Below are 56,813 nucleotides of genomic sequence, written 5' to 3' on the forward strand. Positions count from 1 at the left end.
AAACTATTTCTAATCATACTTGCTCTGAATGCGGTTATAGTTTAATTATTCCTAGTAATGATGAAGATACCGGTGCTGACTGTATAAATTACATTTGCAAATCTTGTAATAAAGAATGGGATTATAATGATTTGATTGAGGAATGTTTAGATAAAAAGTACAAATCCGAATGGTGGGATTGTATTAAATATGGTGGAGAAGAGCCTGTCGTAGATTGTCCTGAATGTGGTGGTAAATATGACTACATTGAAAAATTTTGTTACCACTGCGATACAAAAATAAAAGATATTTGTCAAAATTGCGGTAATTCTATTAGTGCAAGTGAACTAGAATGTGCACCATTTTGTGGTTCTTGTTTTTATTTAATAGAAAAATTAAGTGATGAATAAAATGGCAAAAATTTTCTTTACATCGGATTGGCATTTTTCACATCAAAACATTGTGAAATTCTGCCCCACTTTTCGCCCAAACGCCCACAATGTGGCGGAATTGGACGAATTTTTGATTGCGCGTTGGAACGAAACCGTGTCGCCCGAAGACGTGGTTTACAATTTGGGCGATTTATCTTTCTCACATGATTTCAAACAGTTGGAGCGCGTATTATCTCGTTTGAACGGCACGCATCATCTGATTTACGGCAACCATGACGGGCAAATCCGTCAGCACATTGACCGTCTGCTCAATCAAACGAAACATGACGGTTTGCCGATGTTGTCGTCCGCGCAGGATTATTTGAAATTAAGGCTGCCTGAAATCAATAATACTTTGATTTTGTTTCATTATCCGATTTTGGAATGGGACGGCTGCCACAAGGGTTGGTATCATTTGCACGGGCATATTCATGACCGCGTGGCGGCGTTGCGTGGGCGCGTGTTGAATGTGGGTTGGGATTTGCACGGTCGCTTTTTGACGGCGCAAGATGTGGATGATTTATTGCGTGATTTGCCGATGACTTCGCATTTTGGCGACAAATCAGGGGATTTTCCTGTGGCAGATGTGGCGGAAAATGCGCGGAAATTGCGTGTGATTTTAAAGAGAAATAATCCTTAAAGGATTGTATGATTTGGAATAACTGATTGAAAATAATAAAATAATGAACAAGCTAACCGAAACCAGTAAATTTTTAAGCTATATTTTGCGCCATCATCCTGAAAGCATTGGTATCATGCTCAATCAAGATGGTTGGGTGGACATTGATATTTTGTTGGCACAAGCGCAACGGCATGGACGACATATTTCGCGTTCTTTGCTAATGGAAGTGGTTGAAACCAATAATAAAAAACGTTTTACCATTTCGGAAGATGGCAAACAAATTCGCGCCGCGCAAGGACATTCCACCAAACAGGTTAATATCCAACATCAAGCCGTTCAGCCACCCGATGTTTTGTATCACGGCACGGCAACACGCTTTTTGCAAAGCATTTGGGCACAAGGCTTGATTTCAGGCAGCCGTCATCATGTGCATTTGTCGGCAGACGTGGCAACCGCCAAAGCGGTGGGAATGCGCCACGGCGTGCCTGTGATTTTGCGCGTGAATGCGGCAGCGATGTGTGAAGCGGGATATGAATTTTATTTGAGTGATAATGGCGTTTGGCTGACAGAAAAAGTGCCGGCTGAATTTTTGCAACACCTAGACAGCAAACAATAATTTTGCATCAAATCATTGAAAATAAAGATTTTCAGGCAGCCTGAAAATTCAAAAACAAAGGAAAATCAAAAATGAAACTCTATCAATTCTATCTCGGCATCCAAATGTCGCACGCCAATTTGGAAATGCACGATGTGCAATTTGTCGTTGCGCCCACAGCCGAAGCCGCCTTCCCCGATTTAAAGCGGATTTGGGCGCATACCGATGCGCGTTTGCATGTTGATGGTTGGCGCGAAATCAACTGGGCGGCTGGCTACGACATTGTTTTGCAAAATCAAGCGAATACCTTGCCCGAAAAATTGTTTTTTGTGAATGTGGGCGCGTATGCCGATGGGCAGTTGGCGGAATTACACGATTTTGATTTGTTTGTCGCGCACAATGAAAAAATGGCGAAAGAACAAGCCCTTGCCAAATTGCTTACCCACGCCAATCAGCAGCACAAAGACAATTTGAAAGATGTGGACAATATTTTGCAGCTCAATCAATTTCATGGTTGGTTTGTGCATTTGCGTGCTAATCCAAATGGGCAAGCCAAAGCGATTGAATTTCAAGGATATTTGCCGATTTAATTGGTTTCAGGCTGCCTAATTATAGTCGCTTAAAATAAAAATAGGACAAGGCGACCACGCTCGCCGTGTACATCTAGTACATAAGGGCGTGGGCAACGCAGTAGTATTTTTAATTTTAAGCGACTATTAAATAAAATTTAATTATAAATAGAGGAGAGTTATTTGATGCTAAAACGAAAATCTTTAAATTGGGTTGATGTAATTGTTTTGACTATTATTTTCTTTGGCATGGCTATTTACAGTTCAACCATACATTTTTTCACTTTGTCTGAAGCCAATCAGGTGGCGCCTCCAGATTTGAACTTTGGGTCAAGCCAAAATTGGTCTGGCATTGCTATGGAATTGGGGGCTTTATGTGTGGCTTGGTTATACTTGCAATACCGTCAGTTTGATTTTAAGATTTTGAATTTCAATGTTAATAAATGGACTCTGCCCAAAATTGTTTTGTATATTTTGTTGGCAGGTTCGGTAGCAACGGCTTATGAAATTATGCAACAAGCTGTATTGCCACATTGGTATCCACCAGCAGATGAAAGTACGCATTATTCCGCGACAGAACACATGAGCCAATGGTCAATATCCTTGTTTCTTTTTGCTTTATTGAATGGTTTTTATGAGGAATTGTTTTTTATTGGTTTGTTGGTATTGATAGAGAAAAAGCATTTTCCTTGGGTAATTTTGTTCAGTTTGATGGTGCGATTTGCGTTTCACACTTATCAGGGGTTAGCGGGAGCAATGGTGATTACTACGTTGGGTATGGTGTTCTTGTTATTGCGCTGGAAATCCGATGAATTGTTACCGTTTATGTTAGCGCATTCATTTTTTGATGTGTTTGGATTAGGTTTGCCTTTGTATTTATTAGAATGATGACGGTAAACTAGAGGTTCATGGCAATTCGTTTTGTGGTTATGTTTGTACTTGATAGCCTCCATTCTGTGTTCGAAATATTCGCCAATGGATTGTGTTGGTTCGCATTTTTGTCTTGAATGAAGAGCGTTACCTGCAAAATCAATATTTTGCTCGACTGCTGTACTGTTATTGACTCTTAAGCTGAAACCTTTGCGAAATCGATTCAGGCAGCCTGAAAATTTGTAGGTAGGATACTTGAATCAGACAGTTTTTAAATAAAAACAAATATTTGTGAAATATAAAAAATGTCGGATGCAAGAATTCGACCTGCAGTTTCGGGTTTTATAGTGGATTCAATTTAAATCAGGACAAGGCGACAGCGACTGCCGTTTACACAGGTTTCAAACTTATGCAAAAAATATACAAGGCAGCCTGAAAGTGGTTTTCAGGCTGCCTTGTATATTTTTGATGGATTCGTACTCAATTATTTACCACAAGGAGCACGATTGAGTGAGCCATAACGTCCCACAATCCCTTGAATGGTGCTGGCATCTTGGTCGCTAACAGACATAAATAATACGTTGATGCGAGAACCTTCGCCATCTGCTACATCAGAACGTGTCGCAGCATGTGGGAAACGACCCAATAAGCCTTTGATGCGATGATAATCATCTTCGGGTAAGCTAACACGCGCGGAACAGTTGCGATAATTGGCTTTGGCTGTTTCGTTGCTGGTTACTGGTGGTTTGGGTTGTTGCGGTTTTACAGGTGGTTGCTGTGGTTTCACAGGCGGTTTATTGGCATTGGCTGCATTGTTTGTTTTATTTACCGCATTACCTGCCGCACTAGCCGAATTAGGTGTTGGTGTTCCACCGATTGGTTGCTGTAATTGCTGATTACCTGTGTTAATCACAATTTGCGGTTGCGCAGGATTTTGTTGTTGTGTTTGTGTATTGTGTTGTTTAGCAGGATTCAGAATTTTATTCCCAACCATGCCTGCAAATACAATAATATTGAGTGCTAACAAAGTAGCAAATAACCATTTCATTTTTGTTCTATCCAGTTAATCAGTCCGAAAATCACAAGATTATCTACAATTTTCACGCAGTTGTCCAAAACAAATGTAGGGGGGAGTGCGCCTAAAATTTTGGCTGCACCACCGCCTGTTAATATAATATCCACCGTTTGTTGATGATTGCGTTCTTTCAATCGCGTATGCATCAAAATGATTGAGCCACATACTGCATCTAACATACCCGTAGCGATGGCATTGGCTGTGGTTGTAGGGAAGGGGTAAAACTGTCCTTCGGGGCGATTCAAATTGGCAGTACGGTGCAATAGCGATTCTCGCATTAAATGAAAACCAGGCATAATACTGCCACCCAAATAATGATTATCAGCCGTTAGTGCATCAATCGTAACTGCTGTACCACAACTGACAATAACACACGCATTTTGTGTGAATCTACGGCTACCCAAAGCGCTGAACCAGCGGTCTGTGCCATGTTCCCTTGGGTTGCGGTAATGATTGGTAACACCTAATGCGTGATACATGGAGGTCAGCCATTCAATCGGGTGGGGCAGATAGCTTTGCACTAAATCTTGCTTCGCAATCCCACAAACCGCAGAACCAATAATACGCACATCGGGACGTCCCCATTCTGCCCAGTCTTGTTGTAAGCGTGATAAATCACGATAGGGTGCGTGCGTAGTGTGTACGATTTCGCCATTTTCTACCCAAGCCCATTTTAAACGACTGTTGCCAGCGTCTAATAATAAATAACGTGGAAGCAGTTTCAGGCTGCCTGAAAGTTGTTCAGGACGGCGTAAACTCACTTCGCCGTTGATAATTTCCTGCTCACCTTGTTCTGTTTGTAAACGCAGCGCACCTGTTTCGCTGATTCCCAGTATGCGTCCATAATGGATAATTTGTTCATCGTGTAACAAATAAATATATTGTTTTTGGTCACGATGTACGGCTTCATAGGCAGTCTGAAACGGTGCAAATCCAGTTTGTTCAAATTGAATCAATAAGGTGTGTATTTCTTGCAACAATTTATCTAATAACAGGCTAGCAGGCGTATTTTTTTGCGTACAGGCAGCCTGAAAAGATGTGGCATTATCTATTTTTTCAGGCTGCATAAAATTGATGCCAATGCCAATAATGGCATGAGTTTGTTCATTTTTGCGAACAGTTTCAATTAAAATACCGCCCAATTTGTCTAAACCAATGACCAAGTCATTTGGCCATTTGATTTGAACGTGGCAATTTAGTGCACTCAATGCACGTTGGCAGGCAAGAGCGACAATGGGTGCTAATGTACCTAATTGTGCTTGTGTTTGTGAAAACGTCCAGCCGATGCTAAACATCAAGCATTCGCCCAAATCGTGTTGCCATTTTCTCCCTTGTCTGCCACGTCCTTGCGTTTGTTGATGCGATAGCACAACATGGCGATGAATAGGGCAGCCTGAACGTGCTTTATCCAACAAAACAGTGTTGGTGGATGTCGTTTCCGATAAAACCTCTACCGTAAAATCAGTATGGGTATACTGGTCTGATAATAATGCAATAGGACGTGTAAGCTGCCAAAAACCATCACGTTGTCGCAATAAAGGGCGCAGAGTAGGGGGTACTTGTTGCCACAAGGAATTGAGTTGTTGTGGCTGGCACATAAGTTGTTGCGCCAGTTCAGTAATGTGGTGTGGCATACCATCTGCTAACGCGACCAGCAATTTGTTTACAAGCATGTTGTGTACAAAAAATAAAACATGAATTTTAACCGATTTTTACTTGTAATAGCGAAAAAATGCAGCCTGAAAATGAGTTTCAGGCTGCCTATTGGGTTTGAAGGGGAATCTAATGCAGCCTGAAAATTTTTAGGCGATAAATGAGGCTGTCAAAATCATTAAGAAGTAGCGAAAGTATTGCATTGGTTAATGTCGCCCGTTTGTAAACCACGCTGCAACCATGCTTTGCGGTTGGCAGATGTGCCATGTGTATGGGTGTGTGGTACAGAATAGCCTTGTGCACGTTCTTGTAATCTATCATCACCAACCGCTTCGGCTGCGTTATAGGCCTCTTCAATATCACCTGCTTCAAATAAACCATCTTTTTGCGCATAGTATCCCCATACGCCAGCATAACAGTCTGCTTGTAATTCCAATTTTACTGATAGTGCATTAGCTTCTCTTTGCCCAACTTGGCGTTGTGCTTGATGTACTTTTTGAATAGTTCCCATCAATGTTTGTACATGGTGTCCTACTTCATGTGCCAAAACATAGGCAAATGCTGCATCACCTTCTGCACCCAGTTGATTTTTCATTGTGTCATAAAATGACAAATCAATGTATAACTTATTATCACCAGGACAATAAAAAGGACCTGCACTGGCTTTCCCAGTACCGCAGGCGGTAGAGGTTGCACCAGAATAGAGCACGAGTGTTGGATTTTTATAAGTCGCACCCATTTTTTGGAAATATGCGCCCCATACTTTTTCAGTTTCTCGTAAAACAACAGAACTGAGTTTCGCCAATTCTTGTTCTTGTGCTGATTGTTTTACAGGCGTACTTTGTTGTGTTTGTGGTGCACCAAGTTGTGGTGTTCCAACTAAACCTGATAAATCCACGCCATAATATGCACCAACCAATAATACAATAATGCCAATTAAGCCAGTTGATTTTCCACCGCGTCCTCCGCCAGAGTTACCACGGCGGTCTTCAATATTATTACTGCCTTCCCTATCTTTCCAGCGCATGATTATTCCTTTCGCATGAAAAAAGCCCAAACGATTATGTTTGGGCTTTTGAGTATATGGTGGTCGGAGGCGGGATCGAACCGCCGACACACGGATTTTCAATCCGTTGCTCTACCAACTGAGCTATCCAACCGATAAGCTATGTATTAAACCATAAATAATAGTAATAGTCAAACTATTTTATGCAGAGCAAGACAAATAGTCTGATTTATTTGCAATTATTATTTGGTAATATCTACAATGCTGCGTGCCGCACGGCGTGCATCCAACAAAATCAAGCCCAATTTTGCGCTTTCTTTTGCGGTTAAGCATAAGACATTTGTACCACCTGCCTGAATCAGTAAGGTGTAACCTAATTTTCCCTTAACAATAACTTGTTCTAACTCGCCACAAGCCAATTCTTGTGTTGTGCGGTTACCCAAAGCCAGTAAGGCAGCAGACATCGCACCAACACGGTCGGCATCAATGTTGGCTGGTAACAAATGTGCAACAGGCAAGCCGTCAGTAGAAATAATGGCAGAAGATGTAATATCAACAGATGAGCTATTCAAATCGCTCAGTACGGAGGTTAAAAGTTGTTCATGCATTTTAGTTATTTCCAATCAAATTCTTAAAAAGCGTTACCCAAGTTGGCTTCCGCATTGGCGGTTTGATACAGCGCACGCACTAATTGTACAAATGACTCTTTATGCAGTTGAGGTGTACCACCAGTTACCAAGATATATTTAGCATCATTAATATAAATTGGGAAGAATGTTAATTCACTTTGACCTGTTGGGTCGCATAGACCCCATGCGTTTTGATAAATATTTAAGTTATTTTTAATCAATAATGCATGGCGTTCAGATAAGCGAATGGCTTCACTTGCTAAAATAGCTACTTCTTCAGCTGCTTCATGGTGAAAACCAGAGTTAGCAAAATAAAAACCATCTTGGTCGATTAATAATGCTTTTTGGCTATCTGACATATGGGGCAGCAGGTTGGATAAGGTGTCATCTTGTAAAGGTTGGACATTAACGGGAGTATCGCCACCATATAAAAACTCTAAACGTTGTAGACGGTATAGTAAATTCAATGCTGAATCTACATCGTCCGTTTCTGCCCATTCTAATAATTTGGCTTGGGTAATAGGTTCATGACCTTCAATTTTTAAGATGTTGGCTAATAATGTACGACTGGCACTCGCACTTTTATTAGCCACAGCATAAAATGCCCCAGCTGGCGTAATATGTGGGTATAAATTTGTTTGTAATGAGAGAGTAGATTCCATGTTATACCTCTAAGCCTGGATCAATTTGGAATAGCATAGCTGTAACCAGCTGTTTTACATCTTCTTCGTTACGTGCATCTATTTCAAATACTGGCACATTCAAGCCGTGTTGTGCTAAATATTTCTGATATACATCAATGCCTGGTACGGCACGAAGATCCATTTTGGTTACGCCAACAACTAATGGTGCTGTTTTTAATAAATCAGCAAATGAATCCAAGAAGAATTTTAAGTCTTTTAATGGATTACCACGAGTATTGTCTAATAATAAAATTAAACCCATACTACCTTGGCTTAAAATGTCCCACATGAAATCAAAACGCTCTTGACCAGGTGTTCCATATAAGTGGATTTTTGTATTTTCATCTAATTGGATTAAGCCATAATCCATTGCAACCGTTGTATAGCCTTTACGAACAGCCGTCATATCAGATGCACTAGCATCGGTTTGTACAGGTGGTTCATCAGACAGGGCTGCAATAGCAGTGGTTTTGCCCACACCAACAGGACCTGTAAAAATAATCTTATTTTCTACCAGCATGGTAAATACCTCTTAAATTATTTATTCAGCAATTTTTTCATTAAGCGACTCAATAAACCGCCTGATTTTTGTTTCTCATGTGCAGCAGAAGCACGAGCAGCCTGAACTTGTTCTGGTTTAGGTGCTGCTGTAGCAGTATTTACTGTGGCGCGTGTTGCAGATTGATTTGTAGCATTCTCGCTAACTTGCTGTGTTACAGCTAAATAATCAGTGAGATATGTTGCAGCAATATAGTTCAAAATATCTGACATATCCAAAGGCATCAGTTTATACAACATATTTAAACTAACTGAAGTCTTGGTTAAGAAGGCAGATAAACGCATGGATTCAGGTAAAGGTGCTAAACGAGTTAAGTTTGGCCAACTCTTTAATCTAAATACGGTATTTGGATTTAATGGATGAACCAAACGACCATTTGCTGTCCATAATGCCATTTGCCACATAGTTGAAGTGATAGATGCATTTGCACGTTCCAAAATATTGTTACCTTCTGGAATTTGTTTCAACTTAATATCTGGATGTTCTTGGCGACATAATGCTTTAAGTTGCTCTGAATCTACCGCAACCCAAACGCGTTGCGCGGTTGGGAAAACGGCTAGGACAGGTTTATCGCCTACTAAAATAGCTGTATCACGCTGGTGCGCGATAGAGTCACGGAATGCGCCTAAAATGCCAACACGAGGGTCAAAACGTGGAATGACAATTTCACCAGCACGTTGTTGATGGTGTGTATCTTGTACAGGTGCATCTTGTTGTGCAGGAGTTGACGAATTATTACGCTGTGCTGCATTGCCATGAGCTACCCAAACACCGTTGCCTTGCAATAAATTGCGTAAACTCAAGAAGAGTGTATCAAATTTAATAGGTTTAGCTAGGTAAGGTGCTGTCACAGAAGGTGGTGATTTAGAAAAATACACTACTGTGCTACCTGAATAATCATGTTTTGCTTTTTGCCATGCAGCTAGACCTGAAGGACTATCGCCATCAACGATGACTAATTCAGGTTTCTCACCAGAACCTGCGCTAATCACTTGATAGTTGGTGGTGTTGTGCATTTTAAAAGCCATTTGGAACATGGCTTGCTGTTGCTCGTCCATAGCAACGAACAACAACTTCACCGTTTTTACGCGTGGTAAGTCTTGATTCATCATAGTTAATGTCCGAATGAGCCGTTATTTAATCGTTGCAGTAATTGGCTCATCGCCAATACTACTTCCTCTGGTAATGTTTGAACTTGACCGCGCAATTCTTGCAACAAATCTTCTAATCTGCCCCATTCTTCTGCGCGTTCGTATAAATCAAACAATGTAATGTAAAGTTGTGATTCTTGTGGGTAATCTACAATAGCTTTTTCCAGTAATTCCATTGAGTTATCTAGCTGACCATACATCAACAAGGATTCCGCGTCTTTTAAGATGCGTTCTGCTGGTGTTTTTGGTTCTGCGTTCACATCTGATTTTTCAGTTACTAATGCTTGGTAGCGTGCTTTTTTCAGGCTGCCACCGTCTAACCAACCTTGTTGAATACCCAAATCACGCAACATAGCTTCGTTAGGATTGGCTTCTAGACGCTCAAAAATAGGATGTTGTTGTCCCATTGTATAGCCCCAGCCTAGCATGCGCTCTTTGACTTGACGACCATATTGTCCCAAGTTGTAATACAAATTCCACAGATGACCTGCAAATCCGTTTACATTTTTAGCTCGGTAGTCCAATGTTAGTGCATCAATCAGCAAGGATGCTGGTTTATCAGACTCGCGAATGGCTTTATTTAAATATTTAATTGCTGCATCATAGCTTAAAGAGTCTTTTAGCAACTTAACACTTTGTTCAGGCTGCATAAATGCTAAAACAGCACCTTTTTCATCATTGCTGATATTAGAAAATGCACCTGTACCTGTAACCAATGTTTTGCGAGCCAAGGCTTTGATGGCTTGTTCAGCTGTTTCTTGTTTTTCGGCAGCTGCAGCAGCACTAATACGAGGTTTACGAGGTGTTTCTGATGCTGGAGGAGCAGATTTTTCTCCCAGCAGTTCTGCTGTTTGTTTAACTGTCCAACCCAATTTATTTTCAGCTAAGACACGCAAGCCCAAGTGGTTTTCATCCAATGCTAAACCTTGTTTAATATATTCTTCCAATTCTTCTTTGGAAAGAAGTGCTTGATGTTGGTTCATTGCATCAGTAGCAGCGTCTACATTTTTTGCTTGCAACCACAGACCAACCAATTCATTTGCCAGTTGTGGGTCTTTATTTTGAGTTTTTTCTAGATAAGCTGCTAAAGATTCTGCAGCTTTATCATAATAACCGAATTGTTTGTATACATTGAATTCAGTTAAAACGTCGACGTCTTGAACGGAAACTTTGGTATCGTCTACAACATTGGCTGCTGCTCCTGAACCCCATTCATTCCAGCTTTCATCTTCTTGTTCGGTTTCAGCTTCTGCGCTATCTGCATTTTCAGTAGTATCAGATTCTGCATTTTTGCGAGATTTAGTATGGGCTTTTTTGCCTTTGCCTTTTTTGCCTTTACCGCCACTAGCTTGGTTTTTTTGTTTACTTTTGATGAGAAATGCCACCAAAAGTCCAATTACCCCAACTGATAGAAGCATTGGTATTAGCGGATCATCTTCAAACATGGGTTTGCTCCTTACTTCTTAAATTGAAACATGTGTGTCTTACCATTTATCAATCCTCAAAATACATTGGCTGGTACGAGACTGAATGTAGCACATCACGAAGTGTATAATACACGCAATAAACCGAATAAACACGATTGATGTGGAAATAAGTCAGTCGTTTTAACAATTCTAGAATTTTAGCATTATTTTTGCGTTTGAAGTAATTTTCTTAATGCGACAATAGGTTTTATGTTGTACTTAACGATTTTGGAGAAACATCTATGACACAAGCAGAACGATTACGCAGTTGGCAGCCTGAAGCTAGTGCGGAGCAATTAGAGGCTTTTGCACAGGAAAATCATATGTTATTGGGTTTGCTGGACGATTGTTGGCGTAAGTTTCAAGAGACGCATGCGGATTTGTTTCAGGCTGCCTTACCTGTTGCAGAAAGTCATTATGCAGAAGGATTTTCGGTAGATGATTTGGAACATTTTCCTGTGAGTGATGAAGAATTGGCGGCATTTTTGAATGCGTTTGACCGAGAACGGGAGCGTACGGATTTGCCTTTTGGTGAGACGGTGGAAATTAATGAGCAGGACTGGGAGATTGAAACTTAAAATTTTATTATTTTGTGAATATTGTTTTCAATCTTTCAGGCTGCCTTATATTATAAAAATAATTGGGGCTAACGTAGATTAGCTTTAAATAATTTACTAGGCAGCCTGAAATATATGGTGGATTCAATTTAAATCAGGACAAGGCGACAGTGACCGCCGTGTACACATAGTACATAAGGGAGCTGGCAACGCTGTACTGGTTTAAATTGAATTCACCATCTTTGTTTACAGCTTTTGCATCGTTATAAAGGTTTTGAAGATTTTTTCACTGTTTAAATTGGCAATAACAGTAACAAATCGTTTGTTTCATCATGATTTTCAAATTTCTGCCAGTTTATATTTGATTGATTTTTTTGTGGTATTAGCATTGAGTGTGATTGCGTCGTTTTGAAAACATAAGCATCATCGTTGTCTTACTTCTATGTGAAATGCAGCCTGAAAATTATAGTGAATTCAATTTAAACCAGTACAGCGTTACCAGCTCCCTTATGTACTATGTGTACACGGCGGTCGCTGTTGCCTTGTCCTGATTTAAATTGAATCCACTATATTTTCAGGCTGCATTTTTGAATAATGTGATAAGTAAAAAAACCGTTGCTTGTATACAACAAACAACGGTTTTATGTGTTTAATTAGCGTTTTTTACCAGTAACGGTTGCTACAGCCAAATTGCTGCCACGTTTCAAAGCAATGCTTTGTACATCGGCAGGGTAGGTAACATCAGTTAAATGCAAGATGTCGCCAGCAACGACTTTTTCGCAATCCAATTCCAATGCTGCAGGGATATTTTTTGGATTAACCAAGCAATCAACTACGGTTGACAACAAAGATACACGACCAGATTGCAATTTTACTGCGTGTGATTTTTCAGCATTTACAATGTGAACAGGCAATTTAATGCGAACAGGTTGATTCAAATCAATGGCTTGGAAGTCAATGTGTTGTACTTGACGTTTTACAGGGTGCATTTGGTAATCACGCACAATGACATCTTGTTCTTTACCATCAATGCTCAATTTCAATACTTGCGTAAAGAAATTTTCTTTTTGCAAAGCGTAGAACATTTCTTTGTGGTCTACGGTAATCGCTTTGGTTTCACCCAAGCCATATACAACGGCTGGAACTTTGCTATCGTGACGCAGGCGGCGGCTCGCACCAGTACCTTGCTCTGAACGAATAGTTGCTTGAATAACTGTCATGGTAATTCCTTAAAATAAAATAAAAACACGTCGCTTCCGAGCTGCGACCAACTCTGCGACAAGATTACAAACAGCCTGAAAATCGTGTTTTCAGGCTGCCTGAATTTTTAAAACCGTGTATTTTACAACAAAAATAATGAATTGGGTTGAATTAAATCTTCATTAAACAAATAAGATACAGATTCTTCGTTGGAAATACGGCGTACAGTTTCTGCTAGCAAGCCTGCAATGGAGACTTGGCGAATGCGTGGACTGGCTTTAGCGGCTTCTGATAATGGAATAGTATCGGTAATCACAACTTGGTCAATATCAGATGTATTTAATCGTTCTACTGCGCCACCAGAAAATACAGCATGAGTGGCATAAGCTAACACGCGTTCTGCACCACGTTCTTTTAATGCTGATGCGGCTTTGCACAAGGTATTTGCCGTATCAATCATATCATCAACCAGTAAACAGGTTTTGCCACTGACATCGCCAATAATGTTCATAACTTCGGCAACATTGGCTTTGGGACGGCGTTTATCAATAATCGCTAAATCTGTGCCAAGCATTTTAGCGACTGCGCGAGCACGAACAACGCCACCAATATCTGGGCTTACCACCATTAAATTATCAATGCGTTGTTGCATGATGTCATGGGTTAGAATGGGTGTAGCGTAAATATTGTCCACAGGAATATCAAAGAAACCTTGAATCTGGTCGGCATGTAAATCTACAGTTAGCACGCGGTCAATTCCAGCGGCTTCTAACATATTGGCAACCAATTTGGCGGAAATGGGTACGCGTGCAGAGCGAGGACGTCGGTCTTGTCGTGCGTAACCAAAATAGGGGATTGCTGCGGTAATGCGTCCAGCAGAAGCACGTTTGAATGCGTCTGCCATTGTGAGAATTTCCATCAAATTATCATTGGTTGGTGCGCAGGTGGATTGCAAAATAAACACATCACGACCGCGCACGTTTTCCAATAATTCAATAGCAATTTCGCCATCTGAAAACTTTTTAACTGATGCGTTGCCAAGTGCTGTGTCCAAATGTTTGGCGACGCGAGAGGCCATTTCTGGATTGGCGTTGCCAGTGAACACCATTAAGCTATCAAAAGCCATTTCTTTTTCACCTAGTTGATTTTGTTTGTTTTTAGGATTGGGAAACATGAGTCGCCCTTTCGCGCAATATGGGAAAGCTCCACCTTTTGAGCGGACATAATTATACGCGATTGCGGATATAGATTAAAGAGAAAGTGTTGTTTTACGTTAAATTTTGTTATTTCAGGCTGCCAATGCAACAAATTAGGCAGCCTGAAATAACAAAACGCGCTTATAAAATATAAGCGCGTTGAATTTGGCTGGGGAGGAAGGATTCGAACCTTCGCATGCTGGAATCAAAATCCAGTGTCTTAACCGCTTGACGACTCCCCAAAATAAGTTTTGGCTGGGGATGTAGGATTCGAACCTACGCATGTCGGAATCAAAATCCGATGCCTTAACCAACTTGGCGAATCCCCAACTTTTATTTTGCATACACAAAATAATGAAACACGAATTATGCGGATTTTTGTTTTTTGTGTCAAGATGGTTTTGTGTTTTGTTATTTAATATTTTGATAAAAAAGAAAATAAAGGGTGAGTAGCAACATTTCTAACGCACCATTTTTGCAAATGATTGGGGAGTTTTGCATAAATAATTTGGGCTTGCTCGGCAGTTTCGCAGGGCAAAAATAGGCACGCGCCTGACCCTGTCATGCGAGGTTTGCCATATTGTGCTAATTCGGTAAAGGCAGCCTGAACTTTTGGATAATCTTGTAAAACAACGGCTTGCATATCATTGCGTAAGGGTTGCAGATTGTGCCAAGTGGGATTAGGTTGACTGGGGCTGTTGCGTGGTAAATCGGGATGGGCGAAGATTTTGGGTGTGGCAATGTGTTCGTCTGGGCGTACCAGTACATAATATTGTTGCGGAATTTCGATGGGTTGTAGTTGTTCGCCGATGCCGCGTGCAAATGCGTTTTGCCCAAAAATGAAAAAGGGAACATCTGCGCCAAGTGTTGCACCAATGTTGATGAGTTGTTGTGTGGTCAGTTGGCATTGCCATAAATGGTTCAATACCAATAATACGGTTGCGGCATTTGAGCTGCCGCCGCCCAAACCGCCACCCATGGGGATTTTTTTGTCTAGCCAAATGTCTGCGCCATTTTTCAGGCTGCCTGAATGTTGTTGCAATAATTGAGCGGCGCGGACGGTTAAATCGTGTTCAGGTGGTACGCCGTGCGTGGGTGTGTGCAAAATGATTTGCTTGTCATGACGTGGAGCGATGGCGAGTGTGTCGTGCAAATCAATCAGGGTGAAGATGCTTTCTAGGGCATGGTAGCCGTTGGGCAGTTTGCCGATGATGCGTAAATCTAGATTGAGTTTGGCGGGACTGGGATAGTGGGGGAGGTGGGTAGGGAGCATGGTGTGTTAATTGATTAAGAAAAATTGGGATTTTAGCAAGATGGTATGAGGAATGCGATATAGGCAGCCTGAAAATATGGTTTTAGGCTGCCTATTATTATCGTCTTGCTGCACAAACATCTTGTTTTTCAGGCTGCCCAGCGATGCGATTCATTTCGTTAAATACCATACGCAACGTTAATTTTTCATTTTCCAGCAACAAGATACGCGGCGAGCCATCTTCATTGAGTTCGCGTGAAATTGTCCAACCCGATTGCTGCAATTTACCGTGTTCCGTGAAACGATAGGGTTCATCGCGCACCCATTCGCCATTTGCCCACACGCTCAAATGTTTCAGCGGTAAATGATAGCCCAACAGTTGTTCGCTCAATTCTTCGGGCGTGGCAGCGGTGTAGAGTTTGCCATTGCTGTCTTGCGCCAACACGCCTTGTGCATCTTGGCATAATTGTCCTACCGTGTTGCCCAATGGTGTATTAACGTCAATGGTTTCCACGCCATTTTTGCGTGTCCAATCAAAATGGGCATAACTGCCTTTTTCGTTGATTTTCACACCTAATCTGCCCGATGCTTCAAAGGTTTGCCAATCTTGTTGCGCTTGCCATTGCGATGCGGTTTGTGGATGAGTGGTGGTACAGGCGGCTAATATCAATAGGCAGCCTGAAAGAATGATTTGGTTTATTTTCATGTATTTATATCCTGTGGAATATTTTTTATTTAAAAGTCGGATACAAGCCGACCGATGTGTTTTCAGGCTGCCTTTTAAGACGCATCAGTATCAACAGGGATAAGTAAGACACCCACTATACGATTTTTCAGGTACATCATCGGTTTTGTAAATTCTAATAAGAACAACACCAGGTTTGAACGTAACTGCTTCCAAAAATAGCCCATTTTTAGATAAACGTCCATAAAAATTGTCAGGATAAACTTCATATTCTTGACGGGCAATTTTTTCGCGCATTTGCTTTTGCACCATATCATACATTTTTAAAGCTTCTTTATAAGGTACCTGAAATGCATGGGCAATCACACTCACAGCCAAATGCTTATCATCTTCTGTTGCACTGTGTACCGCAATGCCATAGGATTCAGTTAAAGCAAGTAGTTTTTCCAACTCTTCTTGTGTACGAAGTATAGGAATAATTTCTGCTGCTTGTTGTTCATTAGGAAAAATAAATCTAAAACTCGTTTCAAATTGTGGATACTTATGATAAATAAGTAATTGGTTCTGTGAATAGTCAAATAATTGGTGCCGTGAATATTCAAAAGAATCATATTGATAGACACCACGTATAGAAAAACCTTGTTGTTTCCAATCATCTAAAAACGTTTGCACAGGGAAATTAAACGTCTGCCTACGGACATTATAAAAAGGTTGGTCAGAAGTCCGAGTAAGTCGAATAATTGTTTCAGCATGAATCCAACTTCCCCAACTGATACACAATAAAAATAACCAAAATTTTTTCATATTCAACTCCCTAATATGCAGCCTGAAAATAAAATACCATATTAAAAAATATTTTTCAGGCTGCCTATTTTGAATCAATCACACCAAAGGCAGCCTGAAAAACCGTTGTTATTTTTTCACCGCCAAACTCACAGTAAAAATCCCATCTTCATCAATCCATTGCTGGATTTTTTCAAAGCCCGCACGTTCTACTAATTGGTCCATTTCCTGCTGACTGCGGCGGCGCATTACCCAATCGGGGCTGCCTGCTTTGTGGCTGGTTAAACTACGCGCAATCATTTCCAATTGTGGGTGCCATGGCTGACCTGTGTAAATCAAATAACCGCCGCTTTCAATCGCATCGCCAAAACCGTATAAAGATTGCAGAATCAAATCGTTATCGGGAAATAATTCATGCAAACCTGATACGATGCCCAATGTGGGGCGCGGCGATAAATTTTGATAATTCGCGCGGTCGTAAGCATTGACTTCATCAAATGTGGCAATGTCTTGTAAACCGCGTTCGGCAATGAGTGCGCGACCTGCGGCAACATTAATCGGACTGTAATCGCGCAAACGCACAGAATCGGGCAACGCATCGGCGGTCAGCGCGTCCAAAACATAGCGTCCGTGTCCTGATGCAATGTCCAAAATATGCAATGGTTTGTCGGCGGCGCGTAAATGGGCAAAGGCAGCCTGAATCGCGTGTCCAATATTGATTTTGCGCTGACGAATGCCGCGCCAACCAACGGCGTTGAGATAATATTTGTCCACCATTTTGCCAAATTCGTTTGTGCCTTGTGGCTGATTGCGGTACACATAATCCAAAGTGCTGCCTGAATCAAAACCTGTGTCGCGCCCGATGCGTAAGCCTTCGCTCCAATTTGCGCCTAATTGGGTCAGCCAGCGGCGTGCTGCCCAATATGCGCCACATGGATGGCAAATGGAAAGTGGCGTGGCAAGTTCATCGGCTTCGCGGCGACTGTCGCTGTACAAATGGGATTGCGTTAAATCGGGGTGCACGAGTGGTGTGGCGAAACGTTCGCGGATAAAACGGCGCATATGCACAAAGGCTTGTTCGCGGTTTTCTTCGCCCAATGTGTCGTGATAGAAACCTTGTAAAACATGGCGTTCTTTAATATGGCTGCCCAATTTGTTGTAAAACGCGTGTTGCGGTGCGTGATGCACGACCCAATCGCTGCCTGAAATCAATAATTGCACAGGCGTGATAATGGCTTGTGCATCGGCAACCACACGTTCGGCGGTGTCGTATAAACCCAGCAAAATACGCACGGAAATGGCTCGCGCAATCAGTGGGTCGTTGTTGTAGCTGTCTTGGCGTGCTTTGTTGTGGGTCAGATAATGTGCTTTGACGTAGCTATTGACAAAGAAATTGCCGCGTATTTTGTAGGCAAGGCGCAGGGCGGTGCGAGCAAATGGCGCATACAATTTCACTTTAAATGCGGGCGAAGCGAGTACGGCACAGCGAATTTTTGGCGCGTAATCGTGTAACCATGCGGATACCAATACCGCGCCCACGCTTTGAGCAATCACGGCGATGTTTTCCGCTGCAATATGGTATTCCTGTTGAATGTGTTGGATAAAAGTTTGCACATCGTTGATAGAGGTGCCAATGCTGGGACTGTCGCCGCGTTCCCCTGGGCTGCGACCGTGTCCACGCGCGTCCCATGCGAAATACGCAAAATCGTCCAATCCTAATTCATCGGCGACAAACATCATGCGCTCGGAATGTTCGTGTCCGCGATGAAACAGCACAATCGCCTTGTCGGTGCTGCCGTCTTTGGCGGGACGATAGCGATAAAATAGAGATGTGCCATCGGCGGTGGTAAAGGTTTTTTCTTGTTCTTGCATGATGCAGCTCCTTGTTGATGAGGCAGCCTGAAAAAATATTTGGTTTTTTTTCAGGCTGCCTTATTTAAGATGAAATGGCAGTTTACTGTGTTTTTTTTGTGTTTGACAAGATTTAGGAGCAAAATATAGTAATCTGCAACCAACGCTTTATTTAATAAAATCAATTATAAGAACCTGTATTCACAATCTTAATAACTTGCTTTTATCGCCACTTTATGCGCCTACTGCGTTAACTGTTCATGCCAATATGTTCAATATTGGCATGAAAAGTCGCCTTGTATCCGCAAAAATTGGCAATACAATCAAGCAATCAATCTTATGAATACAGGTTCTTAATTTGTACACGGTGGTTGCTGTAGCTTTATCTCACTTTTGATTACATATACTTTGGTTTCATAGGAACTTTATTCTAAAAGCTTTATTTTAAAATTGGAAAATAGTTATAATGTAAATCGTACTTTTGAAAATGGTACAAAACTATTTGAGAAACATTGGTTCGTTACCTTATCTTTATGATTAGTTAAGGGTGTCAGCGACATTATTAGGAATTCTTATCATGAAAAAACAAATTTTTTTATTGAGTTCAGTTTTGTTATTGAGTGCTTGTGTCAGCACGGTGCAATCTGCATTACAAGACACATCTCAAAATGTACAACGTGCAGATGAATACGTTACAAACAATCCTCATGTTGTAGAAGCAGCGGGTAAAGCTATCCAACAAACAGGAAGCCTTATCGGGGAAGGTATGAAAGTTACAGGTGAATTTTTCCAAGGTGTATTCCAACAGAAAGGTGAATGACCTTATTTACTACTGATAATTTTTAATAACTAATTAATTATTAATAATAAAAATAAAATACCATATTGAAAATATTATTATTCAAATGGTATTTTATTTTTCAGGCTGCCCTATTTTATCTCCACTTTACCGCGTTTCTTGTTTACGAATTAAATATATCGCCCAAAATGCAAATGCAGCAGTCGGCAATACAGCAGATAAAAACGCTGGTACACCATACAGTTGTGTCGTGAACCCAAATAATCTTCCTGTAAAGAAAAACAACAAACCCAAACAAATACCGCCAAACAATTTCAAACCCATATTGCTGTGTCGCCCTGAATTAGGCGTGAATGCAAGTGCCACCAAAGACATGACCATTGTCGCAATCGGGTAAATCAGTTTATTCCACCATGCCACATCATAGGCTTGTGTTTGCTGCTGATTATTTTTTAGATAACGGATATATTGTGTCAGCGCAGTAAACGACATTTGTTCAGGCTTAACTAACAGCACATTAAGCAAATTCGTACCAATGTTACTTGCCCACTCGCGTTGTGGCATTTGCGCGACCGTTACATTATCCGCATGAAGCGTACTACTATGCGCATTGTGTAGCAACCATTTCCCATTTTGGACGATGGCTTTTTCAGCAGATATGGCTTCGGTCAGTTCAAAATTTGAATCATATTGCCAAATTTTCACACCCACCAATGTATTATCAGGCAGCATAGAAGCCACATTTACCATGCTTTCAGGCTGCTTTATCCATACACCATCGCGTGCCGCAGCAATTTGTCCCGATTTAGCGGTGGCTTTGATTTCATCAGCGCGACGGCTAAATTGAGGCGCAAGAAATTCGCCCAACAAAATCGTCAGTACGGCAAAAATCGCGCTAAATTTTAAAATAATCACGATGATGTCGCGTGTACTTAATCCACTGGTTTTGATGACGGCAAGTTCGCTATTAGATGAAAGTTGGCTTAACGCCAGCAAGCCACCAATCAATGTGGCAAGCGGCATCAATTGGTAAGCGCGCGCAGGCATTTGCATCACAATATATTGAAATGCTGTCATGCCCGTGTATGTGCCTTCACCAATATTGCCAATTTCGGACAACAAATCAATAAAGCTATACAACGCGAGTATGGATAACAGCGCGTAACCCGACATGACAGCAAGGCGTTTGATGAGATAGCGTGTGAGAAGTTTCATATTTTTCAGGCTGCCCCTGTGTTAGAAAAACTATTTTCAGGCTGCATTCTATCAATAGGCAGCCTGAAAATAGCGTATAAAATAGGTGTATTTATGGTCGTTTAAAATAGAAATTCAAACAAGACAACAGCGACCGCCTTGTCCTGATTTAAATTGAATCCACTATATTTTAAATGACTAAAATTTATCCCAATTTTCGGGACGTTGGTCGGCACTCAAAACAATCAAGCGCGTCCAAATAATGTCTATCAAAATCACGATGCCAGCCAATCCTGCTGCCCAATCTGCCCAAATATCCAAACGATAGGCAACAGCAGCAATAACGGCTGCAATGATGCTGGCGCGTTTGCTGTGGCGCGTCATGTGCCAAATATAACGTTGTCGGTCGGCATCATCGCTGTTGTCCCACCAATCTTTAAAATGTTCCCACATGATTTTTTCCTATTTTTCAGGCTGCATGGGTGTCTATATAGCAAAAAGGCAGTCTGAAATTATTTTGCCGCAGCAACCACCGATGCGCTAGATGCCACCACCGCAGACGCACTCTCTGGCGCAGAAGCCATTTCCGCTTTCAACAATTCGCCCAAAGCCTGCAAGGCTTCTTCTTCCGCCACGCTGCTGTCAATTTCAGGTGCAGCAGGTTCGCTGGCTAATACTGCTTGCGCTTCGGGGCTACTGGCTTCAGCAGCGACAAAAAACGCCGCTGTTTGTTCAGCAATTTGCATATCGGCTTCATACGCACGGATTAATTTGTCGCGAATAGCGATGACTGGCGCTTGTGCCAACGGAAAATCTTTCAAACGCTGAATATGTGCTTGCACAAACTTAATTTCATCGCGTACCAATTTCGCCGCTTGTTCGCCTGTGGTATTTTCTTCAAATTGGTCTTGCAATTTTTCGGCACGTTGATTGTTTTCCTGTTCAAATTGCGCCAATAAATTTGCCAAACCTTGCGCTTCTTCGCCTAATGTAGCAGGTTTAGTTGGTGTGGGTTTAGGAGCTGATGCCGTTATTTCAGATGCTGCTTTTTCGGGTAGCATATTTTCTTCGCTACACGCGGCACACAATACAATCGTTAAACCCAATAATATTTTCTTCATTTTTTGTTTATCTTTCATAAAAGGCAGCCTGAAACAGTTTTTTCAGGCTGCATTCAAACATTATTCTTAATTAGGCAGCTTTACAGTACACGACAAAAAATGATTTCCGTAGGTCGGGCATTTATGCCCGACATTGATGAATCACGGCGTATTGTGTCGGGCATGAATGCCCGACCTACAACTTCTACAACTTCAAAAATTGTCGTGCACAATAAGGCAGCCTGAAAACATTATTTCACGCCAAACAATGCCGCCTTTAAACCCGACCAAAACGGTTTTGCAGGCATGGAGCGCATACGCATCAACACAATCGTACACGCAATAATCAATACATGCATCGGCAACAAACCTAACCAAAACGGAATTTTGCCATCTTCCACCGCATCACGCAGCAAAGTTAAACCATTCTGATACAACAAGAAAAAACCAACCGCTACAAACACATGATAGGAATTACCCGAACGTGGGTTAAAATACGAAATCGGAATTGCCAACAAACTCAACAAAATCACCGTCAAAGGCAATGAGACTCGCCACATCAATTCTGCTTGGTGTTGCGGATTATTGCTGCCAAATAATTTTTGCGTGGGAATGGTGCGGCGATGGTCAATCGGATTGACAATTTTCGGTGTGGTATTGATGATTAAATCCAAACGTTCAAAAGAAATGCGACTGAAATCGCCACGTCCTGCTGTGCCGCTGTACCGAATACCTTGTTTCAACACCAGCGTACGGCGATTATCGCTCAAATCAAACGTACCTTCTTTGGCAAAAATAACATTATCGTTGCCTGTTTTTTTATCTACTTCGCGGACAAACAGATTTTTCATCACGCCATTATCGGTATCAAAGGTTTCCACAAAATAAACGCGCTGGCTATTTTTGCCCAACTCGGCAAATGTGCCTTGCTCTACCAAAGAAAGATTTTGTTTTTGTTTCAAAATTTCGGCGTATTCACGGCTGCGTAATTCCGCCCAAGGCAACACAGCAAGCTGCATCGCTGCAACCAAAATTGCCAATGGCAGAGCAAATGTCAGCACAGGTTTTGCCCATTGGCGCAAACTCAAACCACTAGACAACCAAATTGCCATTTCGCTGTCACGCCAATAGCGGGTTAAAACGGTCAAAATGCTGATGTAGGCGGTTAATACAATCAACAATGGTGTCATGCCTACTGTCCAAAAACCAATTAATGCGACAACGGCATCCACCGCTACACGCCCATCGGCTGCGCGTCCGAGCATATTGATGCCTTGTGTAAACACAAGTATCGCCAGTACCACAAGGAAAATGGCAATGGCGGTAAACGTGGTTTCTTTAACGAATTGTTTTTGGTAAATCATGGCGTGTGATGAGTTTTAATGTGGGGCGGATTTTAGCAGAAATGCTTTCAGGCTGCCTAATTGTCTGAGATAGGCAGCCTGAAAGCATTTCTTTCATCTATTTTTTCTTGTTTTCTACAGTTTTGTTATCAGTAGATTTGCTGGCAGCCAATCCCAAAGATTTTTGCCATTCCGCTGGATTTTTCAACAAATCCAAAGCCTTGCGTAATTGCTCGTCTTTGCTTGGGTCGGGTTTGCGACGCGAAGACAAATCTTCATCTTTCGCTTTTTCTTTTGGCTCACTTGCCACTTTGGGTGTAGGTTCAGATGCGGCTGATGTAGCATGTTCCACCACGCCACCTTTCACATCTTCTTCGCCCAATGGATTGCCAATGTGTCCGCCCAAATCGGCTTCACGGCTTTCAAACGTCCGATTTTTATCCGCCACTTCCACATCAGGCACAATACCCACCGCCTGAATAGAACGGTCGTTTGGCGTGTAATACAAAGCAGTGGTGATTTTCACCGCACCACCGTTGGATACAGGAATCAGTGATTGCACCGAACCTTTACCAAAACTGCGCGTTCCCACAATCACGGCACGTTTGTGGTCTTGCAACGCGCCTGCCACAATTTCCGAAGCCGAAGCTGAACCTGAATTAATCAATACCGTAACAGGCATGGTTTTGATTTCACTTGGTAAATTTTCTAATGGGTCAGTACCCGCCGCCAACAAATAATCTTCGGGACGCGCTTTGAGCAACATCGCTTGTTTATTATCACGCCCTTTGGTACTGACTACCGTGTTTTCAGGCTGCAAAAATACTGCTGATACACCCACCGCGCCATTCAATAAGCCACCAGGGTCATCACGCAAATCCAACACCAAACCTTTGAGCGCAGTACCATTTTCTTTGGTCAAATTCAATACTGCATCTACCACACTTGGTACGGTTCGTTCTTGGAATTGGCTCACGCGCACATAACCATAACCTTCTTCCAACAAATGTGAACGCACACTTTGCACCTTAATAATCGCGCGTGTCAAATTAACCACAATTGGTTTACCCGCATCTTTACGCGACAAAGTTAGCGTGATTTTTGTCCCTGGTTCACCGCGCATTAATTTCACCGCATCGCTTACCGTCATGCCACGCGTAGATTGCTCATTGATTTTCACAATAAAATCGCCACTTTTTACCCCAGCGCGTTCCGCTGGCGTATCTTCAATCGGCGCAATCACTTTAATGAAACCATCTTCTTGTCCCACTTCCATGCCCAAGCCACCAAACTCACCTTTTGTGCTGGCTTTCATATCGTCATAACCTTTTTTGGTCATGTATTCCGAATGTGGGTCAAGCCCAGAAACCATACCTTTCATCGCATTTTCCAGCAATTTTTCATCGGTTTCCTCGCTCACATAATTGGCTTTGATTTGAGCATACACTTCCGCCATCGTCCGCAAAGATTCAATCGGCAAATTATTATTTTGTTTATCCGCAGCAAAACTCTGTGCGCCCATGCTCAACGCCACGCCAGTTAATGCACCCAAAGTATAAATAGAGATTTTTTTCCAAGTTTTATTGGACATAATTATGCTTTCGTGTGGTGATACCCAGTTTTCAGGCTGCCTACAAAACAAAATGCAGCCTGAAAAAATAAATTTAAACGATAACGACACATTGTGTGCCAAAATTGAAGAAAACTCGTAAGGATAGGCGATGTTTGCCAATATGAAAAGCCCAATTTTTTAAATTGCTGAAAATTTTTGTTTATTTATCGCATTTAATTTATAAAACTTAGTTTTCAGGCTGCCTTTTTTTCTATATTTTCACAATTAAATTGAATCCACTATATTAAGTTGTTTCAATGAAAAATAAGACAAAACCACAGCAAGCGTCATACAAATCGTACATAAGAAAGTGAGCAACGACTATAATCCCCTTATTCATACTATTTAGGCAGCCTGAAAATGCTCTATCTCTATCAATCCAATCGCCTAGAAAATCTCGCGCAAATGCTGGCAACTTTGCACACCAGCGTCCCCATCGCCAACCCTTTTGCACCCGAACACATTATCGTGCAAAGTCAAGGTATGCGCCGTTTTATCAGCCAATATCTCGCGCAACACACAGGCATCGCCGCCAATTTACAGTTTGCCTTGCCCGCAGGATTGGCGTGGCGATTGATGCGTCAAGCCGTACCCAATATTCCCGAACTCAGCCCTTTTGCATCGGAAGTGATGCGCTGGCGATTATTGGATTTGTTTCAATCGCCCGAATTTGCCACGCCTAATTTTCAGGCTGCCTACACCGTTTTGCACGATTATTGGCAAAACGGCGCATATGCACAATATCAATTAGCAGGACAACTGGCGGATATTTTTGACCAATATCTCGTGTATCGCCCCGACTGGATTGAAGCGTGGGCAGCAGGCAAATCCGTTCCCCATTTAGCGCACGAAAACGATGCCATTTGGCAAGCACAACTGTGGCGATATTTGGATAATGCACAGCAAAACGTACCGCATCGCGTGCAACTGTGGCGCACCTTAATGGATAAACTCGCCGATGAACAACACGCCGCCCAATTGCCCGAACGCTATTTTGTGTTTGGCATCGCCACGCTTGCACCCATGTATTTGAAATTATTAGAACAAATCGCATTGCATCGTGATGTGCATATTTTCGCGCTCAATCCCAGCGATTTGTATTGGGGCAATGTGCTGGAACCCGCGCAAATTCTGCGTTTGGGCGATGCTGCCGATTTGTCTATTCAAGGACATCCTTTGCTCGCATCGCTGGGCAAACAAGGGCGCGATTTTTTCAACGAATTAAGCGAAGTCAGCGCACAACACGAAATCACATCATTTGCCGAAAAACCCGTTTCAGGCTGCCTATTACACAGCATTCAACATCATATTCAAACCCAAACGCTGCCTGAAAATGCCTACGCAAACGGTTGGTTAGCCGCGCATCACGATTATTTGGCGCAACACGTTTTCCCCAAAAATCCCGATTTAGCCGCCCGTTTTCAGGCTGCCGTAGCCGAAAAAATGCAGCCTGAAAACCCAATCGCACAATTAAACGCCGACCACAGTTTACAAATTCACGCCGCACACAGTCCCTTGCGTGAATTGCAAATTTTAAAAGACCGTTTGCTGGATTTGCTGCATCGCCACCCCGATTGGCAAGCACACGACATTGCCGTACTCACGCCCAATATTGAGCCATACGCACCGTATATTGAAGCCGTATTTGGCAAACATTCAGGCAGCACGGCTCTACCATACAGCATTTCAGACGTGAAACTATCGCGCCGCCAGCCACTTTTAGACGCGCTGGAACAAATATTAGCGTTGATGGACAGCCGTTTTGAAGCCGACAAATTACTCGCGTTATTGGATAATCAACTGATTTTAGACACATTCCAAATCAGCCGCGAAGATTTGCCGCTGTTACACGATACCGCCAGCCGACTGAATATCCGTTGGGGCAGCGATGCCGCCGAACGCGCCGAATATGGCGATGAATCGGGCAATTTGTTTACATGGCAGCAAGGTTTACAACGCCTGATTTTGGGCTTTATGCTGCCTGAAAACCGCAACCATTCCTTGTGGCAAAACATCGCCAGCTATGTTTCCCACCCCGACCATTTGGGCGCATTGAGCCGTTTCGCCACGCTGGTGCAACACTTGTCGCGCACCAAAACCGAATGGCAACGCGCCACCACCATTGCCGATTGGTGCAACCGTGTCCGCCAACTCATCGCCACGCTTATCACACCCAACAGCGATGACGACCGCGCCGCCTTACAACAATTAGAAAACGCGCTCGCCAACTGGCAAAACGAAGCCGATACCGCCCATTTTGTGCGCGAAATCCCACGCGAAATCGCGCTGCAACATATCACGCGCTTTTTGAACAGCCAAAGCGAAGCAGGATTTTTGCACGGCGGTATCACATTTTGCAGCATGGTACCGATGCGCTCGCTGCCGTTTCAGGCTGTGTGTTTGCTGGGCATGAACGATGGCGATATGCCGCGCAACACCAAAGCCGCGCCGTTTGATTTGATTGCGCGACATCCGCAAAAAGGCGACCGTTCGCGCCGTGATGATGACCGATATTTGTTTTTGGAAGCAATTTTGTCGGCACGCAGCGTGTTGTATTTGTCGTATGTCGGCAAAGATATTCGCACCGATGAAGAACGTGCGCCGTCCACCTTATTGGGCGAATTACTGGACACGGTGGCAGAATTAAGTAATGTATCGCCCAGCGAATTGCAGCAAAACTGGGTCAAACATCATCCTTTGCAAGCATTTTCGCGCCAATATTTTTCAGGCAGCCTGAAAAACGATTTAATCAGTGCACGACAAGATTATGCCGATGCCTTGAACCATCCTTTGCCACCATTTGCGCCATTTGTAGCGCAGCCTGAAAACCTATTCAGCAGCCTGAAAACCGATGATTTAACCACGATTTCCCAAGCCGATTTTCTGCGTTTTTGGCGCAATCCCGTGCGCGTGTGGCTGCATAGCCAACTTAATTGGCAAGCACCTTATACCCAATCCGCCCACGAAGCAGACGAGCCATTTATGCCCGACCAACCCCGTCAAATCGCCGATGCTTACATTGCTGCACGCAAAAATGGCGATGATTTTGCCCAAGTCGCGCAAATCTTGTCGGCACAAAGTTTGCTGCCCACAGGCGAATTGGGCGAATTGGTCAAACACGATTATGCCGCGCAAGCTGCCGCGCTGCCGAGTGAATTATTATCCAGCCCCAAACAACCTGAACAAGCTGGCGAATTGCACACCGTTTCAGGCTGCCTATCGTATCGTTTGGCGCATTTATACGCACACGGACAAATTGTGTACGCCACGCAATTGCTCAACGAACGAACTGACCGCGACAAATTATCCGCCGCCGACAAAGTGGATTTGCTGTTGCAACATTTGATTTATTGCGCCGCCACGCCCGATGATGCGCCACACAGCCGCGACACGCATTACATCAGTTTGCCCGAATGTTTCAGGCTGCCTGAAATCCCGCAACAATTAGCATTGGACAGTTTGGCGATGTGGTTGGCGGCGTATCATGTCGGACAAAATACGCCCTTGCCATTTTTTCCGCGTGTGAATTTGGCGGCGGCAAGCGAATTTTTCACAGCAGAACAGCCCGATTGGGACAAAGCCATCGCGGTGGCAGCAAAAAAATACCACGGCGGTTTTCGCGGTTTCGCGCAGAAGGATTATCCCGAAGTGCAGTTGGTGTTTGAACGCGGCAATGTGGACGATGAGCCGCCGTATCAATCGCCGCAGTTTGAATATTTGACGCAAAATTTGTTTGCCGTGTTTTCAGGCTGCTTGAAAGCGTTGGTTAATCAAGAAGATGAAGAAAATGCAGCCTGAAACCTTTTGCAAAACTCCATTTTAATCATTAGGTTATTGATAAAAAATCATGTTTATATCAAAAATAGGAAAGATTTTTCTGATTATAGGCAGCCTGAAAAAGGGTCAAGAGTTGTAGGTCGGGCATTTATGCCCGACAATGTTGTCACAGTGTGTTGTGTCGGGCATATAGTCGCAGAACTGAAAAAGCAGTACGGCGTTGCCAACGCCCTTATGTACTATTCGTACATGGCGGGCGTTGTCACCTTGTACTGCATTTTCATTTCTACGACTATAAATGCCCGACCTACGGCAATTATTTTTTATCGTGTACGAAAAATGCAGCCTGAAATTATTTTGCCAATTCCGCATTCACTTCTTGATACAACGCCGCAAAATCAGGCTCGCCAACAAAGGTTTTCAGCACTTCGCCGCGTTTGTTAATCAACACGCTGGTCGGATACAACTCATTTTTCACAAATTTGCTGACGGTGGATTTGTCCGCATCAAACATCACTTGAAACGGAATTTGGGCTTTGGCGACATAATTTTTCACGCCGTCCAAACTATCGGCAGGATTGGTGGTCGGTACGGCAATCCCGATAATTTGAAAATCTTTGCCCTGATAATCGTGCGCCATTTTGATGAGTTTCGGCATTTCGCTAACACAACCAGGGCAAGTGGGAAACCAAAAATTAATCAGCGTAACTTTGTCTGTTAAATTAGCGTTGCTGATATTTTGTCCTTTTAAATCAGATAACTGAAATGTTGGCGCAGGATTGGTAGCTGGCGAAAACAAGGTAAATGCGCCCAATCCAATAATCACGGCGGCGCATAATGCAGCAAAAATTTTATTCATGATTGGTTGAAATAATGTGAGAAAAGGGTTGCAAAATATCATCAGGCAGCCTGAAAACACGCCCATCAACTGTGGTTGGCATCAATGTTACTTCGGCGGTGGCGCAAATATAGCCATTTTCGGCATGTAATATCTGTTGTTGCAAGATAATTTGGCGTGATTGGGCAGCGGTCAGTTGACTGTGAATGTGCAATTCATCGTCCAAACGGGTAGCTCGGCGATAACGAATGTCTATGCGCGACACGACTAAATTGGCGGCGCGTAAGGTTTCGTGCAGCCCATATTGTTGGAAAAAATGCCAACGTGCGGCTTCCAAAAATTCCAAATACCGCGCGTTATTGACGTGTCCATATCCGTCCAAATGATAATTTAACACGTTGATGATATAGGGTTTTAGATTCATTTTATTGATTTAAATGGTTTTCAGGCTGCCTGATTATAGAGGCTAACAACAATTCGTTTGCGGTTGTTTTTTCGTCAAAATCGCCAACTTCTGCGTCAAAAATACTCACCAATGGACAGCATTGGCTCGCATTTTTTCCTTGAATTTGGCGATTTTGCCTGAAAAACCAACTCCGCGCCCAAATTATCATTAGCCCCAAGGCAGCCTGAAAAATTAAATTTCAATCGCTTCAAAGGCTTCGCGTTCCAAAGGTTCGCTGCTCAAATCGGTAACGATGCTGGACAGCACCACATCAAACCATTCGCGGAAAATATCGGGATGCAAATCGGGCCATTCGCTATCGTCATCACACCAGTCAGCAAGTTCGGCAGCAAAAATTTCTTCTACGCGACTTTCTACTTCATCCCATACTTCATCGGCATTTTCGCAAGCAGGAATTAAATAGGAATTGGCATCGTCTTGCAAATCTTCTAATGTCAATTCACTCATGTCGCTATTGGGTAAATTGTTGAGCCAATTCCAAAAAGGTTCTTGTGGCACGACAATAATGACGCTGCGATTAACTTCATACATGATGTTGATTCCTTTGATTAACAGTTATTCTTCAAGTTGGGTTGGCATGGCGATGGTTGGTTCAGTCGGGGAAACACTGCTTTCGTAATCTGCTTCGGGGTCAATCAGTTCATCCATGCTTTCAGGCTGCATTAAACCGAGTTGTTGATTACGAAAAGCGATATATGCTGTACGCGTGGCAACGTATTTTTCTACTGCCATTTCGTTGAGTGCATCGGTGGTATCCAACAAATTTTCACGGTTACTCACTGCATTGGTACCTATCAGCGCGTAACGTGTGCCTCGGTCATTGATAACACCTGTGGGCGAATAAACAGTATGAACCGCATTACCCAAACCATCACGCACGGTGGTAGGCCCAACCAAGGGTAACACCAAATAATTACTGTTTTTCCAACCCCATGTAGCGAATGTGTCGCCCAAAGTATTTTTGTTATTAGGCATACCAGCCTCAGAAGCAACGTCAATCAAACCGCCAATACCGAAAGTGGTATTCACGGCAACGCGCATAAAATCGTAGCCCGCATTTTTCACATTGCCACGCAAGACATTGCTGCCAAAGCTATTCACATCACGCAAATTATTAAAAAAATTGCGAACAGCAGAGCGAACAGGTTTTGGTGTAACTTTGCGATAACCCCGCGCAACGGGGGTCATCACATATTGGTCGGCTTTGTCATTGAACGTGAACATGGCACGATTGTAACGTTCATAGGGGTCGTTGGTATTGTCTGCCAAGGTTGCACCACTTGCGCTCAATAATAAACAGGTTAGCAAGATTCTTTGATATTTCATTTGTTTAGCCATTCTTCCACCTCATACAATTCCGCCAAAGCACGTACACTATCAGGCAGTGCGTGAAATTTCAGGCTGCCTTTTTCACGCAATGCTGCCAAAATCAGCGATAAGCAAGCAGAATCCGCACGCTCTACGCCGCTTAAATCCACCGTATGAATTTCAGGCTGCCTGATTTGACGGACAAATTGTTCCAATGTTGCACGATTTACGCTGCGGACATTGATTTCGCCGTGTACTTTCAGGCTGCCATTTTGCACTTCGGTTTGCATTATTTGCTACCATTTTTGGCTTTTAAGCTGGCGATTAAGCCTTCAATACCTTTGCTGTCCAAAATTGGTTTAAACTCTTGTTGTTTCATTTGCACCAATTTGAACGCACCCTCAAAAGATACGTTGAACACTTTGTATTTGCCACCAGATTGATAGGTACTGAATACAGCTTTAATTGGCTGTTGTCCTGGTACAGTAATGGTTGCATTTACATCCACCACTTGGCGATTACCGAACATTGCGCCACCATTTTTCGTTGTCGCTTTATCGCTCACGGTTACTTGTGCATTTTTGTAACGCAACATTTGACCAGCGTAAGTGCGAATCAACATTTTGCGGTATTCTTCCACCAAAGTTTGTTTTTGAGCGGCAGTAGCTTTGTTCCATGGTGCACCCACTGATAAACGTGTCATCAACTCAAAATCAAAATACGGTGCAGCATAGTTTTCTGCCTGTCTACGAATGGCATCATCATTTTTGCCATTAGCTTGTTTCAAGATTTGCAGTACCTGAGTTGCATTGCCTTTCACTTGCGAAACGGCTTGTTGTGGTGTCGCAAAAGCCATATTGATGCTCAAAACACCAATGCTCAATGCAGTAACAAAAGCTGATTTTTTCATATGTTTTTCCTTATCGTTAAATACAAAAGTTTATTGTGTATAAATCATCATATATTTTTTATGATTAGATTTCAGGTAGCCTGAAAATTATTCACTCTCTGGAGTATCTTTGCTCATAAAATTGCTCACAAATTTGTTGATGAGATTTTCCAACACCATCGCCGAAGTGGTCAAAGATAAAGTATCGCCGTGTTGCAATTTAGCTTCATTACCGCCATTGGTCAAACCAATATACTGTTCGCCCAACAAACCCGAAGTCAAAATCGCCGCGCTCGCATCCACACTAAACGGATATTGTTTATCCAATTCCATGCTCACTTTCGCTTGGAAATTTTGCGGGTCAAGCTGGATACTGCTAACACGTCCAACCAATACGCCAGCAGTTTTAATTGGCGCTTGCACTTTCAAACCACCGATGTCTTCAAATTCCGCATACACCGTATAAGTTTGCGTACTGCTGCCAAAACCGCCTTTATTGCCCGCCACTTTGAACGACAACGCCCCCAAAGCCACAAAACCCAGCAACACAAACACACCCACCCAAAATTCTAAAACACTTTTTTTCATTTGATTATCCCATTATTTTCAGGCTGCATTAAAACCGTAGGCAGCCTGAAAAAATCAAGTAAACATAAACGCCGTCAAAATAAAATCCAACGCCAACACCGCCAACGCTGAAGACACCACCGTGCGCGTACTCGCTCGCAAAATTCCTTCCGCAGTCGGCACACAATGAAACCCCTGATACACCGCAATCAACGCCACCGCCGTACCAAAACACAGCGACTTAATCAAACCATTGACCACATCATACGACACATCAATATTATTTTGCATATTGGACCAGAACACCCCTGCGTCTAAACCCAACCATTCCACGCCAACCAAATAACCGCCATAAATCCCAGCCACGTTAAAAATACACGCCAACAGAGGCATAGAAATCACACCCGCCCAAAAACGCGGCGCAACCACACGCGCTACAGGATTCACCGCCATCACATTCATCGCTTCAAGCTGCTCGGTGGTTTTCATCAAACCAATTTCACTCGTCATCGCACCACCCGCACTGCTGGCAAACAAAATCGCCGCCAACACAGGTCCAAGCTCACGCAACAGCGAAGCCGCCACCATAAAGCCCAACACATCAGCTGATTTAAATTTCGCCAACTGCGTGTAACCCTGCAAACCAATTACCATGCCGACAAACAAACCCGACACCGCAATAATCAACACCGACAACACACCCGAAAAATACATCTGCCGCACCGTCAAACGCGGACGCAACAACGACTGTGGTAACAGTAACAAAATATTCAATAAAAACAGCGCATTTGCCCCAAGCGTTTGAATAAACGCCAAAGTTTTCGCACCAATTGTTTGGATAAAATTCATCATTTATGTCTATTTCATATTTCAGGCAGCCTGAAAAAAATCATTTAATTGTTCAGAACGCGCGTCTTGCCACGCACCACGCTTTCAGGCTGCCATAATTCAACATTTTGTACAAAAGGCAGCCTGAATATGCCATTTTACAAAACCATTTATTTACTGACTGAACCAACAAAAGCACCCAATAATCCTATTGGAATAAGTACCACATCAGCAGCCAAAGTTAATGGTGTTACCAAAATCCTCCCCAATAAATCGCCTACATCCACATTTTTGCTTTCTGTACGCACTTGTAATACCACAGGCACACTTTGCTCAAAACGGTAATCCGATTTAGCCGAAACAGGTTTCGAAAAAATTTCACCATTATTTAAGAAACAACGCACATATGTTTCAGGCTGCTTATCCCATTTCTTAAACGACAAGTCTTGCAGAACCGTGATTTCTTTTGCATCACGCGTTGTATAATGCAAGCAGAAATTGCTATTAAAACGTTGATTTTCTGTATAAATGGTAACAGGTAAACCTTTTACATCATCATGACTATAATCTTTAATTTGATATTGTCGCGCCAATTTCGCATTCAACACAGGCAGCAAACGTTGCGCCGTATCTTTATCCAATGCATACCAATATTTATCGCCCATCATCAACAAACTACCCGCTTTCAGTTGCGGATTATCCTGCTGTATTTGCCCAAAAGCATACACATTATCCATACCTGCATCTTGATAGTGATAGTCCGTTGTATAGAAAGGTTTCAGCCCCCAAAGCATCATCGTACAACCATTCAAACTCAACACCAATAACGCAGCGACCATTAAACCCACAGATTTCAGTTTCATGTTCAACGCTCCATTTATTATTGATGACAAAAAGGCAGCCTGAAAACTATTTCGCACCCAACAAATCATCTTGCAAACTCTTTGGCGCAGGATAACGAAACGCCACAGGTCCATTGGGTAAACCACCCACAAATTGCTTAATCCATTCCGAATCGCTGTTTTCCATTTCTTGCGGGCTGCCTGAAAACAAAATCTCGCCATGCGCCAAAAAGATAATCTGGTCAACCAGTTGTAGCGAATGCCCCACATCATGCGTTACCATAATACTGGTGGAACGCAACGCTTTGGTTACGCGATGAATCAAATGCGCAATCACGCCCAAAGAAATCGGGTCAAGCCCCGTAAACGGCTCGTCAAACAACATCAATTCAGGGTCAAGTGCAATCGTCCGCGCCAACGCCACTCGCCGCGCCATACCACCCGATAATTCCGCTGGCATCAACTGTTCCACGCCACGCAAACCCACCGCATTCAATTTCAACAATACCAAATCACGCATCACATTTTCAGGCAGCTGGGTCAATTCACGCATGGGAAACGCAATGTTTTCATATACATTCAAATCGGTAAACAACGCGCCTTGTTGGAATAACACGCCCATTGCACGGCGGTGTTCGTTCCAATCCTGTGCTGAAAAAGTCGCCAAATCGCGCCCTTTAACCAAAATTGTGCCCGATGTTGGACGCAGTTGTCCCGTAATCAAGCGCATCATGGTGGTTTTACCGCTGCCTGAACCACCCATAATTGCCGTAAATCGTCCTTGCTCAATGGTAAAACTCACATTGTGCAAAATCGGACGGTCGCCATAAGCAAAAGCAACATTTTGAAATTCAATAAAAGGTGTGGTCATGGGAGCAGGTATGCAAAATGAAAAGGGGTATCTTATGCGCTCAAAAAAGGGAACGCAAGCCAAAGATTTTAGCTAAACATGATTTTACGCAAGCAGTAGATAAAATGATACAGATGAAAAAAACTCTTTGAGTCAAATGTGAACTCAAAGAGCTATTAAGTTGGTTATAACTAACCAAAGGATTTACGAAAGGATACATGATGAAATTTGGCGCGGTGGACGGGGCTCGAACCCGCGACCACTGGCGTGACAGGCCAGTACTCTAACCAACTGAGCTACCACCGCGCAAGAGCTATTTGATTTATCAAACGCCCAAAAAAATGGTGGGTGATGACGGAGTCGAACCGCCGACATTCTGCTTGTAAGGCAGACGCTCTACCAACTGAGCTAATCACCCGTTTTGTTTCGCGTTAGCTGCGAAAGACATTATTAAACCAAATTTAACTTAATTTAGCAAGTGTTATTTGTTAAATAAAATATAAATACATGATAAAAATATAAATTATTTTTTTCAGGCTGCCTATTTTAAAAAGGGCAGCCTGAAAACCATTAGGCAAGCGATAAGCATAAAATACTCAACAATGCTGGCACAGCTTGAAATGCAGCAATTTTGCGTTTTGCTGGATTGCTGTACGCTAAATATCCACCTGTAGCCATCGCGGTTATTAAGGACGCAAATAATAAACCATTGGCGATACCGTATACATACGCGCTATCGGTCATAAATAAATGCAAGAAAATAGCAATCGTTAAATTGGCTGCTAACGCTAAATTGTATATCGCTAAATTATTGAATATGGGTTTTAATGTGGCAATATCTTTTTCTCGAATACCGAAAATACGGCGAAAAGCGGCTTGCCCATATGCAGGTAGTTCTAAGAAAAAAATGCGGTAGTGCAACGCAGCAACGGCGATGGCAAATAGCAACGCAAGTATCAGCATATTTAGTCTTTCAAAAAATGGTTGAGTTTGAGGGCTTTGATGTGAAGATACCCTTCGTTTTCAGGGTTTTTTCCCACTTTTAACGGTACGCGTTCGGCAATTTCAATACCACTATCACGCATTGTTTGGATTTTTTCGGGATTATTCGTTAGCAAACGTACTGATTGTACGCCCAAGTGGTCGTAAATATGTTTGGCGATGCTGAAATCGCGTGCATCAATGGGTAAACCCAGTGCAAGATTGGCTTCTACTGTATCCATGCCTTCATCTTGCAGACGGTAAGCGCGAATTTTGTTAATTAAACCAATGCCGCGTCCTTCTTGGCGCAAATAGACAATCACGCCTCGTCCTGCTTGTTGTACCGCTTGCATGGCTGCTTGAAGCTGTGGGCCACAATCACATTTTTGCGAAAATAGCGCATCGCCTGTTAAACACTCGCTGTGAATACGCGATAATACGGGTTCAGCGCCTGCCACTTGACCCATAACCAGCGCGACGTGTTCTTGTCCTGTGCGTGAATCTTCAAAACCATGCATTTGAAACACGCCATATTCGGTTGGCAGGCGACAGGAAGTAATGTGTGTAATTGGATTGTTTATCATTTTGATTTTTCTAAAAATATATTGAATTTCGTATAAAATTGGCTTTCAGGCTGCCTGAAAATATTTAAAATAGTGTTTTTTATTTGGGAAACAATTATGCCCTTTACCCTTGCTCACCCAGCAGCTGTGTTGCCTTGGGCGCGTTGCTCAAAATGCCATTTTCCTGCGCTGATTTTAGGCAGTTTGTCGCCTGATTTTGTTTATTTTTTAGGTGGACAAGCATCTTTTTCTATTGGGCATACATTTTGGGGAGTGTGGTTAATTAATTTACCATTATGCTTTGTTTTCTACGCGATTTATAAAGCCATTTGGCATGATGTATTGCGCGATTATTTACCCACTATCATCAATATTGCGCCACGCCACCCAGCTTTTTCAGGCAGCCTGAACACACGATTTTGGCGTTTTAGCACATCTGCATTGATTGGCATGATAACTCATCTTTTTTTGGATGAGTTTACCCATCAAACAGGTTATTTTGTCGCACAATTCTCAATTTTAAGCGAACATATTGGTATTTTTCCCTTATTTAAATGGTTGCAATATGGCTGTGGTGTGTTTGGTTTAGTAATTTGCGGCGTGTATATTTTGCTTGCTGCCAAATATGCACCGCATATTTCCCCTGTTTCTACGCAAGAAAAAATACAATTTTGGCTAATTTGCATATTAAACAGTTTGCTTTTGCTCATTATTTGGCAAATCATACAAGCTATTACTTGGAACAATGTGGCGACTTGGATTATTCGTGGTGTGGATTGTACGATAATTGCGTTTACGTTTCAGGCTGTGTTACAGAAATATCGCGCAAAATACAACTAATTTTTATTTGACAATAGTATGCGTATAGAACACTACTTGTTGCACTATTTCAAATCATTAAATTATTTTAGGATTTGATGCAAATAAGTTGCATCTCACCTATGCTAAAAGGCAGCCTGAAACTTTGTATAGTGGATTCACTAAATCAGGACAAGGCGACAGCGACTGCCGTGTACACATAGTACATAAGGGAGCTGGCAACGCTGTACTGGTTTAGTGAATTCACTATAAAACTCAAAATTGTAGGTCGAGTTTTTGAATCCGATATTTCTTATATGGAACAATTATTTGTTTTGATTTGAAACGTCGGATACGGGTATCTGACCTACGCGTTTTCAGGCAGTCTGAATAGGTTTTGCAAAGGGGTTAGCCTGAAATAAAGTTACGCTTCACTATAGTCGTTTCAAATACAAATAGTACAGCGTTGCCAACGCCCTTATGTACTAGATGTACACGGCGGTCGTTGTCGCCTTGTACGTGTTAATTTGAAACGACTATACATTCGCGCAACACGGGTAATACGCCCAATGCCAGCCCTACCCAATCTGCCAAAGCGTTTTCCGATAATGCCACCTTGCTCTCAATATGCAACACGCCGTACACAATGCCGTCTTCGCCACAAATCGGCAAACTGGCTTGACTAACGGTGCGACGATTATGCTCGCCCCGAAGTTCGCCAATTTGTAGCCATTTTTCCACATTGTCTGCGATATTTGCCCAGCCTGAATGCGCCGTTCGTGCGGCTAAATATTGCCATGCGCTGTCTTCGTGAGTGGATAATTCGGTTTCAATCGGTACGCCTATTTGCGCCACGCGAATCAAATTGCCATTTTCAGGCTGCGCATAAATGATGGCAGTTTGTATTTCTTTTTGACGTGAATAAATGGAATCCAACGCCATAAATAATTGTTTTAGAGTATTAATCTGATTTGAAATATGTTCAGGCAGCCCATCGTGTTGCACAATCGCATTATCAATGTGGGCACGACCTTGTGCCAGCACCGTTTGTGTCGCTGCGCGAGCAACGGCAATTTCATCATGATTGAGCTTCAAGGCTTGGGTTTGTAAATAATCTTTAATTTGTTTCATAATTAGGTCATTAGGGCAGCCTGAAAAGTATTTTTTCAGGCTGCTTATTGGGTTGAACCGACTATAAATGGTTCATCATTTAATTAGCAATAAATGTGTGCCATAAATAAGATGTCGGCATAATCAAAAACAAAGTCGGAATCATATTGGCAACGGGAAACGATTTTATTCCCATAATCCGCAAGCCTGTGGCAAGCATAATCAAACCACCTGCTGCGTAAAAATCGGCACGCATATCGGGCGTGGTCAGTGGCACAATCAGTGTGGCAAGGAAAAATAAACTCAACTGAACGCTTAATTGTGGTACGACAATCGTAGAAACCGCCATGCCTAAACTAATTGCAAAAATGCCTGCGGTAAAAAAATCCAAAATGGTTTTGATGTATAAAATGGACGGGTCGCCTGTCATGCCTTCGTGCATGGAGCCGAATATGCCTGTGCCACTGATGCAAAACAACACTACCAAGGCGACATATTTGTCTAAAAATTCTTCGTGCGATAAGCCTTCTGACGGAAATACTTTATTAACTATGCCGCGTACGCTGCCTGCCAGTTTGTTCAAACGGGTTTCTAAATGTAACAATTCGCCAATAATCAAACCAAATACGGAAGCCAGCACAACGGCGGCAAAATATTTGACATTCGGTAAGCTGACAATGCCTAAACCCATTGATGCCAAACCAAAAAATGGAATCAAGCCTGTGCGGATGCGTTCGGGGATTTTGTCGCCAAAAAATGCGCCAAGTATGCCGCCCAATGCAATGGCGGCGGCATTGATAAAAGGGCCAATGGGGAAATGTTGCATGGTTTTCCTTGTCAATGGAATGGGTTTCAGGCTGCCTTTTGTACAAAAGCAGCCTGAAAATTAGGCTGAAACATACCTGATTTATGACTACATGGCAACAATCAATCTAGCAAAAACTGACTATCGTGAATAGACAATAGTGCCTTTTCAGGCTGCCTTTTACTATATAAATCAATGTTTATCTTATAAAATATTCACACCCGATAATTCTCGTGCGGTTTTGGCGGCGTAATTATCGGTCATGCCACCAACATAATCCAATACTTTCATATAAGCCAAATACAAGCCATCTTCGCGTTTGATTTCGGCTGGATTGAGTAATTCTAATGCCAATGATTGATGTACATTAAGGCTGCCTGAAACCACATATTCATGAACACTCGGCACCAATAAATCCAATAATGAACCCAAACAAGGGAATGCTGCCAATTCGTACATCAATTTGCTGCGATGACGAAACACGCGCTCACGAGCCAGATTTTTGGCGTTGTTCAGCGTTTCTTGTACATGCGTTGGGGTGCAACTGAGCAAATCTTTTTCACAAAATTCGCCGTTGAGTAAATCGGTTTCGTGTTGAATAAAAGTGTGGGCAATACTTTCTATCGCTTGTCCAATCGCATAACCGCGCATCATGGCGATTTTGTCGCGCGGATTGCTGACTTGGCGATGTTCTGGTTTAGCAAGTGGCGCGAGTACATCGGATACGGTTTCGTAATCCAATAATTCCAAGTCAATCGCGTCTTCCAAATCCATCAGCGCGTAACAAATATCGTCCGCTGCTTCCATTAAATACGATAAGGGATGACGCGCCCAACAATCGCCTTGCTTTTCAGGCAGCCCTAAATTGTGGGCAATGTGGCGAATATAGGGCAATTCTGCTTGATAAATATTGAATTTGCGCCGTCCATAATCTGGGTGGCTACTTGTCCACGGATATTTTAACAATGCGCCGATGGAAGCTGCGGTCAAACGCATACCGCCTTGTTCGGCATACATTTCCAAACTGGCGACTTGGCGCAAACTGTGTGCATTACCTTCGTATGTTTGAATATCGTTGATGTGTTCGCGCGATAAATTTTGCAGATATTTTTGATGTGCTGCATCACGAAACCATTGGCGCAAAGCATCTTCGCCTGTGTGTCCAAACGGTGGATTGCCGACATCGTGCGCCAAACACGCCACTTGTACCACCATGCCAAAATCGTCCACTTGCGTATGCGCGGGCAAACGTTGATTGGCTGCCAACATACCGCCGACTTTGCGCCCCAAACTGCGCCCTACACTGGCAACTTCTACGCTGTGCGTCAAACGATTGTGGGTGTGGTCATTTTTGGCAAGTGGGTGGACTTGAGTTTTGCGTCCCAAACGGCGAAAGGCGTGCGAAAACACCAAGCGGTCGTAATCCACATGAAACGGCGTGCGATACGCATCGTGGGATATGGACGGCGGCATTGCCACAATATCACGCTGCTCGTTGATTTGAAAACGGGTGGTGGACATTAATTGTGTCCAATTCATCAGCGTAGCCATAATCAATTCCTTGTATTTTGTTTATTTTCAGGCTGCCTATTTATTATGATGCAGCCTGAAAACCAGTTCAGCCACTTGTTGTTTACTTAAATCGCTTAATGGAATGTCTCGTTCGGGCAGACTGATGCCGCCTGCGTTGGCGTGGTTTTGTGCGTGGCGGATAAAATAGATGGTTTTCATGATTTTTTCCTTTCAGGCTGCCTGACAATTATTCTTCCAATACTTCCACCGACATTCCTGCGACATTTTTGTGAACGGATAATTTAACATTGGAATTACGCTTGATTTGATAACATTGCCCCCAAGTTACGCGGAAAGAATGCCCAATTAATTCAGCCATTTCGCTTTGTTCAATCCACGTTTTACAGATGCGCCCCCTGCTTCCACTAATATGGACACCACCCATTTTTGCAGCAACAATACGTTCTGGTGCAAAAGAAATCGCTATCGCAAATATTAAAGTTACCCAACCTGTCATGCCAAATAGCACACTCAAAAAACCTACAATAAGCATAAATAAAGGGCTGCGATGTTCTGTGTCCAAAATCCCATATTCATCTATAACATCATTTTCAACTTGAAATAACAAGCCAAATAAGCACGTTAATATGGAAGCTACACCCCAAATGCGTAAAGGCTGTGTTTCATGTGCCACGCCTATTCCATCACCATACCAAATGGCAAACGGTAACATCCCACCAATAAAAATCCAAATCATCAGCCAAAGTCTAGAAATGCGGAACATGATTATCCTTTGTTTTTTCAGGCAGCCTGAAAACCAGTTCAACAGCTTGTTGTTTGCCCAAATCGCTTAATGGAATGTCGCGTTCGGGCAGACTGATGCCGCCTGCGTTGGCTAGACTTTGTGCATGGCGGATAAAATAGATGGTTTTCATGATTTTTTCCTTTCAGGCTGCCTGAAAAATCAAGCTATTCACGCCGTAAATGTCCCAATATTTCTACTGCGCCCGTTTCAAACAAAAAATCTTCCCAATCCGCACACAATGTATTATCCACGCGAATAGGGAATTGGCGATTTTCGCGTTTAACCCATAATGCGGGTGTAATATCCCTGTTATGGAGAATGTAGTAAAACGTGCATTTTGCACGCGAAAAAACATATTTTTTCCGCCCTAAAACACCATACATCACAATTCTGTCCGCGTAAACATCAGCAAATTTGCGTGTACTTAAACCAAACCACCAACTTTCGGTGAGCCACAACCAAAATAATCCAAATAAAATCCATGCCGACCAATGAGTTAATCCCAACATCACACAAATTGCAGCGTAAACCATTCCGAAGATACCGCCCGCGGCAATCGCAGCAATCGGCATAAAAATAGCCGCCCAAATAGAAATCAGATAACGCCGTCCACCATTGGCTAATGGAACCACATGACGCGGTTTATTGCTCGGCAATTCAAACAACGCGATTGAAGCAGTAGAATTGGGACGATGCGACTGCTTATAACGCGGTTTACGGTGTTTTTTTGCAGAATATTTGGGCATATTTTTGACCTTTCAGGCAGCCTGAAAGCTATTTCTTCCAAGAAATCGCCAAATCATACAAAGCCTTTTTGCTTTCCCCTGTGATTTTGGCGGCTAATTCTGCTGCTTGTTTGGTGGGCAATTCGGCGGACAAGATTTTCATCACATTTTGCGCCGTTTCAGGCAGCGTGTCCGATTTTTCTACCACATTCGCGTGTATGACCAACACCATTTCGCCACGCGATTGATTGCTGTCGGCAGCTAATTTTTCGCGCAATTCGCTGACCGTTCCCACCAAAAAAGTTTCAAAAGTTTTCGTGATTTCTCTTGCCAACATGATGGTTCTATTGGGAAACGTATTTTCCATATCGTCCAATGTTGCCGCGATTCGGTGTGGTGTTTCAAAAGCGATGATGGGGTAATCGGCGTTTTGCCATTGCTCAAATAATTTCACACGCTCGCCCGATTTTGGCGGCAAAAAGCCATGAAAATAAAAATGTGGTTCGGACACGCCCGCCACGCTCAACGCGCCCATGACCGCGCTCGCCCCCACCACAGGCACAACCACGAAACCTGCTTCACGCACACGCGCCACCAATTTCGCCCCTGGGTCGCATACGGCAGGCGTGCCAGCATCCGAAATTTGCGCCACGCGTTTACCTTCGGCAAGTGCGGTGATGATTTTGTCTGCCATTTGCTGCTCATTGTGTTCGCGCACGGAGAGCAATTTCGCCTGAATGCCGTATGCCGCCAGTAATTGTGCCGACACGCGCGTGTCTTCCGCGCACACCACATCGGCGGCTTGCAACACGGCAAGGGCGCGTAAGGTAATGTCTGCCAAATTACCAATGGGCGTGGCGACAATGTATAACGTGCTGTTTTGTATGGAATCTAATGCTTTTTGGAAATGTTTTTGCATAATATATTGGTTTTTCAGGCTGCCTGAAAATATAGTAAAGAATAGATAGAAAAGATTTTAACGCGAAAATAGTTTTTCAGGCTGCCTAATAAAAAATTAGGCAGCCTGAAACTCATTGTCCACGCAAAAACAGCGCGTCCAAATCTGCCAAACCAATCCGCACCCAAGTCGGTCGCCCATGATTGCATTGATTGCTGCGTGGTGTGGCTTCCATATCGCGCAATAAAGCGTTCATTTCAGGCAGCGTCAATTGTCGCCCAGCGCGTACCGAACCATGGCACGCCATTGTGCTTAAAATTTGATTTTCATATTGTTCAATAACTTGCGAACTGCCTACTGCCATTAATTCACGCAACACATCTTGTGCCAATGCTGCTGCATCTGCTTGTCCTAACATGGCAGGCACAGATTTGACCGCTATTTGTCCATTGCCCAAATCCGTCAATGCTAAGCCATAATCACATAGCACATCGGCATAATCTGCGGCGGCGGCACGTTCTTCATGCGTAGCTGCAAAAGTCATTGGAATCAACAATATTTGCGTTTTCAGGCTGCCTGAAAGCCGTGCTGCTTTCATTTTTTCATAATTCACACGTTCCGCTGCCGCGTGCATATCCACCAAAATCAAGCCATCCGCGGTTTGCGCCAAAATATAAATTCCCAATAATTGCGCCAATGCAAATCCCAAAGGGTAATCTGGTTTTTCTATTTTTTCCGATGAAGATTCAATAGCCTGCGTATGATTTGTTTCGGGTAAATGCGTTTGTTCCCATGCCGTTAATTCATCATCGCGATACAATTCCGCATAAGTATTCATCGCCGCTTGTCGCTCACGCAAAGACAGGCTGCGTTGTTGTGGCGCACGAAAGGCGGAATAATTAACAGGGGTAACTTTTTGATTATTAGGGAAACTGGTTTTCAGGCTGCCTGAAATTTCCGTTTGCCCCCACCCTAACCCTGCACCGTTTGGAATGGGAGAGGGAACAGAGGCTGGCTCACCCAAAACGCGTTCCTGCAAAATTTCGCTAGCATTGCCCACGCTATCGGTTAAATCCGCGCGTGTGTCTGCCAACACCTTGTTTAAACTATGAAAAATTAATTGGTGTACCGCCTGACTGTCGCGGAAACGGATTTCGGTTTTGGTCGGGTGCACATTCACGTCCACCAGCTCTGGCGGTATCTCTAAAAACAGCACAAATGCAGGTGTCATCTGATTGTGCAACACGTCTCGATACGCTTGTTTGACCGCATGCAAAATCACTTTATCGCGCACAAAACGATTATTAACAAAACAAAATTGATTGTCCGATTTGCCTTTGCTAAATGTGGGTTTGGCGATAAAACCGTGTACGCGCAACACATTTTCGCCGCTGTCCACAGGCAAACAGGCAGCCTGAAACTCTGCGCCAACAATCGCCGCCACACGTTCCGCCAAAGATTGCGCGGGATAAGAAAACACCGCTTTGCCATTGTTTTTTAATGAAAATGCCACTTGTGGATTCGCCAACGCCAAGCGTTCCAACATGGTGGCGCAATGGGCGTATTCCGTGTTTTCGGATTTTAAAAATTTGCGCCGCGCTGGGGTGTTGAAAAATAGTTCGCAGACTTCTACCGTTGTGCCGATGGGGTGGGCGGCTGCGCTGACCGCGCTTAATACGCCGTCTTCGGCGCGGATTTGGTGAGCGTGGGCGGTTTCAGCGGTGCGGCTAGTTAGGGTTAGGCGCGACACAGAAGCAATGCTCGCCAAACCTTCGCCGCGAAATCCCATGCTGCGGACATGTTCCAAATCGGATAAATTTTTGATTTTACTGGTGGCGTGGCGCGACAAGGCAAGCGGCAAATCATCGGCATGCATGCCTGCGCCATTATCGCTGACACGAAGCAGTTTAATGCCGCCTCCTGCGATTTCTACGGAAATATGGCTTGCGCCAGCGTCTAGGCTGTTTTCCACGATTTCTTTTAGGGCGTTGGCAGGGCGTTCCACCACTTCGCCTGCGGCAATTTGGTTGATTAGGTGGTCGGGGAGTTTGATGATTTGGGACATAGTGCGCGTGTATTCAATCAATGAGAGGAGAGATTGTAAAAGATTGCAGGCAGCCTGAAAATACTAAAATGCCATTTAGAGTCCAATCCAAATGGCATTTTTCATTTAAAAATCAATTTTTAATTCTTGGGCTGTTGCACTTTCAGCAAGAACGACACGCCAAACGCCGCAATATAACAAGCCGTAAACACCAATGCCACCATTTCATAATTTTGTGGGAACATTGCCAACACCGCGCCTGCAATCGCAGGTGCCGCAAAGTTAGACAAACCAGCCGACAAAGTGTAAACCGAAATCGCCGCGCCTTTGTGTGTCGGTTCTAATGTGGTGAAAATTGGGGTCATCGGCACAAACGCCGCCACAAACCAACCCAACAAAATCGCTGGAATCCACGCCATCATAAATTCCGCCATGCCAGCCGCCGCCGAACCGTCCGCGTCCGTCAAACCAGTGGGCGCAACCGTGTTGTACCACTCGGGCAAATAGTAAAACACCAATGTGGACAATGCCATACCAATACAACCAAACCAACGAATCGTGCGCACCCAACCGATTTTCTCGCCCACAATGCCCCAAAACACGTTGGAAACCAAAGTCGTGGCAAAGAACACCGTCCAAATTTGCAACCATTGAGACGTTGAAAACTCAAAGTTTTTCGTGAAATACATCGGACCAATGACCGCGTAACCAAACAAGGACAAAGTGTTCACAATGCGGATAAAGCTCGCGTACGCGATTTGTGGGTTTTTCAACAGGGTAATTGCGCGGCTCAATTCGCTCAATTTTTCTTGTGTGGACAAACCATCGCCTTTGGCTTTGCCCGTCAAATGACCCAATTTGAACACGGCAACCAAACCACCCAATACCACAAAAATCAGCGCAGACCACAAAGTCCCCATTTCGCCAAAAATCGGAATCGTGAAGCTCGGAATAAAGCTACCAAACACGCCAATACCAAACGAATACACCGTCCAGAACCAACCCATAGATGGGCCAATTTGTCGCGCTTCCACATTTTGCACAATCATCACAATAAATGAGTATAAAAACAAGGGGTAAGCCAAACCACGCAAACCGTAAAACAGCAAAATCATCGCATAATTAGATTGTCCCAAGCCAAAAATCAGCAAGAGAACGTGCAACACCGCCCACATCACAAAGCCAATAATCATCGCTTTGCGTGGCGTGATGATTTCCGCCACCACGCCCGACACCCACGCCGCAATCGCCGCCGCAAAACCGTACACCGCAAAGGCGTTAGACGATTGCGCTTCGGTAAAGCCCAAATCCACAATGTATTTGGATAAAAAGGCTAACTCAAAACCATCGCCCGTCATAAACAAGGCAATGGCAATATAACCCCAAATCAATTTCAGGGGCATACCCATCCATTCTCGGGTATCGTGTGCTGTTGGATTATTCATCTGTAAACATCTCCGTATTTGAGAAAAATTGTTTTTTTAGAACCTGTATTCATCATTTTGGTAGCTTGATTTTGTTGAATTTTTTTGTGAATACAAGGCGGATTTTTGTGCCAATAGCGAGACTATTGGCACAAAAATCCAACGTAGTAGGCGCGGAAAAAGGCAATAAAAGCAAGCAATCAAGGTTATGAATACAGGTTCTTATAGTGGGAAAGATTTTCAGGCTGCCTGAACAGTTATTTCATTCAAAATAACCGCAAATTTGGTGCGTGGTACGTCCCCTATATTTGATTTGTCTTGTAAACAAAAGGCAGCCTGAAAAGGTATTATCTATTTGCTTTTTCTACTGAATATAATTTTCTAAATTGCGCGTAACGTGTTGGCAAATAATCTTTTTTGTTTGCTTTAAAGATTTGATTGATTTCAGGTTTGGTGCAAATTTGCGTTTCATTGCCACCGCAAGCCAATGCCGCCAAACGCGCCGCGCCCAATGCGCCACCCGTTTCGCCACCTTTGTGGGTAACAATTTGAATTTGCAAAATATCTGCCAATAATTGCGCCCAATAAGGACTTCTCGCACCACCGCCCAACAGCGAACATTCGCTGATTTGCGTGCCACTTTCTTGCAAAACGCGCACACCGTCCGCCAAACCAAAACTCACGCCTTCCAATACCGCGTAACCGATTTCCGCGCGACCGTGTGCGTGCGTCAAACCGTGCAGGCTGCCTGTGGCAAAAGCGTCATTGTGTGGCGTGCGTTCGCCTGACAAATAGGGCAGGAAAATCGGGGCTTGGGCGCGTTGTTCATCGCTCAAACGCTCAATTTCGGCAAGCAATTCCACTTCTTTCACGCCCACCAATTTGCAATACCAACTCAAACACGCGGCTGCCGACAACATCACGCTCATTTGATGCCAACGATTGGGCAAAGCATGACAGAAACAATGTACCGCCGATTGGGGTGCAGGGCGATACGCTTCGTTCACCACAAACACCACGCCCGAAGTACCCAGCGAAATAAACGCATCATTTGGATTGACTGCGCCCACACCGACCGCGCTGGCTGCGTTGTCGCCACCGCCACCTGCCACAATCACGTTTTCAGACAAACCCCATTTTTCGGCTAAATCCGCTTTCAGGCTGCCTGAAACTTGCGAGCCTTCCACCAAATCCGCCATAAAACTTCTGTCCATGCCACAAGCGGCTAATACCTCGTCCGACCAATCGCGTTTTGCCACGTCCAACCACAACATACCTGCCGCGTCCGACATTTCCGATACTTTTTTGCCAGTCAGCAAAAAGCGAATGTAATCTTTGGGCAACAAAACCGTTTTGGTTTGCGCGAAAATATCGGGTTCGTGTTTGCGTACCCACAATAATTTGGGCGCGGTAAAACCTGCCATTGCCAAATTGCCCGTAATCGCGTGTAAATTGGGAACGGCTTGTTCCAATTCCGCGCATTCGGCTGATGAACGTGTGTCGTTCCACAAAATCACGGGGCGCAATACATCATTGTTTTCATTTAACAAAACTGCGCCGTGCATTTGACCCGACAAGCCAATGCCACGAATTTGCGCCCATTTGAAATTGCCGACTTTATCGCGCAATTGCAAAACCAAATCATTGGTAACGCGCCACCATTCGTCAGCCGATTGCTCCGACCATTGTGGGAAAGGGCGTTGAATGCTCAAAGGTAAACCGTGTGTGGCGATGATGTCGCCATTGTCGCCCATCAACAGGGCTTTGATTTCCGAAGTGCCGTAATCTAATCCGAGATACATATTTGATTTTTCCTTGTTATTTTTTTGGGGAATGGGGTTTCAGGCTGCCTGAAAAGCCCTAATTATCGGTAAAATATAAAATTAATTTGAAGAAGTATTTCTTTCTTCACATACACAACACCACTGAATATTGGTCAATAAATTAAATTGATTCATAATATAAAGTGATTTCCTTAATTCAATATTTGCAATATCATGAAGAATTTCATTATTTCTATCAAATAGTTCCATCATTTCTCGAAATACACGACCAAATACTTCATTTTCACTCATTATTTGTTCTACAACATTGGCTACCTTAATAGCATTGTCAAAGAAATTAATTGTTCCTACATTTTCTGCTTGTATAAATTTTAGATATTCATCAAAACTTAATGTTTCAATTTTCTCAGATTCACTAAATGCCTGATTGTGAGTACCACCTTTTGTATATGTATTAATATGATGACTATTTAATTTATGTGCCTCAGTAAAATTTGAGTTTTGAATTAATTCCTTTTTTTGATAAAACAACCATAATTCATTAATATTTTTTGCAGCAGGAGAGGCATATAAAACCAAAGCCTGATTATTTAATCTTGTGTGTAGTGCTTCCAAAATTCCTTGCTGATTGGTATCTATCCCATATCTAAAATAGGGTTCCTCCCAATAACTCCATTCATTAGCATTTGTTTCTGTTAAATATTCAGGTCTTTTATATTGAAAAAAACAATTTGTTCTAATTTTTCTCGGTAATAAATAGCTAAATCGTCTGAAAAAAGATTTTAAATATACACCTTCAGGTAATTGAAAATCCTGAAAGTTCTTATTTATAGTGGGGTCTAAAAAAAATGCAGCATCAAAACCTAAATATCCCTCACATACTTGCCCTGGTGGAAAAAATATAGGATAAGTGCTGGCTAACTCTACATTAAACCAACTCTCATAAGTTTTTTCTTCAAAGCCAACCTTCATGATTTCAACTCTTTCTATTTTCTTAAATTTTATAGTGTGCTGTACCACTCACTAAAACTTATCTGGAATATTGTTATGCTATCGGTGTCATTCTGTTTTATTTTTCAGGCAGCCTGAAAAATAAAACCGTCATATTATGTAGGTTGGGTTGAAACCCAACATTACCTTGAATATTCAAGGTTTTGTTGTTGGGTCAAGACCCAACCTACCTATTCAATTACGCAATCAATTCACGAATATAAGCCACTTGCTCGCGCATCAATGCCACAAATTCAGGTTTGCCCGCTAATTCGCCAAACAAAGCCTTGTCGCTGGCAAACACCGCCACAGGGTCTTCGGACGCATACATGGCGCGAACCGCCGCTTCGTCCAAAATGCCGTCTTGGTAAGTGAATGGCAATTTGCCTTCGTTCCAGCGTTCCATAAACACAAAGAATGTCGCTGGCAAACGCGCGGTTTTGGTGGGCGTTGCGCCTTGTTTGTAACGCTCAATCAAAGTTGGCTGCATTTGCGCGGGGATTTTGGAGAAACCGTCTGCGGCAACACGTTGATTGGTGTCTTTGATGTGCGGATTGGTAAAGCGTTCCAACACCACATCGCGGTATTTACCCAAATCAATCAAATCATTACCCAAGCTAGCAATCACGTCTTCGGTAACATAATCGTGTGCCAATTTGTAGGTTTTTTCCAAATTGGTGCTGTCGTGAATGTACAATTCGCCCAACAAAGTACCCAACCACGCAATCGCTGCGTGTGGCACGTTCAATACGCGGATTTTGGCTTCTTCGTAAGGAATCACGCTTTCCACCAATTCCACGCCCACTTTTTCCAAAGCAGGACGCACATTGTCTTTGAAATTGTCTTCAATCACCCATTGAATAAAGGTTTCGCCCATGACTGGGGCTTTGTCGTCAATGCCCGTTTTTTCTTTGATGCGCGCTGGCAAATCTTCGGCTGGGCGCGGCACAATGCGGTCTACCATCGTGTTTGGCGTGGTGGCGTGGTCTTTAAGCCAATCCACAATATCTTGTTGATTGGTCAAAGTTAAAAATTCCACCAAACCGTCATGGAAACGCTCGCCATTGTGGCGCACATTGTCGCAGTTTAATAATGTTACATTGCCGTTTGCCAATTTCATGCGTTCGCGCAAAATTTTCGCCATCACGCCATAAATGGTGTTCAAACCGCCTTCCAAATCCGCTTTCAAAGCTGGGTCGGATTGCACCAATTTGAATTGGCTGTCCAAATAATAGCCTGCTTCGGTAACGGTAAACGCGATGACTTTCGTGTTTTCTTCCGCGCCAACCGCAATCAGGGCTTGCAAACCTTCTTCCCAAGCAATCGGGCGTTTTACCGATTTGATGACTTCGTAAGCACGTTCATCTTTGGGGCTAACCGTTTCCAAAACGTATTCATTGTTTTGCGCCAACAAACCTTGAATGGTGTGTTCGCTGTCGTTGCGAATGTTGCCAGCCGCGATAGACCAACTGTCATCGCCTTGTTTCAACAATTCATTCAAATACCACGCTTGGTGGGCGCGGTGGAAAGAACCAAAACCAATGTGTAACCAAGTGTATTTGCTCATGGCGTAAATCTCCGAATTATTGTTAGGGAAAAAAGAATGTCGGGCAGTGTAAACGAAGAAATAAAATAGAGTAAACACAATTCGTTACTATTCTTAACAATGGATTTTTTATTTCAAAATTAAGATTATTTTTGATATTTTAAATAGATTATTAGAATTTATAAGCAACATTTAACCAAAATCATTGAATATTTGTAAATGTTTGTTCGGACTATTGAAAAAATATTTCAGATTAAAACTGATTTTTTGCGTAATTTTGTTACAAATTTAGGCTGTAAACGAGTTATTTTGGTTGCTGAAAATGTAGTTTTATATAATTTTATAAATGATTTGTAGTAAAATAACACAATATTCAGTCAAAATTGAGCTTTTTTAGTGTTTTTCTGATGGGTACAAATGAGAAATAATGATTGTTAGAAAATGTCGAATTTAAAAATCCGAATTATTTTTTCAGGCTGCCCTATGGGTTTTCTGTTTACAAAAGGCAGCCTGAAAATTTGTTTATGCTATATTAAATCTTTATTTTTATTGTACTTTTAATTTATTTTCCTAAAATTTATATTCATTTCAGGCTGCCTGAAAGATTTTTTCGTATAGTGAATTCAATTTAAACCAGTACGGCGTTACCAGCTCCCTTATGTACTAGCTGTACACGGCGGTCGCTGTCGCCTTGTCCTGATTTAAATTGAATCCACTATATTTCAGGCTGAAACTTTTACAAAATCTTTTCAGGCAGCCTGAAACCTAACTTCTTCCCCAAACACCGCCGCCCACAAATCCCTAACCGCCTGATAATGCGCCAACAATTCCGCATTCACTTCCATGCGCTGCCAATCGCGCAAATTTTTATTGTGCTGCTGCTGACGATAAAAACGATACGCCACCGCCGAGCGTTCCGCCAAATCCCCATCAATCAAGCCACGCCGCGCCGCCATACCCAATAGCGCAATATTTCCATAATTTTCAAGCAGTTTGGGTTCACGCCCACTTTCCGCCAATACCAAATATTGCACCAAAAATTCCACGTCCACCACGCCGCCACGCGCATATTTCACATTGCTGTCCACAGGCGGATGTGTGGCAAACATTTTTTCGCGCATGGCAATAATTTCCTGTTTTAACTGAATTTTATCGCGCTCCTGCGTTAAAATTTCACGGCGAATTTGCTCAAATTTCGCCCCCACCGCCACATCGCCGCAGACAAATCGCGCCCGCGTCAAAGCCTGATGTTCCCACGTCCACGCCTGTTCACGCTGATATTTTTCAAACGCCGCCACGCTGTGCGCCAAAAAGCCCGCTTCCCCATTCGGGCGCAAACGCAAATCCAATTCATACAGCGTCCCCGCTCCCGTGCTGCCTGAAAGCCAAGTGCTTAATCTTCTTGCCAATTTTGTGTACACTTCCACCGCATTCCCGTCATCATCATCGTAAAGATAGACCAAATCCAAATCCGAAGAATAGCCCAATTCCTTGCCGCCCAATTTGCCATACGCCACAATCGCAAATTTCGGCGTGTCCAAATGGCGTTTTGGCACACTTTGCCATGTATGGATAAGTGTTTGTTCCAAAATCAAATCTGCTAATACCGATAATTCATCGCTCAAGGCTTCCACCGTCCATTGCCCAGCCAAATCCTGCACCGTTAAACGAAACACCTGCGCGTGCTGAAAACGGCGCAACACGTCCATTTTCGCTTCCGTATCATCGCCACAGGCATTCAGGCTGCCTGAAAGTTCTACAGAAACTTTTTGCCAATCAATTGCTTCCATTAATTGTGCCGACAATAATTCGTCCAACAAAATCGGGTGGCGTTGCAAATAATCTGCCAACCACGCACTTTGCGCCATCAAATCCGCCACGCGCAGCAACGCCGCCGAATGCTCTTGCAAAAACGCCAAATACGCCGACCGCCGACTAATCGCTTCCAAAAAATCCAGCAATCGCAACAAAGCAGCGTCTGCATTTGCGCCAGCCGCCGCCGCTTCAATCAAACGCGGTACCAGCGCGTCAAATCGCCGTTGCGCGTGGGCGGATAATTGGCGATACTTACCGCCTTGTTTTAATTGAATTAATCTATTAGATAGTTCCGCCACATTGGCAAATCCTAAATTGGACAATTTATCCAATATCTCATCAGTATTTTCAGGCAGCCTCGTCCAAATATCGGCTAATTTATGTTCACTATCTGATTCTTCCGTTTCTTTTCCTAAAATATCGTTAAATATTTGATTAACAAAACTTCTGTGTGCATTCAGGCAGCCTGAAAAATCCGCCCAATTGGCAAAACCCATGCTTGCCGCCAATGCGTTTTGCTGTTCGCTTTGTTCGGGTAACATTTGCGTTTGCTGGTCGTCCCAATACTGCAAACGGTGTTCCACATCACGCAAAAATCGGTAAGCATTCAATAATTTATCTACAACTTGCGTGTCTAAAATATTCAATTCTGCTAATTTCAACAGCGTTTCTTGCGTGCCTTTTAATTGCAAAGCGCGATTTTGACCGCCGCGTATCATCTGAAACATCTGCGCCACAAATTCTACTTCGCGAATGCCGCCCGCACCCAATTTCACATTGTCCGCCATGCCGCGTTTTTGAACTTCTTGTCTGATTTGGCGGTGCAAATCGCGCATGGCTTGATAAGCGTTAAAATCCAAATATTTGCGGAACACAAATGGGCGAATTAATCCTTGAATACCATTGATATATGGCGTAACCACGCGCCCTTTGCACCACGCATACCGTTCCCACTCGCGCCCCTGCGTAATCAAATACTGCTCCAACGCCGCTTCGCTGCACACCAAAGCACCACTATCGCCATCGGGGCGCAACCGCATATCCACACGGAACACTTGTCCATCAGCCGTTATCTCATTGAGCAGACTGATTAATTTTTGTCCTACTTTGGTGAAAAATTCTTGATTGGTGCGCTCGCGTTTACCGTCCGTGTCGCCATTTTCGGGATAGACAAAAATCAAATCCAAATCGGACGATACGTTTAACTCAAAACCGCCAGCCTTGCCCATTGCCACCACGCTCAATTGCTGCGGCTGACGGGTAAAATGTCCAACTGGCGTGCCGTACATGCCGATATAGTATTGATGTGAAAAAGAAAGTGCCGTATTCACCGCAAAATCGGCAAATTCGGTAATCGTGCGCGTAACTTCCGCCAAATCGGACACGCGGGCAAGGTCTCGTGCCATAATGTGCGCCATCACATGACGGCGCAACACGCGCAATTGTCGTGCCAATTCTTCTTCATTTTCATCGGCTTGCAATTGTTGCCAATCGCAAAAATTGGCGTAATCTTGTGGCGTAATCGGGCGCGTGAGCCAATCAGACATTTTGTCTAAATTTAAGCGTTGATTGGCTAATTGGCGCGTAAGCCATTGGGAATAGGGTTGGGCTTGTGTTAATAAATGGGTGTGCATTTTGGAGATACTCCGTGAACAATGGATTTGTGTGGATTATACGATTTTTAGACTGAAATCTTTGCAAAATCCATATAGGCAGCCTGAAAAGGTGTAGGTTAAATACTTTTTTTGAAAAATTTTAAATAAAAATAAATGGTTATTGAATAACGAATAAATGTGTTAAAGATAGGGGCTAACGACATTGTTTCGCTGTCGTTAGCCCCTAGAGGTGTAAAGGTTTCAGGCTGCCTTTATCTATACGAGATAGATTGAAATTTTAATTTACTTTATTTTTCACGGCTGCCACAATATCCATGCCAAACAAGGCATTGACATCGGTTTCATCAAACGTATATTGCTCGTTGCAGAAATCACAATCCACCGTGATGCTGCCTTCTTCGGCAACTGCTGCGCCCACTTCTTCGCCGCCCAACATCAACAACATATCACTGACTTTGCCGCGTGAACAAGTACAGGCAAATTCTAAATTTTCTGCGTCAAACACGCGCGGCGGTGTTTCGTGGAACAGGCGATACAACACGTTTTGCGCGTCCAAATGCAATAATTCATTGGCGGTTAAAGTTTCGGCGAGCGTGGTAATGTGTTCCCAAGCGGCTGGATTCAATTCTTGTTCGGGCAATTTTTGCAACAGTAAACCGCCCACGCTGCTGTCATCGGCGGCAAGTGCAATATGGGTTTGCAGTTGTTCGGAACGCGCCATGTAGTGCATCAACATACTGGCGATGCTACCGCCTTCCAATGGCACCACGCCTTGCCATGGCTCGCCATCTTTTGGTTGCACGGTCAAAACAAAAACGCTGTTGTCGCCCAATAAAGTGGATAAATCGGCATCATCGGCAACGTGAACGCTTTCGTCCCAGCGTGCAGTGGCGCGAACAGTGCGTTCAGAAGTGGCTTCTACCACCAACATTTTCAAAACGCCTTGCCCTTGTACTTGCACAATCAGCGTGCCGTCTAATTTTAAATTGCTGGATAATAAGCCACCTGCTGCCAATAATTCGCCCAAGGCACGGCGAATGGCGATGGGATAATGTTTGCGCGAAACAATGTGTTGCCATACTTCTTGTAATTGCACATGCAAACCGCGTACGGGAAAATCATCAAAAATAAAGCGTGTGCGTTGATTGAACTGGCTCATGTTTGTCTTTCTGTCAAAATCAATATGGCTGTAATATGGTTTCAGGCTGCCTAAAAATCAAGAGGCAGCCTGAAAAGCTATTTATTTTCTCATCACAATTTGTAATAACACGGTAAAAATCAAAACGGCAACCAATAACATCAAGCCATACATCGCAGGTTTATGCCACGTTGGTTTTTCGTCATCATCGCCCAAAGGTAACAGCGGTATATTGTCGGGCAGAAAAACAATGTCTTTATCGGCGCGTGGCGAGTATTTTTCTTGTGGTTGCAGAAATTGTAAATCCAACCAATTACTGATGCTTTGAAATTGTTTGGGTGGCGTGGTGCTGGGTAATTCTCCCAAAACGCTCAAACCTTTGATGCGTTGTTGCACCGATGGGCTGCCTTGTTGCACGGCTTGTTCTAATTTTGAACGCGCGAGAAATTTAATCGCAGGCGTGGCATCGTAAAAACGGCGGCAACTGTGTTCTACTTTTTCGGGCGAAATATGGTTATTGGTGGCTTGCCATTTCGCTGCTTCAGCTTGGATTTCATCGCCAACCAATTCGCGTGCCGCCAACGGCACAGCAATTAATAATTCGCCCAAAAAACGAGTGGCACGCCAATCGCCTTGATTGATGGCAAAACGCAAACATTGCGCGGTTTTTTGCAAGGATTGCGGGATAAATAATCCTTTGGCGCACAAATAAGCCAAATACAATGCACCTGTGGTGTTGCCTTGTTTGGCGGTTTGTTGCAAAAACGCGGCCAGTTTTTTACCTTGTTCGGGTAATACATTACCTTTTCGCAACATTTCGGCAACTTGGGGTAGGGTGGGCATACCCAGTTTGGCGGCATATTCTTCGTTTTGCCATTCTTTCAATAATTCGGAAAAATCTGCCAAACGCAAGCGTGCGTATTTTTGCACGACTTCGCCGTAGCTGCTGCTGTTTTTGGAAACCAGTTGCGCCATGCAATCGGTGATTTGCATTTCGCTGGGAATTTTTTCGGGGAGTGAGGTTTGCATGATAA

59 protein-coding genes and 5 tRNA genes (1 of these 64 cut by a window edge) are annotated in these 56,813 nt (G+C 43.3%); 10 read left to right on the plus strand and 54 right to left on the minus strand.

Features of this window, described 5'->3' with window-relative positions; translation table 11 throughout:
- The 5 genes from MIS45_RS02320 to MIS45_RS02340 form a co-directional block, all read left to right on the plus strand.
- Positions 1–389 carry the end of a hypothetical protein gene (locus MIS45_RS02320; protein WP_249450875.1) on the plus strand. 574 nt of this gene lie to the left of the window's left edge, so the window shows 389 of its 963 coding nt (coding positions 575–963); the start codon falls outside the window, past its left edge; the stop codon is at positions 387–389.
- Between the two features lies 1 nt (position 390).
- Positions 391–1,050, plus strand: a complete 660-nt coding sequence (locus tag MIS45_RS02325) for a metallophosphoesterase (RefSeq protein WP_249451321.1) — start codon at positions 391–393, stop codon at positions 1,048–1,050.
- 43 nt (positions 1,051–1,093) lie between these two features.
- Positions 1,094–1,648 (plus strand): RNA 2'-phosphotransferase, encoded by a 555-nt coding sequence (locus MIS45_RS02330; protein ID WP_249450876.1) that lies wholly within the window; start codon positions 1,094–1,096, stop codon positions 1,646–1,648.
- Between the two features lie 71 nt (positions 1,649–1,719).
- Entirely contained in the window at positions 1,720–2,217 is a 498-nt protein-coding gene (locus MIS45_RS02335; RefSeq protein ID WP_249450877.1) for a DUF1543 domain-containing protein, read from the plus strand.
- Positions 2,218–2,382: 165 nt separating this feature from the next.
- Positions 2,383–3,084: a CPBP family intramembrane glutamic endopeptidase gene (locus MIS45_RS02340; protein ID WP_249447165.1), complete on the plus strand. Its 702-nt coding sequence runs from the start codon at positions 2,383–2,385 to the stop codon at positions 3,082–3,084.
- A gap of 466 nt (positions 3,085–3,550) precedes the next feature.
- On the opposite strand, the gene MIS45_RS02345 is transcribed toward MIS45_RS02340, so the two are convergent.
- The 9 genes from MIS45_RS02345 to MIS45_RS02385 all read right to left on the minus strand — a co-directional run bounded on the left by MIS45_RS02345 (position 3,551) and on the right by MIS45_RS02385 (position 11,267).
- A complete protein-coding gene (locus tag MIS45_RS02345) occupies positions 3,551–4,114 on the minus strand; it encodes a cell division protein (protein WP_249450878.1) in 564 nt (187 codons plus the stop codon).
- Complete coding sequence (locus tag MIS45_RS02350; protein WP_249450879.1) at positions 4,111–5,814, minus strand: biotin--[acetyl-CoA-carboxylase] ligase; 1,704 nt, start codon at positions 5,812–5,814, stop codon at positions 4,111–4,113. The genes MIS45_RS02345 and MIS45_RS02350 overlap by 4 nt, the downstream gene beginning before the upstream one ends.
- Positions 5,815–5,972: 158 nt before the next feature.
- On the minus strand, positions 5,973–6,821 hold the full coding sequence (gene ypfJ / locus MIS45_RS02355; RefSeq protein WP_249443056.1) for a KPN_02809 family neutral zinc metallopeptidase: 849 nt from the start codon (positions 6,819–6,821) through the stop codon (positions 5,973–5,975).
- A gap of 57 nt (positions 6,822–6,878) precedes the next feature.
- Positions 6,879–6,954, minus strand: a tRNA-Phe gene (locus tag MIS45_RS02360).
- Positions 6,955–7,042: 88 nt separating this feature from the next.
- Entirely contained in the window at positions 7,043–7,408 is a 366-nt protein-coding gene (locus tag MIS45_RS02365) for a roadblock/LC7 domain-containing protein (protein WP_249443057.1), read from the minus strand.
- Positions 7,409–7,431: 23 nt separating this feature from the next.
- Complete coding sequence (locus tag MIS45_RS02370) at positions 7,432–8,091, minus strand: peptidase M23 (protein ID WP_249443058.1); 660 nt, start codon at positions 8,089–8,091, stop codon at positions 7,432–7,434.
- Between the two features lies 1 nt (position 8,092).
- Positions 8,093–8,629: a GTP-binding protein gene (locus tag MIS45_RS02375; protein ID WP_249443760.1), complete on the minus strand. Its 537-nt coding sequence runs from the start codon at positions 8,627–8,629 to the stop codon at positions 8,093–8,095.
- A gap of 20 nt (positions 8,630–8,649) precedes the next feature.
- On the minus strand, positions 8,650–9,780 hold the full coding sequence (locus MIS45_RS02380; RefSeq protein WP_430472095.1) for a DNA-binding transcriptional response regulator: 1,131 nt from the start codon (positions 9,778–9,780) through the stop codon (positions 8,650–8,652).
- Positions 9,781–9,785: 5 nt separating this feature from the next.
- Positions 9,786–11,267: a hypothetical protein gene (locus tag MIS45_RS02385; protein ID WP_249447167.1), complete on the minus strand. Its 1,482-nt coding sequence runs from the start codon at positions 11,265–11,267 to the stop codon at positions 9,786–9,788.
- Between the two features lie 263 nt (positions 11,268–11,530).
- Here MIS45_RS02385 and MIS45_RS02390 point away from each other — a divergent pair, with 263 nt between their 5' ends.
- Complete coding sequence (locus MIS45_RS02390) at positions 11,531–11,866, plus strand: phenylacetate--CoA ligase (RefSeq protein ID WP_249450880.1); 336 nt, start codon at positions 11,531–11,533, stop codon at positions 11,864–11,866.
- Between the two features lie 632 nt (positions 11,867–12,498).
- Here the strand turns inward: MIS45_RS02390 and MIS45_RS02395 are convergent.
- The 8 genes from MIS45_RS02395 to MIS45_RS02430 all read right to left on the minus strand — a co-directional run bounded on the left by MIS45_RS02395 (position 12,499) and on the right by MIS45_RS02430 (position 18,833).
- Positions 12,499–13,065, minus strand: coding sequence for a 50S ribosomal protein L25/general stress protein Ctc (locus MIS45_RS02395; RefSeq protein WP_249443062.1), 567 nt, complete (start codon positions 13,063–13,065; stop codon positions 12,499–12,501).
- A 122-nt stretch (positions 13,066–13,187) separates the two neighbouring features.
- Positions 13,188–14,171, minus strand: a complete 984-nt coding sequence (locus MIS45_RS02400; protein WP_249443761.1) for a ribose-phosphate pyrophosphokinase — start codon at positions 14,169–14,171, stop codon at positions 13,188–13,190.
- A gap of 236 nt (positions 14,172–14,407) precedes the next feature.
- Positions 14,408–14,483, minus strand: a tRNA-Gln gene (locus MIS45_RS02405).
- A gap of 10 nt (positions 14,484–14,493) precedes the next feature.
- Positions 14,494–14,570: transfer RNA gene (locus MIS45_RS02410), tRNA-Gln, on the minus strand.
- 86 nt (positions 14,571–14,656) lie between these two features.
- On the minus strand, positions 14,657–15,514 hold the full coding sequence (gene ispE, locus MIS45_RS02415) for a 4-(cytidine 5'-diphospho)-2-C-methyl-D-erythritol kinase (RefSeq protein WP_249450881.1): 858 nt from the start codon (positions 15,512–15,514) through the stop codon (positions 14,657–14,659).
- A 97-nt stretch (positions 15,515–15,611) separates the two neighbouring features.
- Complete coding sequence (gene lolB / locus MIS45_RS02420; protein ID WP_249450882.1) at positions 15,612–16,199, minus strand: lipoprotein insertase outer membrane protein LolB; 588 nt, start codon at positions 16,197–16,199, stop codon at positions 15,612–15,614.
- Positions 16,200–16,289: 90 nt separating this feature from the next.
- Entirely contained in the window at positions 16,290–16,982 is a 693-nt protein-coding gene (locus MIS45_RS02425) for a hypothetical protein (protein WP_249450883.1), read from the minus strand.
- Positions 16,983–17,090: 108 nt separating this feature from the next.
- Entirely contained in the window at positions 17,091–18,833 is a 1,743-nt protein-coding gene (locus tag MIS45_RS02430) for a bifunctional alpha/beta hydrolase/class I SAM-dependent methyltransferase (RefSeq protein ID WP_249450884.1), read from the minus strand.
- A 556-nt stretch (positions 18,834–19,389) separates the two neighbouring features.
- On the opposite strand from MIS45_RS02430, the gene MIS45_RS02435 reads away from it, so the two are divergent.
- Positions 19,390–19,632 carry a hypothetical protein gene (locus tag MIS45_RS02435; RefSeq protein ID WP_249443067.1) on the plus strand — a complete coding sequence of 81 codons (243 nt, stop codon included), beginning with the start codon at positions 19,390–19,392 and terminating at the stop codon, positions 19,630–19,632.
- Between the two features lie 126 nt (positions 19,633–19,758).
- Here MIS45_RS02435 and lptG read toward each other — a convergent pair whose 3' ends face one another.
- From lptG to MIS45_RS02450, 3 genes are all read right to left on the minus strand, one after another.
- Positions 19,759–20,826, minus strand: coding sequence for an LPS export ABC transporter permease LptG (gene lptG / locus MIS45_RS02440; protein ID WP_249447173.1), 1,068 nt, complete (start codon positions 20,824–20,826; stop codon positions 19,759–19,761).
- Positions 20,827–21,003: 177 nt separating this feature from the next.
- Positions 21,004–21,258 carry a hypothetical protein gene (locus tag MIS45_RS02445; protein WP_249443069.1) on the minus strand — a complete coding sequence of 85 codons (255 nt, stop codon included), beginning with the start codon at positions 21,256–21,258 and terminating at the stop codon, positions 21,004–21,006.
- Between the two features lie 59 nt (positions 21,259–21,317).
- On the minus strand, positions 21,318–21,944 hold the full coding sequence (locus tag MIS45_RS02450) for a hypothetical protein (protein WP_249450885.1): 627 nt from the start codon (positions 21,942–21,944) through the stop codon (positions 21,318–21,320).
- An 81-nt stretch (positions 21,945–22,025) separates the two neighbouring features.
- Here MIS45_RS02450 and MIS45_RS11315 point away from each other — a divergent pair, with 81 nt between their 5' ends.
- Positions 22,026–22,151, plus strand: coding sequence for a hypothetical protein (locus MIS45_RS11315; protein WP_283397433.1), 126 nt, complete (start codon positions 22,026–22,028; stop codon positions 22,149–22,151).
- Positions 22,152–22,156: 5 nt separating this feature from the next.
- Here MIS45_RS11315 and lptF read toward each other — a convergent pair whose 3' ends face one another.
- The 3 genes from lptF to MIS45_RS02460 are packed head-to-tail and all read right to left on the minus strand — an operon-like array spanning position 22,157 to position 24,839.
- Positions 22,157–23,269 carry an LPS export ABC transporter permease LptF gene (gene lptF, locus MIS45_RS02455; RefSeq protein WP_249450886.1) on the minus strand — a complete coding sequence of 371 codons (1,113 nt, stop codon included), beginning with the start codon at positions 23,267–23,269 and terminating at the stop codon, positions 22,157–22,159.
- Entirely contained in the window at positions 23,244–23,366 is a 123-nt protein-coding gene (locus MIS45_RS11320) for a hypothetical protein (RefSeq protein WP_283397434.1), read from the minus strand. The genes lptF and MIS45_RS11320 overlap by 26 nt, the downstream gene beginning before the upstream one ends.
- A complete protein-coding gene (locus MIS45_RS02460) occupies positions 23,367–24,839 on the minus strand; it encodes a S41 family peptidase (RefSeq protein ID WP_249451322.1) in 1,473 nt (490 codons plus the stop codon).
- A gap of 381 nt (positions 24,840–25,220) precedes the next feature.
- On the opposite strand from MIS45_RS02460, the gene recC reads away from it, so the two are divergent.
- A complete protein-coding gene (gene recC, locus MIS45_RS02465; RefSeq protein WP_249450887.1) occupies positions 25,221–28,658 on the plus strand; it encodes an exodeoxyribonuclease V subunit gamma in 3,438 nt (1,145 codons plus the stop codon).
- 331 nt (positions 28,659–28,989) lie between these two features.
- On the opposite strand, the gene MIS45_RS02470 is transcribed toward recC, so the two are convergent.
- The 15 genes from MIS45_RS02470 to ribA all read right to left on the minus strand — a co-directional run bounded on the left by MIS45_RS02470 (position 28,990) and on the right by ribA (position 36,790).
- Entirely contained in the window at positions 28,990–29,496 is a 507-nt protein-coding gene (locus MIS45_RS02470; protein ID WP_249450888.1) for a TlpA family protein disulfide reductase, read from the minus strand.
- On the minus strand, positions 29,489–29,899 hold the full coding sequence (locus MIS45_RS02475; protein ID WP_249450889.1) for an acyl-CoA thioesterase: 411 nt from the start codon (positions 29,897–29,899) through the stop codon (positions 29,489–29,491). The genes MIS45_RS02470 and MIS45_RS02475 overlap by 8 nt, the downstream gene beginning before the upstream one ends.
- A gap of 1 nt (position 29,900) precedes the next feature.
- Entirely contained in the window at positions 29,901–30,098 is a 198-nt protein-coding gene (locus tag MIS45_RS02480; RefSeq protein WP_249450890.1) for a hypothetical protein, read from the minus strand.
- Positions 30,099–30,112: 14 nt separating this feature from the next.
- Complete coding sequence (locus MIS45_RS02485; RefSeq protein WP_249450891.1) at positions 30,113–30,472, minus strand: VacJ; 360 nt, start codon at positions 30,470–30,472, stop codon at positions 30,113–30,115.
- A 24-nt stretch (positions 30,473–30,496) separates the two neighbouring features.
- Positions 30,497–31,279, minus strand: a complete 783-nt coding sequence (locus MIS45_RS02490; RefSeq protein WP_249450892.1) for an MlaA family lipoprotein — start codon at positions 31,277–31,279, stop codon at positions 30,497–30,499.
- Positions 31,264–31,539 (minus strand): STAS domain-containing protein, encoded by a 276-nt coding sequence (locus tag MIS45_RS02495; RefSeq protein WP_249450893.1) that lies wholly within the window; start codon positions 31,537–31,539, stop codon positions 31,264–31,266. Before MIS45_RS02495 ends, MIS45_RS02490 begins: the two co-directional genes overlap by 16 nt.
- The gene (locus tag MIS45_RS02500) at positions 31,539–32,159 is read right to left on the minus strand and encodes an MlaC/ttg2D family ABC transporter substrate-binding protein (RefSeq protein ID WP_249443080.1); all 621 of its coding nucleotides are present in this window, start codon (positions 32,157–32,159) and stop codon (positions 31,539–31,541) included. The genes MIS45_RS02495 and MIS45_RS02500 overlap by 1 nt, the downstream gene beginning before the upstream one ends.
- Before the next feature lie 87 nt (positions 32,160–32,246).
- Positions 32,247–32,726, minus strand: coding sequence for an outer membrane lipid asymmetry maintenance protein MlaD (gene mlaD / locus MIS45_RS02505; RefSeq protein WP_249450894.1), 480 nt, complete (start codon positions 32,724–32,726; stop codon positions 32,247–32,249).
- 54 nt (positions 32,727–32,780) lie between these two features.
- Complete coding sequence (gene mlaE / locus MIS45_RS02510) at positions 32,781–33,554, minus strand: lipid asymmetry maintenance ABC transporter permease subunit MlaE (RefSeq protein ID WP_249451323.1); 774 nt, start codon at positions 33,552–33,554, stop codon at positions 32,781–32,783.
- 149 nt (positions 33,555–33,703) lie between these two features.
- A complete protein-coding gene (locus MIS45_RS02515) occupies positions 33,704–34,396 on the minus strand; it encodes a thiosulfate sulfurtransferase (protein ID WP_249450895.1) in 693 nt (230 codons plus the stop codon).
- A 46-nt stretch (positions 34,397–34,442) separates the two neighbouring features.
- Positions 34,443–35,246, minus strand: a complete 804-nt coding sequence (locus MIS45_RS02520) for an ABC transporter ATP-binding protein (RefSeq protein WP_249450896.1) — start codon at positions 35,244–35,246, stop codon at positions 34,443–34,445.
- A gap of 208 nt (positions 35,247–35,454) precedes the next feature.
- Positions 35,455–35,531: transfer RNA gene (locus MIS45_RS02525), tRNA-Asp, on the minus strand.
- Positions 35,532–35,567: 36 nt separating this feature from the next.
- Positions 35,568–35,643, minus strand: a tRNA-Val gene (locus MIS45_RS02530).
- A 152-nt stretch (positions 35,644–35,795) separates the two neighbouring features.
- Complete coding sequence (locus tag MIS45_RS02535; RefSeq protein WP_249450897.1) at positions 35,796–36,188, minus strand: DUF1304 family protein; 393 nt, start codon at positions 36,186–36,188, stop codon at positions 35,796–35,798.
- 2 nt (positions 36,189–36,190) lie between these two features.
- On the minus strand, positions 36,191–36,790 hold the full coding sequence (gene ribA, locus MIS45_RS02540; RefSeq protein WP_249450898.1) for a GTP cyclohydrolase II: 600 nt from the start codon (positions 36,788–36,790) through the stop codon (positions 36,191–36,193).
- Between the two features lie 96 nt (positions 36,791–36,886).
- Between ribA and MIS45_RS02545 the strand changes: the two genes are divergently transcribed.
- Positions 36,887–37,609: a DUF4184 family protein gene (locus MIS45_RS02545; protein ID WP_249450899.1), complete on the plus strand. Its 723-nt coding sequence runs from the start codon at positions 36,887–36,889 to the stop codon at positions 37,607–37,609.
- A gap of 480 nt (positions 37,610–38,089) precedes the next feature.
- Here the strand turns inward: MIS45_RS02545 and MIS45_RS02550 are convergent, their stop codons facing one another.
- The 16 genes from MIS45_RS02550 to MIS45_RS02625 all read right to left on the minus strand — a co-directional run bounded on the left by MIS45_RS02550 (position 38,090) and on the right by MIS45_RS02625 (position 56,808).
- Positions 38,090–38,698, minus strand: coding sequence for a hypothetical protein (locus MIS45_RS02550; RefSeq protein WP_249450900.1), 609 nt, complete (start codon positions 38,696–38,698; stop codon positions 38,090–38,092).
- 79 nt (positions 38,699–38,777) lie between these two features.
- Positions 38,778–39,503: a DUF554 domain-containing protein gene (locus MIS45_RS02555; protein ID WP_249450901.1), complete on the minus strand. Its 726-nt coding sequence runs from the start codon at positions 39,501–39,503 to the stop codon at positions 38,778–38,780.
- A gap of 183 nt (positions 39,504–39,686) precedes the next feature.
- A complete protein-coding gene (locus MIS45_RS02560; protein WP_249450902.1) occupies positions 39,687–41,033 on the minus strand; it encodes a deoxyguanosinetriphosphate triphosphohydrolase in 1,347 nt (448 codons plus the stop codon).
- Positions 41,034–41,069: 36 nt separating this feature from the next.
- Positions 41,070–41,213: a histidine phosphatase family protein gene (locus tag MIS45_RS02565; RefSeq protein WP_249449050.1), complete on the minus strand. Its 144-nt coding sequence runs from the start codon at positions 41,211–41,213 to the stop codon at positions 41,070–41,072.
- Positions 41,214–41,241: 28 nt separating this feature from the next.
- A complete protein-coding gene (locus MIS45_RS02570) occupies positions 41,242–41,778 on the minus strand; it encodes a hypothetical protein (protein WP_249450903.1) in 537 nt (178 codons plus the stop codon).
- The gene (locus MIS45_RS02575; RefSeq protein WP_249449052.1) at positions 41,762–41,929 is read right to left on the minus strand and encodes a histidine phosphatase family protein; all 168 of its coding nucleotides are present in this window, start codon (positions 41,927–41,929) and stop codon (positions 41,762–41,764) included. The genes MIS45_RS02570 and MIS45_RS02575 overlap by 17 nt, the downstream gene beginning before the upstream one ends.
- 34 nt (positions 41,930–41,963) lie before the next feature.
- On the minus strand, positions 41,964–42,545 hold the full coding sequence (locus MIS45_RS02580; protein WP_249450904.1) for a hypothetical protein: 582 nt from the start codon (positions 42,543–42,545) through the stop codon (positions 41,964–41,966).
- 28 nt (positions 42,546–42,573) lie between these two features.
- The gene (gene rsmI, locus MIS45_RS02585; RefSeq protein WP_249451324.1) at positions 42,574–43,446 is read right to left on the minus strand and encodes a 16S rRNA (cytidine(1402)-2'-O)-methyltransferase; all 873 of its coding nucleotides are present in this window, start codon (positions 43,444–43,446) and stop codon (positions 42,574–42,576) included.
- A 109-nt stretch (positions 43,447–43,555) separates the two neighbouring features.
- Positions 43,556–45,487: a DNA mismatch repair endonuclease MutL gene (mutL, locus tag MIS45_RS02590; RefSeq protein WP_249450905.1), complete on the minus strand. Its 1,932-nt coding sequence runs from the start codon at positions 45,485–45,487 to the stop codon at positions 43,556–43,558.
- Between the two features lie 119 nt (positions 45,488–45,606).
- A complete protein-coding gene (locus tag MIS45_RS02595) occupies positions 45,607–46,911 on the minus strand; it encodes an MFS transporter (RefSeq protein ID WP_249444500.1) in 1,305 nt (434 codons plus the stop codon).
- Between the two features lie 326 nt (positions 46,912–47,237).
- On the minus strand, positions 47,238–48,692 hold the full coding sequence (xylB, locus tag MIS45_RS02600; protein ID WP_249450906.1) for a xylulokinase: 1,455 nt from the start codon (positions 48,690–48,692) through the stop codon (positions 47,238–47,240).
- An 81-nt stretch (positions 48,693–48,773) separates the two neighbouring features.
- Entirely contained in the window at positions 48,774–49,694 is a 921-nt protein-coding gene (locus MIS45_RS02605) for a hypothetical protein (protein ID WP_249450907.1), read from the minus strand.
- Between the two features lie 169 nt (positions 49,695–49,863).
- Entirely contained in the window at positions 49,864–51,231 is a 1,368-nt protein-coding gene (gene dalD / locus MIS45_RS02610; protein WP_249450908.1) for a D-arabinitol 4-dehydrogenase, read from the minus strand.
- A 728-nt stretch (positions 51,232–51,959) separates the two neighbouring features.
- Positions 51,960–54,659, minus strand: coding sequence for a bifunctional [glutamate--ammonia ligase]-adenylyl-L-tyrosine phosphorylase/[glutamate--ammonia-ligase] adenylyltransferase (glnE, locus tag MIS45_RS02615; protein WP_249450909.1), 2,700 nt, complete (start codon positions 54,657–54,659; stop codon positions 51,960–51,962).
- 259 nt (positions 54,660–54,918) lie between these two features.
- On the minus strand, positions 54,919–55,800 hold the full coding sequence (gene hslO / locus MIS45_RS02620) for an Hsp33 family molecular chaperone HslO (protein ID WP_249444504.1): 882 nt from the start codon (positions 55,798–55,800) through the stop codon (positions 54,919–54,921).
- An 81-nt stretch (positions 55,801–55,881) separates the two neighbouring features.
- Positions 55,882–56,808 (minus strand): SEL1-like repeat protein, encoded by a 927-nt coding sequence (locus MIS45_RS02625; protein WP_249450910.1) that lies wholly within the window; start codon positions 56,806–56,808, stop codon positions 55,882–55,884.
- Between the last annotated feature and the right edge of the window lie 5 nt (positions 56,809–56,813).

Origin of the sequence: Wielerella bovis (genome assembly GCF_022354465.1) — a bacterium.
In the GTDB taxonomy this organism is placed as follows: domain Bacteria; phylum Pseudomonadota; class Gammaproteobacteria; order Burkholderiales; family Neisseriaceae; genus Wielerella; species Wielerella bovis.

What these genes read in the sequence shown, in the direction of transcription:
- MIS45_RS02325 (WP_249451321.1), top strand. Translation starts at nt 391, where the DNA reads ATGGCAAAAATTTTCTTTACATCGGATTGGCATTTTTCACATCAAAAC.
- MIS45_RS02330 (WP_249450876.1), top strand. Translation starts at nt 1,094, where the DNA reads ATGAACAAGCTAACCGAAACCAGTAAATTTTTAAGCTATATTTTGCGC.
- MIS45_RS02335 (WP_249450877.1), top strand. Translation starts at nt 1,720, where the DNA reads ATGAAACTCTATCAATTCTATCTCGGCATCCAAATGTCGCACGCCAAT.
- MIS45_RS02340 (WP_249447165.1), top strand. Translation starts at nt 2,383, where the DNA reads ATGCTAAAACGAAAATCTTTAAATTGGGTTGATGTAATTGTTTTGACT.
- MIS45_RS02345 (WP_249450878.1), bottom strand. Translation starts at nt 4,114, where the DNA reads ATGAAATGGTTATTTGCTACTTTGTTAGCACTCAATATTATTGTATTT.
- MIS45_RS02350 (WP_249450879.1), bottom strand. Translation starts at nt 5,814, where the DNA reads ATGCTTGTAAACAAATTGCTGGTCGCGTTAGCAGATGGTATGCCACAC.
- ypfJ (WP_249443056.1), bottom strand. Translation starts at nt 6,821, where the DNA reads ATGCGCTGGAAAGATAGGGAAGGCAGTAATAATATTGAAGACCGCCGT.
- MIS45_RS02365 (WP_249443057.1), bottom strand. Translation starts at nt 7,408, where the DNA reads ATGCATGAACAACTTTTAACCTCCGTACTGAGCGATTTGAATAGCTCA.
- MIS45_RS02370 (WP_249443058.1), bottom strand. Translation starts at nt 8,091, where the DNA reads ATGGAATCTACTCTCTCATTACAAACAAATTTATACCCACATATTACG.
- MIS45_RS02380 (WP_430472095.1), bottom strand. Translation starts at nt 9,780, where the DNA reads ATGAATCAAGACTTACCACGCGTAAAAACGGTGAAGTTGTTGTTCGTT.
- MIS45_RS02385 (WP_249447167.1), bottom strand. Translation starts at nt 11,267, where the DNA reads ATGTTTGAAGATGATCCGCTAATACCAATGCTTCTATCAGTTGGGGTA.
- MIS45_RS02390 (WP_249450880.1), top strand. Translation starts at nt 11,531, where the DNA reads ATGACACAAGCAGAACGATTACGCAGTTGGCAGCCTGAAGCTAGTGCG.
- MIS45_RS02395 (WP_249443062.1), bottom strand. Translation starts at nt 13,065, where the DNA reads ATGACAGTTATTCAAGCAACTATTCGTTCAGAGCAAGGTACTGGTGCG.
- MIS45_RS02400 (WP_249443761.1), bottom strand. Translation starts at nt 14,171, where the DNA reads ATGGCTTTTGATAGCTTAATGGTGTTCACTGGCAACGCCAATCCAGAA.
- ispE (WP_249450881.1), bottom strand. Translation starts at nt 15,514, where the DNA reads ATGCTCCCTACCCACCTCCCCCACTATCCCAGTCCCGCCAAACTCAAT.
- lolB (WP_249450882.1), bottom strand. Translation starts at nt 16,199, where the DNA reads ATGAAAATAAACCAAATCATTCTTTCAGGCTGCCTATTGATATTAGCC.
- MIS45_RS02425 (WP_249450883.1), bottom strand. Translation starts at nt 16,982, where the DNA reads ATGAAAAAATTTTGGTTATTTTTATTGTGTATCAGTTGGGGAAGTTGG.
- MIS45_RS02430 (WP_249450884.1), bottom strand. Translation starts at nt 18,833, where the DNA reads ATGCAAGAACAAGAAAAAACCTTTACCACCGCCGATGGCACATCTCTA.
- MIS45_RS02435 (WP_249443067.1), top strand. Translation starts at nt 19,390, where the DNA reads ATGAAAAAACAAATTTTTTTATTGAGTTCAGTTTTGTTATTGAGTGCT.
- lptG (WP_249447173.1), bottom strand. Translation starts at nt 20,826, where the DNA reads ATGAAACTTCTCACACGCTATCTCATCAAACGCCTTGCTGTCATGTCG.
- MIS45_RS02445 (WP_249443069.1), bottom strand. Translation starts at nt 21,258, where the DNA reads ATGTGGGAACATTTTAAAGATTGGTGGGACAACAGCGATGATGCCGAC.
- MIS45_RS02450 (WP_249450885.1), bottom strand. Translation starts at nt 21,944, where the DNA reads ATGAAAGATAAACAAAAAATGAAGAAAATATTATTGGGTTTAACGATT.
- MIS45_RS11315 (WP_283397433.1), top strand. Translation starts at nt 22,026, where the DNA reads ATGATTTCCGTAGGTCGGGCATTTATGCCCGACATTGATGAATCACGG.
- lptF (WP_249450886.1), bottom strand. Translation starts at nt 23,269, where the DNA reads ATGATTTACCAAAAACAATTCGTTAAAGAAACCACGTTTACCGCCATT.
- MIS45_RS11320 (WP_283397434.1), bottom strand. Translation starts at nt 23,366, where the DNA reads ATGAAAGAAATGCTTTCAGGCTGCCTATCTCAGACAATTAGGCAGCCT.
- MIS45_RS02460 (WP_249451322.1), bottom strand. Translation starts at nt 24,839, where the DNA reads ATGTCCAATAAAACTTGGAAAAAAATCTCTATTTATACTTTGGGTGCA.
- recC (WP_249450887.1), top strand. Translation starts at nt 25,221, where the DNA reads ATGCTCTATCTCTATCAATCCAATCGCCTAGAAAATCTCGCGCAAATG.
- MIS45_RS02470 (WP_249450888.1), bottom strand. Translation starts at nt 29,496, where the DNA reads ATGAATAAAATTTTTGCTGCATTATGCGCCGCCGTGATTATTGGATTG.
- MIS45_RS02475 (WP_249450889.1), bottom strand. Translation starts at nt 29,899, where the DNA reads ATGAATCTAAAACCCTATATCATCAACGTGTTAAATTATCATTTGGAC.
- MIS45_RS02485 (WP_249450891.1), bottom strand. Translation starts at nt 30,472, where the DNA reads ATGTATGAAGTTAATCGCAGCGTCATTATTGTCGTGCCACAAGAACCT.
- MIS45_RS02490 (WP_249450892.1), bottom strand. Translation starts at nt 31,279, where the DNA reads ATGGCTAAACAAATGAAATATCAAAGAATCTTGCTAACCTGTTTATTA.
- MIS45_RS02495 (WP_249450893.1), bottom strand. Translation starts at nt 31,539, where the DNA reads ATGCAAACCGAAGTGCAAAATGGCAGCCTGAAAGTACACGGCGAAATC.
- MIS45_RS02500 (WP_249443080.1), bottom strand. Translation starts at nt 32,159, where the DNA reads ATGAAAAAATCAGCTTTTGTTACTGCATTGAGCATTGGTGTTTTGAGC.
- mlaD (WP_249450894.1), bottom strand. Translation starts at nt 32,726, where the DNA reads ATGAAAAAAAGTGTTTTAGAATTTTGGGTGGGTGTGTTTGTGTTGCTG.
- mlaE (WP_249451323.1), bottom strand. Translation starts at nt 33,554, where the DNA reads ATGAATTTTATCCAAACAATTGGTGCGAAAACTTTGGCGTTTATTCAA.
- MIS45_RS02515 (WP_249450895.1), bottom strand. Translation starts at nt 34,396, where the DNA reads ATGAAACTGAAATCTGTGGGTTTAATGGTCGCTGCGTTATTGGTGTTG.
- MIS45_RS02520 (WP_249450896.1), bottom strand. Translation starts at nt 35,246, where the DNA reads ATGACCACACCTTTTATTGAATTTCAAAATGTTGCTTTTGCTTATGGC.
- MIS45_RS02535 (WP_249450897.1), bottom strand. Translation starts at nt 36,188, where the DNA reads ATGCTGATACTTGCGTTGCTATTTGCCATCGCCGTTGCTGCGTTGCAC.
- ribA (WP_249450898.1), bottom strand. Translation starts at nt 36,790, where the DNA reads ATGATAAACAATCCAATTACACACATTACTTCCTGTCGCCTGCCAACC.
- MIS45_RS02545 (WP_249450899.1), top strand. Translation starts at nt 36,887, where the DNA reads ATGCCCTTTACCCTTGCTCACCCAGCAGCTGTGTTGCCTTGGGCGCGT.
- MIS45_RS02550 (WP_249450900.1), bottom strand. Translation starts at nt 38,698, where the DNA reads ATGAAACAAATTAAAGATTATTTACAAACCCAAGCCTTGAAGCTCAAT.
- MIS45_RS02555 (WP_249450901.1), bottom strand. Translation starts at nt 39,503, where the DNA reads ATGCAACATTTCCCCATTGGCCCTTTTATCAATGCCGCCGCCATTGCA.
- MIS45_RS02560 (WP_249450902.1), bottom strand. Translation starts at nt 41,033, where the DNA reads ATGGCTACGCTGATGAATTGGACACAATTAATGTCCACCACCCGTTTT.
- MIS45_RS02565 (WP_249449050.1), bottom strand. Translation starts at nt 41,213, where the DNA reads ATGAAAACCATCTATTTTATCCGCCACGCACAAAACCACGCCAACGCA.
- MIS45_RS02570 (WP_249450903.1), bottom strand. Translation starts at nt 41,778, where the DNA reads ATGTTCCGCATTTCTAGACTTTGGCTGATGATTTGGATTTTTATTGGT.
- MIS45_RS02575 (WP_249449052.1), bottom strand. Translation starts at nt 41,929, where the DNA reads ATGAAAACCATCTATTTTATCCGCCATGCACAAAGTCTAGCCAACGCA.
- MIS45_RS02580 (WP_249450904.1), bottom strand. Translation starts at nt 42,545, where the DNA reads ATGCCCAAATATTCTGCAAAAAAACACCGTAAACCGCGTTATAAGCAG.
- mutL (WP_249450905.1), bottom strand. Translation starts at nt 45,487, where the DNA reads ATGTCCCAAATCATCAAACTCCCCGACCACCTAATCAACCAAATTGCC.
- MIS45_RS02595 (WP_249444500.1), bottom strand. Translation starts at nt 46,911, where the DNA reads ATGAATAATCCAACAGCACACGATACCCGAGAATGGATGGGTATGCCC.
- xylB (WP_249450906.1), bottom strand. Translation starts at nt 48,692, where the DNA reads ATGTATCTCGGATTAGATTACGGCACTTCGGAAATCAAAGCCCTGTTG.
- dalD (WP_249450908.1), bottom strand. Translation starts at nt 51,231, where the DNA reads ATGAGCAAATACACTTGGTTACACATTGGTTTTGGTTCTTTCCACCGC.
- glnE (WP_249450909.1), bottom strand. Translation starts at nt 54,659, where the DNA reads ATGCACACCCATTTATTAACACAAGCCCAACCCTATTCCCAATGGCTT.
- hslO (WP_249444504.1), bottom strand. Translation starts at nt 55,800, where the DNA reads ATGAGCCAGTTCAATCAACGCACACGCTTTATTTTTGATGATTTTCCC.
- MIS45_RS02625 (WP_249450910.1), bottom strand. Translation starts at nt 56,808, where the DNA reads ATGCAAACCTCACTCCCCGAAAAAATTCCCAGCGAAATGCAAATCACC.